The organism is Methanobacterium veterum, from assembly GCF_000745485.1.
Taxonomy (GTDB): Archaea; Methanobacteriota; Methanobacteria; order Methanobacteriales; family Methanobacteriaceae; genus Methanobacterium_D; species Methanobacterium_D veterum.
Genome location: NZ_JQJK01000016.1, coordinates 57,672 through 115,342 on the forward strand (window position 1 = coordinate 57,672; position 57,671 = coordinate 115,342).

At 34.5% G+C, this 57,671-nt stretch carries 63 protein-coding genes, 1 tRNA gene and 1 other RNA gene (2 of these 65 cut by a window edge); 34 read left to right on the forward strand and 31 right to left on the reverse strand.

Annotated elements, in window-relative coordinates; all coding sequences use genetic code 11:
* From EJ01_RS08955 to EJ01_RS08975, 6 genes are all read left to right on the forward strand, one after another.
* On the forward strand, positions 1–34 hold the final stretch of the coding sequence (locus tag EJ01_RS08955) for a hypothetical protein (protein ID WP_048081725.1). The gene continues 404 nt to the left of window position 1, outside the view; 34 of the gene's 438 nt are visible here — the last part of the coding sequence; its start codon lies off the left edge, out of view; it ends in the stop codon at positions 32–34.
* A gap of 3 nt (positions 35–37) precedes the next feature.
* Positions 38–547, forward strand: a complete 510-nt coding sequence (locus EJ01_RS08960) for a hypothetical protein (RefSeq protein ID WP_048081726.1) — start codon at positions 38–40, stop codon at positions 545–547.
* Between the two features lie 28 nt (positions 548–575).
* On the forward strand, positions 576–911 hold the full coding sequence (locus EJ01_RS08965; RefSeq protein ID WP_048081727.1) for a DUF1622 domain-containing protein: 336 nt from the start codon (positions 576–578) through the stop codon (positions 909–911).
* A gap of 260 nt (positions 912–1,171) precedes the next feature.
* Positions 1,172–1,246: transfer RNA gene (locus EJ01_RS08970), tRNA-Met, on the forward strand.
* A 184-nt stretch (positions 1,247–1,430) separates the two neighbouring features.
* An RNA gene (rnpB, locus tag EJ01_RS16530) (RNase P RNA component) lies at positions 1,431–1,729 on the forward strand.
* Between the two features lie 502 nt (positions 1,730–2,231).
* The gene (locus EJ01_RS08975; protein ID WP_048081728.1) at positions 2,232–2,918 is read left to right on the forward strand and encodes a GAP family protein; all 687 of its coding nucleotides are present in this window, start codon (positions 2,232–2,234) and stop codon (positions 2,916–2,918) included.
* On the opposite strand, the gene EJ01_RS08980 is transcribed toward EJ01_RS08975, so the two are convergent.
* The 3 genes from EJ01_RS08980 to EJ01_RS17825 all read right to left on the reverse strand — a co-directional run bounded on the left by EJ01_RS08980 (position 2,915) and on the right by EJ01_RS17825 (position 3,929).
* Positions 2,915–3,280 carry a carboxymuconolactone decarboxylase family protein gene (locus EJ01_RS08980; RefSeq protein WP_048081729.1) on the reverse strand — a complete coding sequence of 122 codons (366 nt, stop codon included), beginning with the start codon at positions 3,278–3,280 and terminating at the stop codon, positions 2,915–2,917. The two genes, EJ01_RS08975 and EJ01_RS08980, sit on opposite strands and share 4 nt — an antisense overlap.
* 383 nt (positions 3,281–3,663) lie before the next feature.
* Positions 3,664–3,795 (reverse strand): hypothetical protein, encoded by a 132-nt coding sequence (locus EJ01_RS18090; protein ID WP_394296585.1) that lies wholly within the window; start codon positions 3,793–3,795, stop codon positions 3,664–3,666.
* On the reverse strand, positions 3,750–3,929 hold the full coding sequence (locus EJ01_RS17825) for a hypothetical protein (RefSeq protein ID WP_048081730.1): 180 nt from the start codon (positions 3,927–3,929) through the stop codon (positions 3,750–3,752). The genes EJ01_RS18090 and EJ01_RS17825 overlap by 46 nt, the downstream gene beginning before the upstream one ends.
* A gap of 183 nt (positions 3,930–4,112) precedes the next feature.
* Here EJ01_RS17825 and EJ01_RS08990 point away from each other — a divergent pair, with 183 nt between their 5' ends.
* The gene (locus tag EJ01_RS08990) at positions 4,113–5,069 is read left to right on the forward strand and encodes a TIGR03557 family F420-dependent LLM class oxidoreductase (RefSeq protein WP_048081731.1); all 957 of its coding nucleotides are present in this window, start codon (positions 4,113–4,115) and stop codon (positions 5,067–5,069) included.
* A gap of 61 nt (positions 5,070–5,130) precedes the next feature.
* Here EJ01_RS08990 and dnaJ read toward each other — a convergent pair whose 3' ends face one another.
* From dnaJ to grpE, 3 genes are all read right to left on the reverse strand, one after another.
* Complete coding sequence (gene dnaJ, locus EJ01_RS08995; RefSeq protein WP_048081732.1) at positions 5,131–6,273, reverse strand: molecular chaperone DnaJ; 1,143 nt, start codon at positions 6,271–6,273, stop codon at positions 5,131–5,133.
* A gap of 230 nt (positions 6,274–6,503) precedes the next feature.
* The gene (dnaK, locus tag EJ01_RS09000; RefSeq protein ID WP_048081733.1) at positions 6,504–8,381 is read right to left on the reverse strand and encodes a molecular chaperone DnaK; all 1,878 of its coding nucleotides are present in this window, start codon (positions 8,379–8,381) and stop codon (positions 6,504–6,506) included.
* A gap of 67 nt (positions 8,382–8,448) precedes the next feature.
* A complete protein-coding gene (gene grpE, locus EJ01_RS09005; RefSeq protein WP_048081734.1) occupies positions 8,449–8,964 on the reverse strand; it encodes a nucleotide exchange factor GrpE in 516 nt (171 codons plus the stop codon).
* A gap of 342 nt (positions 8,965–9,306) precedes the next feature.
* Here grpE and EJ01_RS09010 point away from each other — a divergent pair, with 342 nt between their 5' ends.
* The gene (locus tag EJ01_RS09010; protein WP_048081735.1) at positions 9,307–9,783 is read left to right on the forward strand and encodes an ArsR/SmtB family transcription factor; all 477 of its coding nucleotides are present in this window, start codon (positions 9,307–9,309) and stop codon (positions 9,781–9,783) included.
* A 214-nt stretch (positions 9,784–9,997) separates the two neighbouring features.
* Here the strand turns inward: EJ01_RS09010 and EJ01_RS16505 are convergent, their stop codons facing one another.
* The 3 genes from EJ01_RS16505 to hypF form a co-directional block, all read right to left on the reverse strand.
* The gene (locus EJ01_RS16505; protein WP_169740455.1) at positions 9,998–10,828 is read right to left on the reverse strand and encodes a peptidoglycan-binding domain-containing protein; all 831 of its coding nucleotides are present in this window, start codon (positions 10,826–10,828) and stop codon (positions 9,998–10,000) included.
* Between the two features lie 861 nt (positions 10,829–11,689).
* Complete coding sequence (locus EJ01_RS09020; RefSeq protein ID WP_048081736.1) at positions 11,690–12,463, reverse strand: hypothetical protein; 774 nt, start codon at positions 12,461–12,463, stop codon at positions 11,690–11,692.
* Between the two features lie 497 nt (positions 12,464–12,960).
* Positions 12,961–15,270 (reverse strand): carbamoyltransferase HypF, encoded by a 2,310-nt coding sequence (hypF, locus tag EJ01_RS09025; protein WP_048081737.1) that lies wholly within the window; start codon positions 15,268–15,270, stop codon positions 12,961–12,963.
* Between the two features lie 134 nt (positions 15,271–15,404).
* On the opposite strand from hypF, the gene larB reads away from it, so the two are divergent.
* From larB to EJ01_RS09055, 6 genes are all read left to right on the forward strand, one after another.
* The gene (gene larB / locus EJ01_RS09030) at positions 15,405–16,169 is read left to right on the forward strand and encodes a nickel pincer cofactor biosynthesis protein LarB (RefSeq protein WP_048081738.1); all 765 of its coding nucleotides are present in this window, start codon (positions 15,405–15,407) and stop codon (positions 16,167–16,169) included.
* Between the two features lie 45 nt (positions 16,170–16,214).
* On the forward strand, positions 16,215–17,171 hold the full coding sequence (locus tag EJ01_RS09035) for an ABC transporter substrate-binding protein (protein ID WP_048081739.1): 957 nt from the start codon (positions 16,215–16,217) through the stop codon (positions 17,169–17,171).
* Between the two features lie 16 nt (positions 17,172–17,187).
* Complete coding sequence (locus EJ01_RS09040) at positions 17,188–17,934, forward strand: ABC transporter permease (protein WP_048081740.1); 747 nt, start codon at positions 17,188–17,190, stop codon at positions 17,932–17,934.
* A gap of 14 nt (positions 17,935–17,948) precedes the next feature.
* Complete coding sequence (locus EJ01_RS09045) at positions 17,949–18,698, forward strand: ABC transporter ATP-binding protein (protein WP_048081741.1); 750 nt, start codon at positions 17,949–17,951, stop codon at positions 18,696–18,698.
* A gap of 507 nt (positions 18,699–19,205) precedes the next feature.
* Positions 19,206–19,724 carry a nitroreductase family protein gene (locus tag EJ01_RS09050; RefSeq protein WP_048081742.1) on the forward strand — a complete coding sequence of 173 codons (519 nt, stop codon included), beginning with the start codon at positions 19,206–19,208 and terminating at the stop codon, positions 19,722–19,724.
* A 212-nt stretch (positions 19,725–19,936) separates the two neighbouring features.
* Complete coding sequence (locus tag EJ01_RS09055) at positions 19,937–21,481, forward strand: oligosaccharide flippase family protein (protein WP_048081743.1); 1,545 nt, start codon at positions 19,937–19,939, stop codon at positions 21,479–21,481.
* 11 nt (positions 21,482–21,492) lie between these two features.
* Here the strand turns inward: EJ01_RS09055 and EJ01_RS09060 are convergent, their stop codons facing one another.
* The 7 genes from EJ01_RS09060 to EJ01_RS09090 form a co-directional block, all read right to left on the reverse strand.
* Complete coding sequence (locus EJ01_RS09060) at positions 21,493–22,194, reverse strand: 4Fe-4S double cluster binding domain-containing protein (protein ID WP_048081744.1); 702 nt, start codon at positions 22,192–22,194, stop codon at positions 21,493–21,495.
* Between the two features lie 12 nt (positions 22,195–22,206).
* Entirely contained in the window at positions 22,207–22,671 is a 465-nt protein-coding gene (locus tag EJ01_RS09065; protein WP_048081745.1) for a GNAT family N-acetyltransferase, read from the reverse strand.
* 119 nt (positions 22,672–22,790) lie between these two features.
* Positions 22,791–23,333, reverse strand: a complete 543-nt coding sequence (locus EJ01_RS09070; RefSeq protein ID WP_245611183.1) for an epoxyqueuosine reductase — start codon at positions 23,331–23,333, stop codon at positions 22,791–22,793.
* Between the two features lie 200 nt (positions 23,334–23,533).
* Positions 23,534–24,724, reverse strand: coding sequence for an aspartate aminotransferase family protein (locus EJ01_RS09075; protein ID WP_052376018.1), 1,191 nt, complete (start codon positions 24,722–24,724; stop codon positions 23,534–23,536).
* 72 nt (positions 24,725–24,796) lie between these two features.
* A complete protein-coding gene (locus tag EJ01_RS09080) occupies positions 24,797–26,602 on the reverse strand; it encodes a DNA-directed DNA polymerase (RefSeq protein ID WP_048081747.1) in 1,806 nt (601 codons plus the stop codon).
* A gap of 442 nt (positions 26,603–27,044) precedes the next feature.
* Complete coding sequence (locus EJ01_RS09085; protein ID WP_048081748.1) at positions 27,045–27,377, reverse strand: hypothetical protein; 333 nt, start codon at positions 27,375–27,377, stop codon at positions 27,045–27,047.
* Between the two features lie 169 nt (positions 27,378–27,546).
* Positions 27,547–27,840: a DUF2769 domain-containing protein gene (locus EJ01_RS09090; protein WP_052376020.1), complete on the reverse strand. Its 294-nt coding sequence runs from the start codon at positions 27,838–27,840 to the stop codon at positions 27,547–27,549.
* 220 nt (positions 27,841–28,060) lie between these two features.
* Here EJ01_RS09090 and EJ01_RS09095 point away from each other — a divergent pair, with 220 nt between their 5' ends.
* The 7 genes from EJ01_RS09095 to EJ01_RS09125 all read left to right on the forward strand — a co-directional run bounded on the left by EJ01_RS09095 (position 28,061) and on the right by EJ01_RS09125 (position 33,446).
* Complete coding sequence (locus tag EJ01_RS09095) at positions 28,061–28,669, forward strand: GNAT family N-acetyltransferase (protein WP_048081750.1); 609 nt, start codon at positions 28,061–28,063, stop codon at positions 28,667–28,669.
* 176 nt (positions 28,670–28,845) lie between these two features.
* Positions 28,846–29,151 carry a PadR family transcriptional regulator gene (locus EJ01_RS09100; RefSeq protein ID WP_048081751.1) on the forward strand — a complete coding sequence of 102 codons (306 nt, stop codon included), beginning with the start codon at positions 28,846–28,848 and terminating at the stop codon, positions 29,149–29,151.
* A 21-nt stretch (positions 29,152–29,172) separates the two neighbouring features.
* Entirely contained in the window at positions 29,173–29,775 is a 603-nt protein-coding gene (locus EJ01_RS09105) for an HAAS signaling domain-containing protein (protein ID WP_048081752.1), read from the forward strand.
* Between the two features lie 14 nt (positions 29,776–29,789).
* Positions 29,790–30,104 carry an ArsR/SmtB family transcription factor gene (locus EJ01_RS09110; RefSeq protein ID WP_048081753.1) on the forward strand — a complete coding sequence of 105 codons (315 nt, stop codon included), beginning with the start codon at positions 29,790–29,792 and terminating at the stop codon, positions 30,102–30,104.
* 593 nt (positions 30,105–30,697) lie between these two features.
* Positions 30,698–31,750 carry an ABC transporter permease gene (locus EJ01_RS09115; RefSeq protein ID WP_048081754.1) on the forward strand — a complete coding sequence of 351 codons (1,053 nt, stop codon included), beginning with the start codon at positions 30,698–30,700 and terminating at the stop codon, positions 31,748–31,750.
* Positions 31,743–32,414: an ABC transporter ATP-binding protein gene (locus EJ01_RS09120; protein WP_048081755.1), complete on the forward strand. Its 672-nt coding sequence runs from the start codon at positions 31,743–31,745 to the stop codon at positions 32,412–32,414. Before EJ01_RS09115 ends, EJ01_RS09120 begins: the two co-directional genes overlap by 8 nt.
* A gap of 168 nt (positions 32,415–32,582) precedes the next feature.
* On the forward strand, positions 32,583–33,446 hold the full coding sequence (locus EJ01_RS09125; RefSeq protein WP_048081756.1) for an undecaprenyl-diphosphate phosphatase: 864 nt from the start codon (positions 32,583–32,585) through the stop codon (positions 33,444–33,446).
* A gap of 96 nt (positions 33,447–33,542) precedes the next feature.
* On the opposite strand, the gene EJ01_RS09130 is transcribed toward EJ01_RS09125, so the two are convergent.
* The 7 genes from EJ01_RS09130 to EJ01_RS09160 form a co-directional block, all read right to left on the reverse strand.
* Positions 33,543–34,007, reverse strand: a complete 465-nt coding sequence (locus EJ01_RS09130; RefSeq protein WP_048081757.1) for a GNAT family N-acetyltransferase — start codon at positions 34,005–34,007, stop codon at positions 33,543–33,545.
* A 184-nt stretch (positions 34,008–34,191) separates the two neighbouring features.
* The gene (locus EJ01_RS09135; protein ID WP_048081758.1) at positions 34,192–34,629 is read right to left on the reverse strand and encodes a nucleoside deaminase; all 438 of its coding nucleotides are present in this window, start codon (positions 34,627–34,629) and stop codon (positions 34,192–34,194) included.
* Between the two features lie 255 nt (positions 34,630–34,884).
* Positions 34,885–35,499, reverse strand: coding sequence for an HD domain-containing protein (locus EJ01_RS09140; RefSeq protein WP_211253432.1), 615 nt, complete (start codon positions 35,497–35,499; stop codon positions 34,885–34,887).
* Between the two features lie 194 nt (positions 35,500–35,693).
* Positions 35,694–36,191, reverse strand: coding sequence for a 3-isopropylmalate dehydratase small subunit (locus EJ01_RS09145; protein ID WP_211251444.1), 498 nt, complete (start codon positions 36,189–36,191; stop codon positions 35,694–35,696).
* A 14-nt stretch (positions 36,192–36,205) separates the two neighbouring features.
* Positions 36,206–37,462: a homoaconitase large subunit gene (gene hacA, locus EJ01_RS09150; RefSeq protein ID WP_048081761.1), complete on the reverse strand. Its 1,257-nt coding sequence runs from the start codon at positions 37,460–37,462 to the stop codon at positions 36,206–36,208.
* Positions 37,463–37,485: 23 nt separating this feature from the next.
* On the reverse strand, positions 37,486–38,253 hold the full coding sequence (locus tag EJ01_RS09155; RefSeq protein ID WP_048081762.1) for a class I SAM-dependent methyltransferase: 768 nt from the start codon (positions 38,251–38,253) through the stop codon (positions 37,486–37,488).
* Between the two features lie 71 nt (positions 38,254–38,324).
* Positions 38,325–38,750: a MarR family winged helix-turn-helix transcriptional regulator gene (locus EJ01_RS09160; RefSeq protein ID WP_048081763.1), complete on the reverse strand. Its 426-nt coding sequence runs from the start codon at positions 38,748–38,750 to the stop codon at positions 38,325–38,327.
* Between the two features lie 381 nt (positions 38,751–39,131).
* On the opposite strand from EJ01_RS09160, the gene EJ01_RS09170 reads away from it, so the two are divergent.
* On the forward strand, positions 39,132–39,908 hold the full coding sequence (locus EJ01_RS09170) for a hypothetical protein (protein WP_052376022.1): 777 nt from the start codon (positions 39,132–39,134) through the stop codon (positions 39,906–39,908).
* A 36-nt stretch (positions 39,909–39,944) separates the two neighbouring features.
* Here EJ01_RS09170 and EJ01_RS09175 read toward each other — a convergent pair whose 3' ends face one another.
* The 5 genes from EJ01_RS09175 to EJ01_RS16510 all read right to left on the reverse strand — a co-directional run bounded on the left by EJ01_RS09175 (position 39,945) and on the right by EJ01_RS16510 (position 45,444).
* The gene (locus EJ01_RS09175) at positions 39,945–40,625 is read right to left on the reverse strand and encodes a DUF4332 domain-containing protein (RefSeq protein ID WP_048081766.1); all 681 of its coding nucleotides are present in this window, start codon (positions 40,623–40,625) and stop codon (positions 39,945–39,947) included.
* A gap of 56 nt (positions 40,626–40,681) precedes the next feature.
* Positions 40,682–41,836 (reverse strand): aldo/keto reductase, encoded by a 1,155-nt coding sequence (locus EJ01_RS09180; RefSeq protein WP_048081767.1) that lies wholly within the window; start codon positions 41,834–41,836, stop codon positions 40,682–40,684.
* 115 nt (positions 41,837–41,951) lie between these two features.
* Positions 41,952–43,085, reverse strand: a complete 1,134-nt coding sequence (locus EJ01_RS09185; RefSeq protein ID WP_048081768.1) for an aldo/keto reductase — start codon at positions 43,083–43,085, stop codon at positions 41,952–41,954.
* Positions 43,086–43,213: 128 nt separating this feature from the next.
* Positions 43,214–43,717: a structural protein gene (locus EJ01_RS09190; RefSeq protein WP_048081769.1), complete on the reverse strand. Its 504-nt coding sequence runs from the start codon at positions 43,715–43,717 to the stop codon at positions 43,214–43,216.
* Between the two features lie 113 nt (positions 43,718–43,830).
* Positions 43,831–45,444: a sensor histidine kinase gene (locus EJ01_RS16510; RefSeq protein WP_052376023.1), complete on the reverse strand. Its 1,614-nt coding sequence runs from the start codon at positions 45,442–45,444 to the stop codon at positions 43,831–43,833.
* 319 nt (positions 45,445–45,763) lie between these two features.
* On the opposite strand from EJ01_RS16510, the gene EJ01_RS09200 reads away from it, so the two are divergent.
* The 3 genes from EJ01_RS09200 (at position 45,764) to EJ01_RS09210 (ending at position 49,212) form a co-directional block, all read left to right on the forward strand.
* Positions 45,764–46,507 carry an alpha/beta hydrolase gene (locus EJ01_RS09200; protein ID WP_048081770.1) on the forward strand — a complete coding sequence of 248 codons (744 nt, stop codon included), beginning with the start codon at positions 45,764–45,766 and terminating at the stop codon, positions 46,505–46,507.
* Positions 46,508–46,782: 275 nt separating this feature from the next.
* Complete coding sequence (locus EJ01_RS09205) at positions 46,783–47,859, forward strand: zinc-ribbon domain-containing protein (RefSeq protein WP_048081771.1); 1,077 nt, start codon at positions 46,783–46,785, stop codon at positions 47,857–47,859.
* Between the two features lie 135 nt (positions 47,860–47,994).
* Positions 47,995–49,212: a zinc ribbon domain-containing protein gene (locus tag EJ01_RS09210; RefSeq protein WP_048081772.1), complete on the forward strand. Its 1,218-nt coding sequence runs from the start codon at positions 47,995–47,997 to the stop codon at positions 49,210–49,212.
* A gap of 97 nt (positions 49,213–49,309) precedes the next feature.
* On the opposite strand, the gene EJ01_RS09215 is transcribed toward EJ01_RS09210, so the two are convergent.
* Complete coding sequence (locus EJ01_RS09215; RefSeq protein ID WP_048081773.1) at positions 49,310–49,924, reverse strand: LysE family translocator; 615 nt, start codon at positions 49,922–49,924, stop codon at positions 49,310–49,312.
* Positions 49,925–49,969: 45 nt separating this feature from the next.
* Positions 49,970–50,350, reverse strand: coding sequence for a YkvA family protein (locus EJ01_RS09220; RefSeq protein ID WP_048081774.1), 381 nt, complete (start codon positions 50,348–50,350; stop codon positions 49,970–49,972).
* A gap of 195 nt (positions 50,351–50,545) precedes the next feature.
* Here EJ01_RS09220 and EJ01_RS09225 point away from each other — a divergent pair, with 195 nt between their 5' ends.
* From EJ01_RS09225 to EJ01_RS09235, 3 genes are all read left to right on the forward strand, one after another.
* Positions 50,546–50,761, forward strand: a complete 216-nt coding sequence (locus EJ01_RS09225) for a hypothetical protein (RefSeq protein WP_048081775.1) — start codon at positions 50,546–50,548, stop codon at positions 50,759–50,761.
* Positions 50,762–51,517: 756 nt separating this feature from the next.
* Positions 51,518–52,672, forward strand: coding sequence for an ABC transporter permease (locus EJ01_RS09230; protein ID WP_048081776.1), 1,155 nt, complete (start codon positions 51,518–51,520; stop codon positions 52,670–52,672).
* Between the two features lie 34 nt (positions 52,673–52,706).
* Positions 52,707–53,387, forward strand: a complete 681-nt coding sequence (locus EJ01_RS09235) for an ABC transporter ATP-binding protein (RefSeq protein WP_048081777.1) — start codon at positions 52,707–52,709, stop codon at positions 53,385–53,387.
* A gap of 138 nt (positions 53,388–53,525) precedes the next feature.
* Here the strand turns inward: EJ01_RS09235 and EJ01_RS09240 are convergent, their stop codons facing one another.
* Positions 53,526–54,395 (reverse strand): sulfurtransferase, encoded by an 870-nt coding sequence (locus EJ01_RS09240; RefSeq protein ID WP_048081778.1) that lies wholly within the window; start codon positions 54,393–54,395, stop codon positions 53,526–53,528.
* Between the two features lie 458 nt (positions 54,396–54,853).
* On the opposite strand from EJ01_RS09240, the gene EJ01_RS17830 reads away from it, so the two are divergent.
* From EJ01_RS17830 to EJ01_RS09265, 6 genes are all read left to right on the forward strand, one after another.
* Positions 54,854–55,339, forward strand: a complete 486-nt coding sequence (locus tag EJ01_RS17830; protein WP_052376025.1) for an alpha/beta fold hydrolase — start codon at positions 54,854–54,856, stop codon at positions 55,337–55,339.
* Between the two features lie 153 nt (positions 55,340–55,492).
* Entirely contained in the window at positions 55,493–55,690 is a 198-nt protein-coding gene (locus EJ01_RS17835) for an alpha/beta fold hydrolase (protein ID WP_052376027.1), read from the forward strand.
* A gap of 70 nt (positions 55,691–55,760) precedes the next feature.
* Complete coding sequence (locus EJ01_RS09250) at positions 55,761–56,519, forward strand: alpha/beta fold hydrolase (protein ID WP_048081779.1); 759 nt, start codon at positions 55,761–55,763, stop codon at positions 56,517–56,519.
* 151 nt (positions 56,520–56,670) lie between these two features.
* Positions 56,671–56,952, forward strand: a complete 282-nt coding sequence (locus tag EJ01_RS09255) for a hypothetical protein (RefSeq protein ID WP_211253433.1) — start codon at positions 56,671–56,673, stop codon at positions 56,950–56,952.
* Between the two features lie 190 nt (positions 56,953–57,142).
* Entirely contained in the window at positions 57,143–57,466 is a 324-nt protein-coding gene (locus tag EJ01_RS09260; RefSeq protein ID WP_048081781.1) for a PadR family transcriptional regulator, read from the forward strand.
* A gap of 1 nt (position 57,467) precedes the next feature.
* Positions 57,468–57,671, forward strand: the beginning of a protein-coding gene (locus EJ01_RS09265) for a DUF2812 domain-containing protein (RefSeq protein ID WP_052376029.1). Its footprint extends 318 nt past the window's final position; the window shows 204 of its 522 coding nt (coding positions 1–204); it begins with the start codon at positions 57,468–57,470; the stop codon falls past the right edge of the window.

Genomic DNA, 57,671 nt, shown 5'->3' on the forward strand with positions numbered 1-57,671 from the left:
AAAAATGGAAGATAGCGCCAAAGGGAGGAAATAACCAATGGGACCGCTAGAACTATTTGCAATCCTTGTTTTAGCTGGTGCAATAATCGTACTTTTATATTATTACCTTCAAGAAACAAAAGGAGCTTCTTTAGTAGGTGTACGATCCAGTATTTCTCAAGTGGGTAGTAAAGTATCTGAGGGGATACATCCAAATAATACTCAAACTCCTGAAGGAGAAAAGAAAATGTCAGGCATGAGTGAAAAAGTTTCTGAAATGAGTGAAATGTTAAAAGGAAAAGTTAACGTTCCTATAAGTACAGATAGTTTGTCTGGGAGAATAGATGAATTTTTAGATGAACAAAGTGATAGATTAATAAAAGATTGGGAACTTGCCACAAAATCCGATGTAAGTACTCTTGAGAAAAAATACAATAAAGTTTCCAGGGATATAGATGACCTAGAAAGAAGATTCAATGAATACAGAGGACATGCAAATAAAAAATTTGAACACATCGAAGAGCGGCTCAGTAAATTAGAAGGTAAAGGGCCTGAAGAAGATGAATAATTAAATTCATTTTCCTTTTTTGATTACCATGGTTGATTATGGGATAATAATAGTAGACATTGCAAGTATTCTTTCTTATTTTGGAGCTGTAGTTATTTTTTATGGAGGTATAAGAGCAGCAATTGGAGTGCTCTCCATTGAAATACTCAAAAGAAAAACCAGTTATAATGATGTGAGACTGGATTTTACCCCTAAACTTCTAATTGGCCTGGAATTTTTCATTGCAGGAGACCTCATAAAATCAATTTTAGAACCCAATTTAAATCAGGTAATCATACTGGCTGTAATTGTAGCAATTAGAACGGTTGTAGGCTTTTCTTTAGGTAGAGAAATTAAAGAATTGGAACAAATGGGTAAAAAATAACTGTTTAAGAGCTATAATTGTGCATTAAGTTGGCTAAATTATATGATATGTCACATGAAATTTTGATTTTATTGGTGCATTTGCATAAATGACAGTGTTGCATTTAATTATTATTAAAAATATTCTAGTTTAACGCAATTAACTTTAAATAGCTTAATTTACTAAATATGTTTAAGGTATTAGTTGAAATTAAAATTTAATTTTTATTAATAGACTAAGAGAAACCTTTATATACTCTTAAGTACAAACCATGATAGTACAGCGGGGTGGGGTAGTCTGGTGATCCCGCGGGGCTCATAACCCCGAGAGCCCTAGTTCAAATCTAGGCCCCGCTACTCATTTTTAATTTGACTTTAAAAACTCAAAATTTATATTCAAGTTCAATTTTACTTTATTTCATGAAAATTAGTATATTTTTTTCTAAAGTTTTATAAGTTGTTATTTAGAAATAATTCTTAAAGGGGGCGAAGCCCGCTTAATTTAGATCACTCACTCAAAAATTTTTTGAGTGGGTTTTGGGTAAGCCGAAGAGCAGCTACCGGTTTCTTGCGACTCGCAAGTTAAACTGAGGAAACTCCACCCATCATACAGAACCATGGTGTCGTGAGGCATATGCTGAGAAGCATGACTCTGGAGCAGAAACGAGACGTCTTTTGATAGATGAACATGATGCATAAGCTGATGATGTCAAAAGGAACGGTGAAACGGCCATTTCGTGGGATGTAAGGGCAAATGCTGTCGGTGAATCCTGTATGAGACAGAGGTAGCTCGCATAGATGAATGCTGCTGAAACAGGAGGTGGGTTACTCTCGGCATACCCTCAATCACTCAAAATTCTTTGAATTTTGGTGCCCCGAAAATCGAAGATTTTCGAGGGCTTTTTAAAAAAGTTTTAATTCAAAATCCTCGTAAAAAATCTTCAATTTTTTACTGCGGAAAACTAAAATCAAAGTTAATTCTATTTTAATTCCTCTTTATAATTCCAAAAATTCTCATTTGAATTCTTTGTTAAATTCTACTAAGATTTCCAAACAATCGAGTTTGCCTCGCTGATCGCTCGGAAGATTGAAGATCAAATTAAATCCTATTTTAATTTCTATTCAAATTCAAAAAAATTTTAATTTGAAATCTCTTCTTTAAATTTTACTAAAAATTTCAAAAATTTAGATCCTCGCATTCGTGCATGAATAAGATGGAACATTTATATCTAATCTGATATTTTTCTTTTAACAGAAATAATAACAAATATATGTTCTAATTAACATAATATTCACATTAAACTGTTAATGATTCTGTAAAAATCTAAAGAAAGGGTTTAACATGTCTGAATTATCAACTTTACTCTTTGATATACTTCCGTTAGCATTTGGTGCAGCGGTAAGTCCTACTGTACTTATAGGAATAATTTTAATTTTATCAATATCAGACCGCCCTAAATTAAGCGGAATTGCTTTTTATATTGGATCTATAGTTATACTACTTGCAGTGGCTACTGTGGGAATATTATTGGGAAAAGGAGTAGCAGTCGCATCAAGTAAGCCTCCATCTGTGACGTCGGCTTATATTGACTTTGCAATTGGAATATTTCTAATTCTACTTGGAATCTGGAGGATCAATAAAAGGGGCAGCGACGCGCCTGATAAAGGTAGATTCGGCGGTAAATCAAAATCAGCCGTCTCTGATTTTATAAAATACATGATTTTGGGGTTAGGAATGTTCACTGTTAATTTTACAACTACTGTACTTGTATTTGCAGCGGGTAAAGATATTGGAATTTCCAGTGCAGGCATTACTGACAAGGTAACTGTGGTGATTGTTCTTACTTTAATTACACTGCTTGTGGTTGAAATTCCGCTTTTAGTAGATTTTACAATGCCAAAACGTTCTGAAAAAGTTTTAGGAGTTCTTAATGTCTGGATGCAGAAAAATAGTCGTTATCTGATGGCGGCAGTAATGTTTGTATTTGGAATTTATTTGATGATAAAAGGGGTAAGAGTTTTATTTTAAACTTCTTTAAAATTCTCATAAACTCTTAATGACTTGGAGAGTGCATCGGTCTCTGCTATTAAAGCTCCCATTAAAATAGCTAGAAGCAACTGTTCTTGTTTAGCTCCAAATTTCTCTGCAACTTTAAGATGAGTTAGCAAACAATTTTCAGCCCCTATTGCAGATGCGGCGCCTATAGCTACAAATTCCTTGGTTAAGGGAGGTAATGCATCATCATTATTTATTGTTTCTACTTTTTCATAATAGGCTTTTAATGTAGCTGGCTTTTCTGCCATTACCTGAAAGATCTTGGGGACAAAACCGAAGTAACTCTCAATTTTTTCAAATATTTCGTCTACATCTATTTCTTCTTCCATGTTCATTGAATCATCTCCCTAATTTAGCTGATCTTATGGCCATTCTATTATTTCTGTATTATGAAATGTTATTTTTTGAATTGGAATGGTTGAAAAAATTAAATTCTAAAAAATAATAGAAACAGTATTTTAATGGGATACTATTGGAATCGGCACGCTTATAAAAGTCTATATTTATAAAAATCCATAACTTTGACTAATATTTACCCTAAATGTACATGGCTTTATATCAAACTACTCGATATTTAACTTACTTTAATTAAATATAAAGTATATCTAATAAAAAGCATACATAGAATGATACATTTGATTTATTCAAGCATTCATTCTATTTAATTGTTTTAAAATAAGTACTAGATATTAAAAATATTTTCAAATTATTTGATATATTAATTTTTAATTAAAGTTTCAGTTGCAACATGTTTACTTGTAGCAGCACCCTTTCCACAGTAGTAAAACCGGTTTAGTTTATATTTTATTTCATTGGGACAGTGCAAACATAGGCATCCTCTTTTGTCGATTTCACATTCTGTACTGCCCCTGGAACAGAAGAAAGATTCTCCTTTTTTATGCATTCATTATATGCTGGACAATCTGGGCAGCGGCATCTTGCTGCGTTTTCTTCTGTATCCGGCACAATTCTATCATTATTCATTTTAATTACCTTGTTATATTTAATTAAACAACTTCATTTCCATTTAATATTGATTTTAAACATGACAATTTTATGAAATATTCCTCGGTTTTTAAATGTATAATAAATAGAACAGTATTAGTAATAATTTATATTCAAAAGTTAATAAATATTATAAAAGTCTAAAAAATATGGGGGAATGTTATGGTAGAAATTGGTTTTAAGCTTGGAAGTGAAGTATTTGGACCTCAAGAACTTATAAATTATGCTAAACATGCTGAAGAAGCAGGGTTTGATTTTGCAAGTATATCTGATCATTATCACCCCTGGTTAAGTCAACAGGGTAACAGTCCTTTTGTCTGGAGTACCCTTGGGGGAATATCACAGGTAACTGAAAATTTAGGGTTAATGACTGGAGTTACGTGCCCTACAATCAGGCAGCACCCTGCTTTAGTAGCTCAAGCCGTAGCTACAATAGCTACATTAATGCCTGGAAGATTTATTTTAGGGGTAGGTTCTGGTGAAAATCTAAACGAACATATTTATGGAGATCACTGGCCGCCAGCACCAATAAGGATTGAAATGCTTGCAGAAGCGGTGGATGTAATCAGAACATTATGGCAGGGAGGAATGCAGGACTATGATGGATGCTACTATCACGTTGAAAATGCACAAATTTATACATTGCCTAAAAAGCTTCCACTGATATATATGGCTGCAGACGGGCCAATAGCTGCAGCTACTGCTGCGGCAAATGGCGATGGACTAATTGTAAGTGGTGGGAAAAAAGAAATTTTAGACATTTTTAATGAAAATGGAGGAAAAGACAGGCCGTCCTACTCGGAATTTTCACTTAGCTGGGCTGAAACTGATGAAAAGGCAGTGGATTTAGTCCATAAATACTGGCCTTTAATGGCTGTTAAAGGAAATTTAAGCTGGGACATTCCTACACAGACACATTTCGAAGAACTAGCGAAGAATGTTAAAAAAGAGGATATACCTGAAAGTATTCCCTGCAGTTCGGACCCGCAGGTGCATATTGACATAATAAAAGAGAATATTGGCGCCGGCTTTGACCGTATCTGCATCCAGCAAATAGGAAACAACCAGCATGAATGTATTGAATTTTACAAGAATGAAGTTTTACCTGAATTTAAATAGGTAATATAAATTTGGTAGCAATTGAAAAAAAAGAATATTTTGGAGATTTAAGGGTGTTATTTTAATGCTTAATAGCGTCTTTCATCTTGTCAAAGAACCCTTTGTCTTCAGTATAAATTTCTTTACCGCTTATCTCTTCAAACTCTCTTAAAATCTCTTTCTGTTTAGTGCTTAACTTTTTAGGCACGATGACTTTTGCTTTAACGTAAAGATTTCCTTTACCGTTCCAGCGTAGATGTGGCATTCCTTTACCTTTAATACGGAATGAAGTGCCGGGCTGTGTGCCTGCAGGGATTTTTAAGCTTACTACTTCTTCTCCTATGGTTGGGATGTCTACTTCATCACCAAGAGATGCCTGTACAAAACTTATGGGCTGTTCATAGATTAAGTCTGAGCCGTGTCTTTCAAATAGTTTGTGCGGCTTAACAGAAATCATAACGTAAAGATCTCCTGAAGGGCCGCCTTTTATTCCTACATCTCCTTCTCCAGGAACCCTGAGGCGTGATCCATCTTCAACACCCGGTGGAACTTTTATATGAATTGTACTGGTTTCCCTTACAATTCCTTTCCCACGGCATTCATGGCATGGAGTGTCAACAATTACTCCTTCACCTCTGCAGTCCCTACATGGTGTTACATTAACAAATTGACCAAAAGGAGTTCTGTTTATATGCTGTACTTGTCCGGTACCTCCACAGGTTGTACACTGCCTTGTTTCAGTTCCAGGTTCTGCCCTTGTACCTCCACAGGTAGGACATACTTTTTTATGGGGTACTTCTATGTCGGTTTCAAGTCCAAATGCAGCATCTTCAAGCGTAATGTCGAGTTCATAAAGTACATCGTTTCCTCTCTGTGCCTGGCTTCGTCTTCGACCTCCTCCAAAACCGAAAATATCAAATATGTCTCCGAAATCGAATCCAAAACCTTTAAAGATATCTTCAAAGTTTATATCTCTAAATGCATCTTCTGTGGAGTATCCACCCATTCCTGCATGTCCAAACTGGTCATAAGTGTGTCTTTTATCTTCATCTGAAAGAACAGCGTAAGCTTCACTTATTTCTTTGAATTTTTCTGCACATTCTGGGTCATCACTAACATCTGGGTGATATTTCATTGCTAATTTACGATAGGCCTTTTTAATATCTTTTTTATCTGATCCCTTTTCTACTCCAAGGACATCGTAATAATCACGCTTTTCTGCCATATCAATCTTACCTTCACCTTTTAATCAATTCATGATAAAAATTAACTTTATTTATTGAAAAACCTTAATTTTTAAGGATTTACGCCCTGAAAACATATTTTCTCAGCACGTTAAAAATAGAAGAAGGATTTTCCTCCAACTTTTTATCTTATCTATCTATAAAATTTTTCCTATTTATATTTATAAAAAAGGGGGAGTAATGAAAATCCCTCCCTATTTAAAGATGAAGCTTATTTTTTAACTTCATAGTCTGCATCGATGGTGTCGTCATCTCCGCCCTGCTGGTTTCCTTGAGCACCCTGTGCATCCTGTTGGGCTTGCTGCTGAGCTTGTTGGGCCTGCTGTGCTTCCTGGTAGATTTTAGCACCTACTTCCTGGACCACTTTAGTTAGCTCTTCAGTTTTACTTTTAATTGCAGCGATATCGTCTCCTCCAGTTAAATCCCTGAGTTCTTTAACTAAAGATTCTATTTTCTCTTTCTGGTCTTTATCTACTTTGTCGCCCAGTTCTTCAAGAGTTTTTTCTGACGTATATATCATTGAATCAGCGTCATTTCTGACCTGGATTTCTTCCTGCCTCTTTTTATCTTCTTCAGCGTGCATTTCAGCGTCTTTAATTTTCTGGTCAATTTCGTCCTGTGATAATTTAGTTGAAGCAGTTATTGTAATTGCCTGCTCTTTACCAGTTCCCATATCTTTAGCTGAAACGTTCATGATACCGTTTGCGTCTATATCAAATGTTACTTCGATTTGAGGCATTCCTCTTGGTGCTGGTGGTATTCCTACTAACTGGAACCTTCCAAGGGTTGTGTTATCATATGCCATTGGCCTTTCACCCTGCAGGACGTGGATATCTACAGATGTCTGGTTGTCTGCTGCAGTTGAAAATATCTGGCTTTTCTTGGTTGGAATGGTGGTGTTTCTTTCTATTAATTTGGTAGATACATTACCAAGAGTTTCTATTCCGAGAGATAATGGTGTAACATCAAGTAATACGAGGTCTTTGATTTCTCCTGCTAAAACTCCGCCCTGAATTGCAGCACCCATAGCTACACATTCCATTGGGTCTATTCCTCGCTCAATTGATTTACCTATGAATTTTTCAACAAAGCTCTGTACAGCTGGCATCCTTGTTGGTCCACCTACTAATATAATTTTGTCAACGTCAGATTTGGACATTTTAGCATCGGATAATGCCTGTTCCATTGGTCCACTACATCTTTTAATGATTGGGTCAACTAATTCTTCGAGTTTAGCCCTTGTTAATGTAGTTGTCAGGTGTTTTGGACCTTCTGCAGTTGCAGTTATGAATGGGAGGTTTATGTCAGATGTTAAGGTTGTTGAAAGCTCGATTTTTGCTTTTTCAGCTGCTTCTCTTAATCTTTGGACAGCCTGGTCATCATTCATGATGTCTATTCCAGTTTCTCTTTTGAATTCATCTGCGAGGTAGTTCATGATTGCATTGTCCATATCGGTTCCACCGAGTTTGGTGTCACCACTTGTGGATCTAACTTCAAATACTCCTCCACCGAATTCCATAACGGTTACATCGAGTGTTCCGCCACCGAAATCGAAAACCATAATTTCAAGTTCTTCTTCCTGCTCTTTATCGATACCGTATGCTAAACTTGCTGCTGTAGGTTCATTTACTAGTCTTACAACTTCAAGACCTGCAATTGTACCTGCGTCTTTTGTAGCAGTTCTCTGGTTGTCGTTGAAGTATGCTGGGACTGTAATAACAGCTTTTTGCACTTCTTCACCGAGGAAAGCTTCTGCATCTTTTTTAATCTTTTGTAAGATAAAAGCAGAAATTTCTTGAGGAGTGTATTGTTTTCCGAGGACATTCACTTTATAATCTGTACCCATACTTCTTTTTATGGCACTTATGGTGTTTTCAGGGTTTGTTACAGCCTGTCTTCTTGCAGGTTCTCCAACTAACCTCTGTCCGTCAGAAGTAAATGCAACGTAACTTGGGAAAGCTTTTCCGTACTGGGTTGCCCCTTCTGCACTTGGTATGATGGTTGGCTTTCCACCAACTAAAACTGCTGCTGCGGAGTTACTTGTTCCAAGATCTATACCTATGATTTTTTCTTTCTTATTATTAGCCATTATATCACCTTATTTTACTAACATTTCATAATTTTTGTAAATATTTTTTAATTTAAAACATAATCGGTTATTTTTTGCAAACTTTAACCATTGCACATTTGATTACTTTTGATTTGAGGGAGTATCCCTTTGCAAGTTCTTCGGTTACGACCCCACTTTCATAGTCTTCATGGTTTTCTGTCATCAATGCTTCATGTTTAAATGGGTCGAATTTTTCACCGGTAGTTGGAATTTCTTCAAGTCCTTCTTTTTCAAGTACATTTTTAAGGTTTTTATAGATTAATTCGACACCTTCTTTGAGGTTTTCACCTTTTTCACTTGATTTTAGGGCTCTTTCTAGGTCTTCATAAGTGTCTATCAATTTGATAATCAGGCCTTCATTGGCATACTTTCTGAAGCTGTCAATATCTTTTTCTGATCTTCTCTTGTAGTTTTCAAAATCAGCCTGAAGACGCTGCAGTTGTGAGAAATAATCATCGATTTTCTGATCCTTTTCTTCAATCTGCTTGTTTAGATCTTCAATTTCTGATTCTTTCTCTTTCAGATCATTTTTTAGCGTTTTTAACTCATCTTTATCAGTCATTAATTCACCTTTTGTAGTGATAAAAATAATAGTAATCTTTAATAGGTTATAGTTACAAAAGGTTATATAAATCTTTCTACCAATATAATTAATTGTATAAAAAAGCAGAGTGTTTGTATTAAATTTCTTTATAAGTTCATATTTAATAACTTACTGCAAGACAATTATATTATAAATTGGAACGTTGTTTAAAATTTTTAAAGTGTATAAATTTAGATACGGTAACACTTGCATAACATTCAGGTCATGAATATATGAATACTAATATCTAATTAATGGAACTTCATATATAAATTTTAAATGGAGATATTTAAACTAAATAACTTTAATCAGGGATGAAAAATGGATCTTGAAGCAATACTTGATGTCATGGGATGTAAGACAAGAAGAGATATACTAATTTTATTAACAGGGGAGCCCCGTTTTGTAAGTGAAATATCAAAAGAACTTGAAATAGGGCAAAAAGCTATTATTGAACATTTAAAGGCAATGGAAGAGTTAGGACTTTTAAAATCTTCTTTTCAAAAGATAGAACGAGGTCGCCCTAGAAAATATTATGATATATCTCAAAAAGTCGAAATTCAGATATGTATAGATAGGGATACTATCAAAATGGACGTTAAAGGGGATGATTTCTCAAAATTACAGGAGATAGAGGCCCGGTTCAGTTTAGGGCATGAAGATGTAATTGAAGATCTAGAAGAATTAATAGACAGATATGACAAAGCAAAAAAATATGCTGAAATATTGTTAATGGAAGCAAAGAGAAGAAAAAATATAATCAAATTATTAGAAGGGAATATTGAACGTCCCTATTAACTTTAATTTTGCATTATTTTGAATCTAAGTTAATTTCTGGAACTTAAAATTAGGTTCAAAAAATATTTAATAGAATTAATTTTTTTTATTTAGTAAGATATCAAACTATTTTAAAGTTTATATTAAAATGTGACGATTTATTTTAAAAAATAGGAATTTAAAGATAATCAAAAGCTATAAAAGCTTTTGATCATCTAATAATTAATTTAGCTAATTAGCAAGAAGCTAAAACAGTCATTCCGGGCTTACTTGAAGTAGCCTTGAACATGGTACTGTAGCCGTAGCTTGAGTATGGAACATCTACCCATGCACCGTTTTGATACAGTTGAACTGATCTGTGTCGTGCTGAGTATGCTGTGCTGTACTGAACTATTCTTGAATGGATACCTGCTGCAGAGAGTTTTCCGTATAGGTATTCACTCATTGCCCAGCAGTCTCCGCTTCCTATTGCTACCATTCCAGCTGCTGTACTGGCTGAGTGACTGTAACCGTATTTAGCACCGCTTGCAAGGATCGCTGATAAAGATGCAGATGATGTTGTACTGGTTTTTTTAGCTGTGCTTGTGCTCTGTTTTTTAGTTGTACTTGTTGTCTCTTTTTTAGTTACACTTGTAGTTGTTGAGCTTGTTTTGTTTACACTAGATTTAGTGGTAGTTGTTGAGCTTTTGGTTACGTTTGTTTTATCTGTTGATTTGACGTTACTAGAACTTGTAGAAGTTCCAAATGCTTCTTCAAATATGTTTACACCGTTTATGTCTTCCATTGCACATGTTGTTTGATTTGCAACCCATCCATCTACGATTATACTGGAATCGTTCTGGAAGTATTTAACTGCTAGTTCTGTGTATGGACCAAATGATCCATCAACGTCTCCAGTGTAATATCCCTGTTCTTTGAGCCATTTCTGTAATTCAACAACGTATGTTCCGTTTGCTCCTATTTTTAAGCCCTTTTCCGTAACCGCATTTACGGATGAGCTTTGTGTTACATTAAAAGTTGTATTTTGGATTTCAGTAGCTGCTGCAAATGGCAACGTACTGAACATCACACATACTGCAACCATCGTTGCATATGTGAGTTTCCGCTTAATTGTACCGCCTCCGATTCTATGACAATGTCATAGGAAAATTTCTTGACCCAGTAGCCCACCTACTATGGTATCGCTTATTTCATAATACAATTTCAGTGCAATATTATGATTTTTTAGTTTTAATACATAATTTAAGTAGTGTATTATGAAAGTTTTTAACCATTTAAGCTATTCTGGGACAGCATTAGTTCACATCAGGATCACATATAAATGTTTTGGTTTTTTTTCAAAAAATCGGCACTCTTATAGCGTATTTTTGAATTTAAGGCATCCTGATAACGTATTTAACAATCGTTTCTCGGGCGAACTCACTGCATTGTTATTTTTAAGAAAATAGCCTAATTTATACTTTATTTCCATAAAATAACTTCATTTAGAGCTTTTGTATCAGCACCTCTGCAGTCCGAAGGGGGTCTCAAATGGTGTGGAATACACGCTAGAGTAATGTCAAATATAAATGGCTTAATAGCCAAATGGAACAAGTAATAGAATTACTAACCTGATTTGAAAGTTTTTAAAGGTTTTTCTAAAATAAGTCATTTCCTTGCTATTTTGCCCTATTTTTGCCTTTAAAATTAGTTAATACTAACTTTACTTTATAACTGAACGTAATATTATATTGTATATATTTAATACTTGAAAATGGACTTTAATCATAAAATCTACTGTGAAATTAAGAAATGTTAAGATGATCATTCTAAAAAGAGAATTATGTGAATTACTTTTGTAATTATTATTAAGGAATATAATATTCAAGAATGTAAAAAAAGAAAGGATAGAGATGCTGTATTAACATCCTATTTCTGTATAAATCTTTTATTCCGGATAAAAATCTTTTAATATGTCTTTAAATTTGGGTGGTTTGTATTCAGGTAGTGCAGTGTTAAGCATCTTGTTAATGGTGTTATCTACTTCGTTAAGGGTTAAAAATCCTGTTTTTCCTGCATTTTTATTGAAATCATTCCATGTGGTCATAATTTGTCCATTTTGGTCGTTGAAGTAAATACAATATACTGAATCGCCACCATCAAAATTATACTTACGCGCTTCTACTTTCCATACGTTTTTTCCATTTAAAGATACTTTAACGGGTTTTGAATTATTATAACAGCTGCCTAAGTCGGCATAGGCTGTTATGATGGATGCGGCGTATTGGGCTTTTAATTCATTGAGAGGTATCCATGAGGATTTTGCGTCTGTTTTTTTGCTTGCACAGTTTTTTGCATTAACAGTAACAGAATAAATGGGTCTATTTTTTTCGCCAGTTACTTTTATAATCCAATATTTATTATCGGGGCTTAATTTAGCGTTAAAATCCATTTTTTCATAATAATAAAACTCACAATCAAAATTATCATCGTATAATTTAGCAATTGAAATAGCTTTATTTTTATCAATTGTAATGGTGTTATTACTATCAATTGAAGATAAATTTGTTTTATTCTTCTCTTGAATTGGTGCTAAGTGTACAGATTGATCATTAATTATATTACTATTATCATTATTATTGCCATATGTGCCATACGTACCATACATCCCTAAAACTAAAAATGCCACAAATAGTAGGCCTAATGCCTTAAAATATTTCATTTTAACACTCTCCTGATTTTTTATTTAAATATAAACTAATAAGCCAAATAAAACAACTATAAGTCCTTTTTATACAAATAATTCATTCTAAAAGCATTTTATAATTGCATTATCAAAGGCATATCAGTTAATATATAATATAAAATGCTCTAATTGATAAACTTTACGTATGAAATTATTAAAACCGGTTAAACACCTTAAAAGTGGATTTAAGCATGATAATACTGTCGAAAATTATGAAATATCTCAAAAAATAGGAATTAAATAATACATGACAAATATGGTACAAACCTAAATTAGCATTATTCACTTGAAAGATAATTCAAATCTTTTAAGCTAATATCTAACTATGCTTTCTTTTTTAGCACAATATAATTTATATAAAAACTAATATTCAAATTTGTTCATTTAAAAAGCTTAATATGGATGTATTACAAGATAGGATTATAAACAGACAAATATGTCAGGTCATATTTGTAATACATAAAAAAAAGAAATTAATTGGTTTTATAATGTAAAGCCGCAATAGCAGCCTGTCCTAAAGATACAGAACCATCTCCAGCGCATGTGTTTTTATGTTGAATAAAATCATATCCATTTTCGGTTACAACATCTTTTATGGTTTTACTTATGGTCTCATTGTAAAATACGCCACCAGTTCCACCAATTACATCCACGTCAGTTTTATCTGCTACTTTTATACCTAATTTTGCAAGGCCTTCAGCAACAGCCCTTTGCGCAGAACATGCAATATCTGTTACAGGCATACCTTTCTTTTTATTTTCTAAAACTGAAAGCAGTATTTTAGATGTGTTAAGTATATACATTTCGTTATGTTTTTTAATTTCAACAGGAATTTCACAAGTATCTGCACCATAATAAGCTACAGACTCAAGTTTCATAGCACATTCACCTTCATATGTTCTTTCACCGCAAATTCCCAGTGCAGAAGAGAGTGCATCAAGAACACGTCCTGTGCTTGTTGTTTTCTGGATATTAAAACCACGTTCAAGCTGTTTTAATATAAGGTCTATTTCTTTTTCGCCGTGTTTGAAATAAGTAACATATTCGTTTTTCATGAGTTTTTTAAGCTCTTCATCCTCATAAAACTCATGCAACATGGCTATAACCATCCTTATAGGATATTTAGTAGTTAAATCTCCACCTGCCATATTTTGGGGCATTAAACTTCCTAAACGATTGTAGTTTTCGCCTGTAACATGCAGTATCTCACCACCCCATGCAGATCCGTCATCTCCATAACCTACACCGTCGGCAGCGATACATATCAATTCATCAATTCCATGATCTACAAATAACGCCCCTGCATGCGCATGGTGGTGCTGGACGCCGAAAACATCACATTCAAACTTTTCACTCAGCTCATGTGCAAGTTTAGTTGTAAAAAACATTGGATGAAGGTCACATGCTACAGCATCTATTTTTTCAACCCTTGTTATGTCTATCATGTAATCTATAGCTTCCTGAAGGTATTTATAAGTTTCATACTTGGTTGTATTGCCGATATGCTGTGATACGTAGCATTTTTTATCTTTAAGAAGAGCAAAAGTTACATCTAGTTCAGGTCCAAGTGCAAGAATGTTTATATCTCCAGCTATATTTGAGAAATCGTATGGTTCTGGCACATATCCTCTAGAACGCCTTATAAAAGCCAAATCTCCAGCTCTAAATCTAATAACCGAATCATCACACCGGTTAATTATTTTTCTATCATGGAGGAGGCAGTAATCTGCAATTCCTTCTATTTTGTTTACAATTTCCTCATTATCTATGAGCATGGGTTCTCCAGGTATATTGGCTGATGTCATAATATAAGCTGGTTCACTGGTTTCCTGGAATAGCAAATGCTGCAGTCCCGAGTAAGGAAGCATTACTCCAAGATTATGGAGATCTGGTGAAACAGAAGGGGCTAAATAGTAGTCACTGTTCTTGTTAAGCACGACTATGGGTCTCCTTCTTGATATGAGGGTCTCCTCTTCAAAATCCCTTACCTCTGCAAATGTTTTTATGGTTTCAATATCTGGTGACATGCATGCAAAGGGTTGGTTCATCCTTCCAAGCCGTTTTCTTAAAGTAATGACAGGATCATCTTCTGTTGTCTTTGCAACAAGATGAGTTCCACCTATTCCTTTTATAGCAAGCACATTCCCTTCATCTATGAGTTTTGCAGCCTCTTTTATTGGATCTTCCACGTTTAAAACTTCATCTTTGTAGAGGAAAACAGAAGGCCCGCATGTGGGACAGCAGGTTGCCTCAGCGTGGTAACGGCGGTCCAGTGGATCTCTATATTCAACCATGCACTCATCGCACAGGGGAAACTCATCCATGGATGTCCGCACGCGGTCATAAGGAATTGATTTTATAACTGTAAAACGAGGTCCGCAATCAGTACATGCGGTAAATGGATATTTGTACCTTTTATTTCCTTGAGTAAGTGTTTCTTCCAGGCATTTATCGCATATTGCAACATCTGGGGGAATTACAGAAGACCCTGAAAAGTCGGCAGAACTTTCAAGGATCATAAAATTATCAAATTCTGGCTCTTCATGAAGACCTAACCATTCTATTTCCAGGTGAGTTATCTTAGATATTGGAGGTTTATTCTGCTTTAAATTTTTTGCGAAATTCTTTATTTCTTCTTTTTTTCCTTCTAGGATAATTTCTACACTGTTTCCAAGATTTCTAACATATCCATTAAGTTTCATTTCATCTGCTATCCTGTAAACTGTTGGTCTAAATCCAACGCCCTGAACGATCCCCTGAACTAAAATCCTGGCTTTTTCCATTTTGTATTCCTCTAAAATATGTTTAATTGTACGGACTATTATTTTAATGAGTTAAATAAAATAAGTTATACATTCAAAATATTAATTTATACTTCGATCTTTATATAGTGAAGTGGACAATATTTAGTGATACCATGAAAGAAATACTTCAAGAACTCATAGATGGAAAGATTTCACTTCAGGAAGCCGAAAAACGGCTTAAAACAATGCAAATTGAAGAAATAGGGGATTTTGCAAAGTTGGACACTGGTAGAGAGGCAAGAACTGGGATTCCTGAGGCCATTTTTGCAGAAAGTAAAGAAGATGAAGATCTTATAAAAATCATACTTAAAGGTGCAGATAACGGCAGGTTAATGGTAACAAAGCTTGAAAGGGAAAGATATGATTTAATAAAGCCTCAAATTAGCATCCTTGAGGATAAAGGCTTTAAATTTGAATACAACAAGCGGGCCAAGATTTTACTTATTAAAAACCATGAAATCGAAAAAGAGGGTAAAATTGGAGTTATCACCGCTGGAACGTCTGATATTCCAGTTGCAGAGGAAGCACGAATAACTGCTGAAGAAGTGGGTTGTGAAGTCTTAACATCATATGATGTGGGTGTTGCGGGAATTCACAGGCTTTTTGCGCATATTAATGAAATGATTGAAGCAGATGTTAAAGCACTCGTAGTGGTTGCTGGAATGGAAGGGGCATTGCCGTCTGTTGTTGCGGGACTAGTGGATGTGCCTGTTATAGGTGTTCCAACATCAGTGGGTTATGGTGTTGGTGAAGGAGGATTTACGGCTCTTTTTGCAATGCTTCAGTCATGCGCTCCGGGAATTGCAGTTGTAAATATTGATAATGGATTTGGTGCAGGAGTATTCGCGGCTAAACTAACTAAGCAAACATTGAAATAGTCTTAAAATCATACTAATATAAAAAATAGTATGGGTTTATAAGCTATGAATAAGTTGATTATGGGCTGTTCGGCTGTAATTGTAATTATTACATTATTTGGAGCTTATAGCTATAGCGCCCATCCAAAAGATACAGTACGCATTGGATATCTGGATAATGACCAACATAGCGCAGCATTAGCTGTTGCAAATGCAAAGGGAATGTTTGAAGCTCAAGGGATGAAAGTGGAACTGCAGTCCTTTAACGTTGGCGCGGATATAGTAATTGCTATGGCTGCTGGACAAATTGATGTGGGATATGTGGGAATTGCACCTGCAACAATGGCTATAGATAAAGGAATGCCACTAAAGATAGTTGGAGCTGTAAATGAAGAGGGCAGCGGCATTGTAATTTCAAAAAATTCAACTATTGATAATTTAACTGATTTTGAAGGGCATACTGTGGTTATGCCATCTAAAGGATCCATACAGGACATTTTATTGAATTATTTACTTCAAGATAATAGTATAAACCCCAAATCAATTGATATAAGGGAAATGCAAACTTCTTTAATGCCTGAAGCTATTCAATCGGGGAGAATTGATGGATATATTGTATGGGAGCCGTATGTCATTCAAGCGAGTTCTGGCGGATATGGAAAAACCTTCATGTATTCTGATGAAATATGGAAAAATCATCCCTGCTGTGTTATAATCGCCAGCAACAATTTCATGCAAAATAATCCAGATAAACTTAGAAAAATACTCCAGATACATCAGAATGCAACTGACTACATTTACAGCAATAGAAATGATACAATTTCAATATTATCAAAACAGTTTAAAATCAGCTTTAATACTGAAAAAGAGGTGCTGGATCATATTAAATTTGTAGTAGTGCCTGATGAAGATTTTATGGATAATAGTTTAAAAATAGTAAGCATTCAAAGACAAAGGGGATATGTGGAGCATAATTTAACTAAGGGTGAAATATTTAACCTTAGTTACTTACCTTCAAAATGATTACAGGTGAGATTACATGAGAAAGATATTAACAGCGCTTATAATACCTGTTTTGATTGTTATAATCTGGTCTCTATTAACTTCATTAAATATTATCCCGGAATATATATTACCTTCACCATCTGAGGTAATGGGCTCATTTTTAGGATTAGTGGGAACTAATGAACTACTTATGGATACTTTAGCAACTCTTTCGAGGGTTATTACGGGTTTAATTATTGCAGCTGCAATTGCAATTCCTTTAGGAATTATTTTAGGATGGTCAAAAAAGGCTGAAAACCTCTCAAATTTAACCATTCAAATTCTAAGGCCGATACCTCCCCTTGCATGGATACCGTTCGCCATGCTCTGGTTTGGACTGGGATTTGAATCCGCTGTTTTTATTATATTTATTGGAACATTCTTCCCTGTGCTTATTAATACAATAGATGGGGTTAAAAGGATAAATAAAGTATTTATAGAATCTGCATATACATTAGGTGCTTCCGAACGTCAAATTTTAACCAATGTTGTAATGCCTGCATCTTTACCTTCAATCTTCACGGGCTTGAGAGTTGGAATTGGAATAGGGTTAATGTGTACTGTAGCAGCGGAAATGATCGCGGTAAAATCGGGTTTAGGTTATTTAATAATGCAGTCCATGAATTTAATAGATACGGGTGGAGTAATTGTTGGAATGATTATAATAGGCATCATTGGATTTTTGATGGATTATTCATTTAGAAAGGCTGAAAATAAGTATGTTTTATGGAGTGGAAACTAAACAATGGGTGAAACATGTCTAAAATAGCTGTAAATAATGTTTCAAAGATATTTGAAAGTAAGGGGACCACATTTAAATCAGTAGAGGATATTAATTTCAATGTTAATGAAGAAGAATTTTTATGTATTCTTGGCCCCTCAGGATGTGGAAAATCCACCATTCTCCGGCTTATAGCGGGTCTGGATAAACCTAGTTCTGGTCAAATTTTAATGGACAATGAAGCAATAATGGGGCCGGGTTGTAAGTGTGGAATGGTTTTTCAGGAATATTCTCTTTTTCCCTGGAGAAGTGTCATTGAAAATGTGGCATTTCCCTTAGAAATGAAAGGAGTTGCAGAAGAAGAAAGGCACAAAATTGCTGAAGATTACCTGAAAATAGTAGGGCTCCAAAATTTTAGAGATTCTATGCCTCATGAGCTCTCAGGAGGGATGAAACAGCGAGTTGCAATTGTCAGGTCGTTAGCAGGGGATCCAGATATACTTTTAATGGATGAACCGTTTGGAGCCCTTGATATTCAAACCAGAAGCCAGCTTCAAAAAGATCTGTTGAATATATGGGAAGATAAGGGTAAAACAATTGTTTTTGTAACTCATGACATTGATGAAGCAATATTTTTAGGGGATAGAGTTATCCTAATGAGTAAAGGGCCTGGAAGAATTTTTAGAATATTTGAAGTTAATATTAAAAGAATTAGAGATACTTTAGCCCCTGATTTTTTACAGTTAAAACAGGAAATAATGAACCTGCTTGAAAGCGGGGACTAATTCAAAAGTTTTATTTTTAGGTTAAAACTTAGAATTTTTTTGAAATTATGTAATTGCGGTAGTTAGTATACAAAAGTACAGTATGTATCTTTCTTGTCCGTACTTAATTTAAATATAATTTAGTCTCAATTAGTACAGTATAGATATCTCGAGGTTGACAAAATTCATTCTGAATTTTGGAACCCCAAAAATAAAAAATTTTTTGAGGTGAAATCCATGCTAGTAGAATTTGATTTACCACACTGGTGCTGCGGCCCTAAAGGGTGCCAGCTAGAAATAGAATACGGCGAATTAATAGACGCAGAAGATGCACACTAGATATAGCAGGATAATAAACTTTAGAATAATTTAAATTTAATCAACTCATTTTTCATTTTTATCTTTTTGTCACTGTTTTAATAGATGAAAACTTGACAAAATTTAAGAAATAAAAACAATAAAATAATACTAATTGAATTTTTAATGTTTATCTTATTAAAATTTTTAATTTGAGCTGAAGGTGATTTTATGGATGTTTTTGAAGCTGTAAGTAAAAGGCGTAGTATTAGAAAGTATAAAGACACTGAAGTTGAAGATGAAAAACTTCAGGATATCCTTGAAGTGGCTAGAATTTCCCCATCTGCTTCTAACCGTCAGGAATGGAAATTTATAGTTGTTAAAGATCAAGAAACAAGAGAAAAACTTGTAGAAGCTGCACACGGTCAGCAGTTTGTCGCTGAAGCTCCAGTTACAATTGTTGCATGCTCAACAGAATCAGAAAGGGTAATGCCTTGTGGACAGCATGCTTATACAGTAGATCTTTCAATTGCAGTATCATTTATGATTCTGGAAGCTACAGAACTTGGCCTTGGAACATGCTGGCTTGGAGCATATGATGAAGAAAAAGTCAGGAATATTTTAGAGATCCCTGAAAGAATAAGGGTCCCTGCAATGTTTACTATAGGATATGCAGATGAAAGCCCACATGCAAGGCCGCGGAAACATCTGGATGAAATTGTAAGCAGTGAAAAATACGTCACTCCTTAAAATCTTTCATTTTAAATTTATTTTTTATATTTAAAATTATATGTTGGACTATTTTTGAGAATTTGCCAGTTGTAATATTAATTCACATAAAAAATCTCTTTTTAATTATAAATTAATTCCATTAAAATCCTTAACATTTTATTTAAGAAGAGATAATAACTTTATTGCAGCAATATATTACTTGCAGATAGTATCTTTAGTAGGGGAATGGCATGCGAAAAGTGGTAAAAGGTAGTTTCCTTAATTTATTTGGCAATGTTCTATTTAGAATAGGCGGCTATTTTTATAGAGTATTAATACAGTATTTATTGGGCGTTACAGGCTATGGTATTGTAAGTCTTGTTCTTCCTCTACAAAATGTTTTGATATTAATTGCTGCTGCAGGTATTCCTCCTGCTGTGGCAAAATACGTGGCAGAATATCACGCTAAAAATGATACTTATATGGTTAAACAGGTTATCAAAACCTCTGCAAAAATCATGGCTGTAATGAGCATTATTGCTACTTTACTTATTTTTTTCCTTGCAGAACCATTAGCTCCATTTTTGCATTGGCAACCTAGTATTATAATTCTTTTCCAGATAATAGGATTTATAACGCCTTTCAGCATAATTTTAGGATTGGTGAGGGGTGTATTTCAGGGTTATCAGGATATGGGCAATCTTCTTTTAACCAGGGCATTTGAACAGATTTTCACGATAATACTGACTGTAAGTCTAATCTTATTGGGATTTTATGTTTTAGGGGCAGTTATTGGTACTATAATAGGATTTGCTATAGCTGCAGTTCTTTCGCTGCTACTTTTTAGGCAAAAAATATGGAAAAACATCAAGGATGCAAAAAAAAGTTTAGGACATATTAATGAATATGGGCTGGCTAAAAAGCTTTTGATATTTTCATTACCTGTTACTGTAGTTGGATTGGCTGAACTGGCATTATTTGATACTGGGACCTATATTATCAACATATTTTTGAATGAAACCTATGTAGGTTATTACAATATTGTCAGCCCGGTCTCGAGGATTCCGCTTATAATTTCTTCATCCATTGCAGTTGCTATACTTCCTGCAGCTTCAGAAGCTTTAAGCCTTAAAAATAACCATATAATTCAAAAATATGTAATATATTCTTACAGGTACCTGATTCTGGTTCTTCTCCCTCTCTGTGCACTCGTTATGCTTTTTTCCCAGCCGATACTTGCAATTATATTTCCAAGGGCTCCACTTGCTTATCTTGTTGCAGGCAATGCACTGACTATTTTAATAGCTGCAATGTCATTTTTTTCTATTTATATAGTGTCATCAAGTATATCTCAGGGATTGGGAAAACCATATTTGCCAATGTATTTTTTAATTTTGGGAAGTATAGTTAACCTGGTTTTAACATGGCTGCTCGTTCCTTTATATGGTTTAACTGGTGCAGCAGCAGCTACAGCAGTCGCCACATTTATAATCATGGTATTTTCAGTGTGGAAAGTTCTTGAGACAAGCAATACTCAATTGCCCTATGTCAATCTGGTTAAAATATTATTTGCATCAGTTTTAACTGGTTTAATAATTGGATTAATTCCTAAAACAGTTATGGGGCTATTAGCTGCGCTTTTAGTCTTTTCATTTATCTATTTATTTAGTCTGGCATTTATGGGTGCTTTAGAAAAAAGAGATTTAAATCTTTTAAATAAAATTGGGTACCGTTTAGGTCCGTTATCCGGAATATTTATGAAAATGAATAGATTTCTGGAAAGATTTGTTAAATAGGGATAAATTTTTTATTTTCTTCCATGTGGGCAAACATAAATGCATAATCCGCAGACAGCCCAATCCTCACCTTCATCAGCATTATAAAGATATTCCTCACATTTTCGGGCATCATACCTTTCTTCCCGAGCTTCGTTTTCTCTAAATGGTTCTCCTGTAAAAGCGGATACGGGACATATTTCCACACATTCGTCGCATTCCCCACATTTTGTGTCCATAGGCTCTCCAGTTATGGTAAGAGGCGCATCTGTGAGTACAGTAGCCCACCTGACTCTGGGCCCTGCTTCGGGAGTTATGAGTAAACAGCTTTTACCAATCCAGCCGAGCCCTGCTAAATTTGCAGCTAATTTATGTGAAAAGACAGCACATATCCTTTCATTGTCAAAGCGTTCTGATGCAGGTACTGGAAGTGCTTTGTATCCTTCCTGCTGTATAATACTTCCTAATTTTGATGTTAAAAGATCAAGACGTAGATTTGTGATGTCGTAGGCATGGCGGTAATTAACTGCCACAGCACGGTTATCTCGATTAGGTAGTTCATCAACGATGGTTTGAGGCAGTCTAATACCTATAGAAATTGCTTTAGGATATTGGGTGCATATTTCGCCACCCTGATCTGTGATTGCTTCTTTTGCACGCGACAGGTCTGCAACACCAAAAAAATCAGCACCTTCGTGTTCTGCCATAATTCGGATCTGGTAATCAAGCTGCATAGTTTTCCCTCATTATTTATTGGACTGCTCTAAAATTATATGTTTTGGGAAGAAATTGTAGCGGCTGTAAAATGCGAGCGTATTTTCATTACCTGCTGCTACCATGATTCTTTTAGTTTCTACGCCGTTTTGATTCATCCAGTTAAGCGAACGTTTCATAAGAGTATCTCCAATACCTGAAGATCTATATTTATCATCTAAATATATTGAATCTACTTCTCCTATTTTTTCATCTGAAATAGAGCTTATACAGTATCCAATAAATTGTTTAGATGTTTCATTGTAGGCAGTATCTATTCTTAAAATTCCATTTTCAGATTTCTTTAATAAATCTTCTTTTCTTTCTTGAAATGTAAACTCAACGTACCTTTCTGGGAAATAGGGGGATAACTCTCTATGATGATCCCTTAATCTTTCCCATAACGGTTTGATCAAATTTATACTGTCTTTTTCAAGTTCCACATAACTTATATCCATATTGTACCTCTTGCCAGTTTTAGTGTAGAAAATGTATAATTTGTAGTATTGAGTCCCTGTATAGGTTAGTGTATTGTGCACCAATTTAAGTTACAGTTAACTTATTTAATTTTAGAAACTCAAATTCCTAAACAATGGGGGCATACAGTCCTGCACAGGTTGCATTTCTTTAAATTAAATCCACGTTCCGTTACAAAGTTTGACAGTTCTCTGCACAACTTTTGATCAACAGTTGTTCTTTCCAGTGCTTTTTGAGGGCATGAATCTATACAAAGACTGCATTTTTCTAAACAGCCTTCATAATTTGCTATAGGATCATTTTCAAGTGGTACATCTACTAAAACGGCCCCTATCTGTATCATATTGCCGTATTTTTCGTTTATAATCAGCGTATTTTTGCCCATGACTCCTAACCCTGCAAAATATCCTGCATGCCTCAGTGATAAAATACCTCTTGCATACTGTTCCTCAGCTTCCCAGTGTTCTGAAGGATCATCTGAAGGAATAGGAACTGTAGTTATTCCTAAATCTTCTAAAACCCGGCAGAGTTCCAACCCTAAGTTATCAACAAGTTGGGTAATTACATTATTTGCATGTGTATATGGAATGCAGTTTTCAGCATTTATAGATCCATGAGGAACCCTTTTTGCAAAGACTATCACTGATTTACAATCAAGATATATGTCTAAAGGGTGGTGACCTTTAGGGGCGTTATTGAACTTATCTGGGCTTGCTATTCCACAAAGATCTGCTCCAAGATCAGCCGCTATCTCTTTAATTTTCCTTGATTATATGAAATTTCCATGCTTCTGTCAAATTTTCCTTGTACTGTATTTGACATTTTTGCACCAATTAAAATTAATTATAATTCTCTTAAAGTGTTCTCAAATATTTTTAGCCCTTCTTCCATCTCTTCTTTTGATATATTTAAAGCTGGAAATATTCGGACTATGTTTCCATGTGTCACATTTAAGATAAGTCCTTTATCAAGACATTTTGAATTTATGGAAGATGCAACAATGTCGTCTATTAATTCTATGGCAATTAATAGCCCTTTTCCTCTTACATCTTTTATTATATCTGGATGTTCTTTTTGCATTTTATTTAGCTTTTTAAATGTGAATTTACTTACTTCTTCCACATTTTCCCAGATTTTGCTGTCAAGCATATAACTGATGACAGAATATGCAACTGCACAGCCAAGCGGGTTTCCACAGTATGTTCCTCCATGGTCCCCTATGTTGAGTTTATCATGCACATTCTCTGTAATTGCAAATGCTCCAAAAGGGAATCCTCCAGCGATGCCTTTTGCCATGGTCAAAATATCAATCTTAACATTATCTGAGGCAAATAGAGTTCCTGTCCTGTAAAACCCGGTCTGAATTTCATCTGCTATTAAAAGAACATTATTTTTGGTGCATAAATCTGATAAATTTTTAAGATAGTCCGGATCGGGCACATTAACTCCACCTTCACCCTGTATAGGTTCGACTATTACTGCAGCGACATCATCACCTATAACGTTTTCAATAGCCCTGATATCGTTGTAGGGGACAAAAATATGGTTTGGAATCAGCGGATTAAACCGTCCCCTGTGGCTGTCCTGTCCGGTTGCGGATACTGTACTTATGGTTCGCCCGTGAAAGCTGTTTACTGTGGATATGATATTTAATTTTCCAGTTGCTTTCCTTGCAAGCTTAATTGCAGCATCATTTGCTTCTGCTCCACTGTTTGCAAAAAATATGCGGGTCAAATTTTCAGGCAAGATATCCTGCATTAAGGATATAAGTTTAGACCTTGCTGGTGAGTATGTTGCTCCTGAATTTGGGTTTTGTATGATTTTCTGCCCCTGCTCTAGAAGAGCGTTTTTAATAACAGGATTTGCATGCCCTATACTTGTTACTCCCCATCCTGCAGTGAGATCTATATATTTTTTACCTTCTTCATCGTAAGCGTACACTCCTTTGCCATTTTCTATTGATATTTTTGTCTTATTTGCAAAAGAGGCGTAGTGCGTGTCTTCAACTTGAAATGTGTCTAAAATTTTGTCCATAATAAGTCCTCAAGGCTTTTAATCAGAATATATTTATAAAAAAGTTATGTTATTGATCTGGTTTGTCAGCTTTTAAGCATCGTCTTCTACATTTCCAGTATATGTAGCATAAAAACCATCTGTATCTGCATAAATCGCTTTAAAACCGAATTTTTCTGCTTTTTTCATGGTTTTTTTGATATAATCCCGTCCCCAGGCTGTTACAGCGTCGGCACATTCTCCACTGTACCACCTAAACCTTGCAAAACCGTAAAGGCCGTACATAGAATTTGCAAGGGTTTTAAGCGCCTGCTGCTGAACATTCAATATCTTTTTCTCCATGGGGTCATCTGTTTTTTTCATAATGTCCTTTATCTTTGCCCTTTCTTTCAGTAAATTTCCAATTACAGATGGTACAAAACCAACAGGTTCTTTTCTGAATTTATGAGGTACTTCAGGTGCGGTATGAAATTCTTCAGTCTCTTCATTTTTAAGCAAAGTATCTGGAGAGATGTTTTTAGAAATGATTATGCTTGGATACAGGCTCTTGAAATCAAATGAAAGGATATTTTCATGGAGGCCTTTTACAGGTTCTTTAACGTAACCACCTACGTATTTAAAACCTCTTCTTCTTGAATATTCTGATTGTGATGGTTTATTAGGTATTACTTCACCATATTCGTAAGCTTTTCGTGTAAGAAGCCATTCTACCATTTGTCCAGATGCCATTCTTGTGATATCAAAAAATGGCTGCCCTACAATCCTGGTAAGCTCTCTATTTATTGGCAGCATTTTATCTCCCACTTTATAGGCTGCGATAGCGTCGTCCATGGAATATGAAAACAGTTCTTCCAGTTTTTCACCGTTTGAATCCCAGTATTTCCAGATTTCATCTCCTTCCACATCTTCCTTGTCTTCACCAAAGAGCTCTTTATACACTCTTTCTAGGGTATAACGGTCAAGTGTCAGGTGGCGCCTCATAATTGGGTAGAGGTCAATATGCAGCCTGCCGCGGACTACAGCTGCTGATGTGAATCCACGCCTTAAAAATTTAATTCCAGAACCGTCCATTCCTATATTCATGGGAACGCCTAATTTTTTTGCCCTATCATTGATATATGGAAAATCAAAGTTATCTGAGTTGTATCCTAAAATTAGGTCTGGACACTCTGTATTTACAATTTCAGTGAAACGTTTTATCATTTCTTTTTCGCTTTCAAGTGTTTCTACGTAATCAAAGGATGAACGTTTAGTTGAAAGCACGCTTTCAAGCCCAAAGTTGCTTGCAAGACTTATCATGATTATTTCATCTTTATCTGCACTGGGCATTCCTTTTGGATTTCTAACTTCAATATCAAAACTCATAACTTTTAAATCAGGAATTCCTCCGGCTACTGGTTCAGGTTTCCCTTCCATGTTAAAAATACATAAATTTTCATCAGTTGATGATATTCCAGGTCCAGCTTTCTGTGTTTTGGTTTTCCCGTTTACAACAACTTCGCCCATTGGGAAGAGGGCGTTGTCAATTAAATATCTCCTGTAAAAAGGAATATCATGTTCTCTGATCTCTTTCACTTCGCTTAAATTCCATATTTTGTCTCTAAGCTTAGGAACATCTTGAGGATGGAACAAAATAACTTCCAGCATTTCTTTTTCCTGAGTAATGTCCTTTTTTTGTACGATCCTGATTTCATCCACGTCAAGTGTGTTAATCTGTTTGATACAGTCTTCAGTATTGCCCATGGGGATTACATAGATGTAAGGCCTGAAATGTCTGTCCAGGGCAATTATAGATCTTCCTTTATTGTCTCCACGTTCTTTTCCGAAGAGTCTAACCACCGGACGGTTGTTTTCTGTTACATAATCGATGTCTAAGAGGATGAATCGTTTAGTTTCCATAATTTTGTATATATACTATAAATATTATTAAAGTTATGCAGAGAAAAATTTAAGGTTTATTTTATTAAACGCTCATGCTGATCATGTCAGGGGTTATACATATTAAATTGTAACACTCATATCCCTTATTATGTGCATGGTTTATACTTCACCGTTATACTTGTTAGACGTGTTCCATTTATTTAATCAAAAATTATATAATAATTTAAATAGTAAATATTTGCACAATACTCCAGAGCGAATTGTAAAATAGGAATTATTTTAAAAACATATATTTTCAAAAACACAGGGAATTACATTATATAAACAACTTTCAGAGTGTTAGAATAAGTAAGTTAGAGGTTAGCGTGTTTAATACGATAATTATTAGTTAATGTGCAGTATAACATTTTAAAGGGTTATAACTTAAAAAAATGAAAAAGAGTTGATTTGCAACGTTTAACTAGGGCGCTTTACCCTTTGAACAGAAATATCCTCCGGGTTCGCCTTCACCCAATCTATTTTCTTTCCAGACATCGCAGGTACCGCACTGACACATGTTTTTTGGATCAAGATCTGGACATGTTGCTGTCCCTGTTGCGCAGTAAGCTTCAGGCACATGCTCTGGATGAGATGTTATCTCTTTTTCTTTGGCTACTGTTGTTTCTGGTGGATAGTCCATGGTTTTCTCTAAATTATCTAATTTGTCCATTGCACAACTGCTTTGAGTTTGTACTGGACATTCTGAGCACTTACATTTTCCAATTGTACCCATATTAAACTCTATATTGGCCATATTTCAACCCCCATTTTTATTAATAGGATCAAATAATAAACATGGGATTATTAACTGTACTTGATGTTAAAATTGAGTTATTTTTATAGAGGGGGTGTCATTTTAATAATTTTAAAACTACTTGAGTTAAGTGTTCTTAATCTAGGAAATTTTGAGATTAATCTATTAATTATTTAGCTTTTCCATTTTGACAGAAATAACCTGCAGGTTCTCCTTCATCTAATTTGTATTCTTTCCATACCTCACATTTAGGGCACTGGCATGCTCCTTCTGGATTAAAATCATCACATTTAGTTTTTCCAGACACACAGTACATTCCTGGAACATCTTCTGGATTTGGGCTGCCACTTATGCTCTGTAATTTGTCCAGTTTTTCATATGCGCATTTACTTACAGCCTGTACGGAACAGCAGGGGCACTGGCACTTTTCTATATTTTCATTATTAAATTCAATATTGACCATAATTTCAACTCCTGATTTACCGTGTATTATATAAGGTGTTCATACGTAATAAATTACAAGTATTAACACATATTCTTAATTGAAAAAATATCCGACGTAATAATATTTCAAATAGCCCTGAAAGATTAAATGGGTATTGATAATTAAGTTTAAGTATTAAAAGATTATAATAGTGTCACTTAGATTCATTTAAATCTGAATGTATTAAAAGGAGTATAAAATGAGGTTTATAAGACTTAATACTGATAAACATGACTTGAATAAAGTTTCTGAGCTAATTTATGAAACTGAATTAACAATATTTAAGCAGTTACTTGGAAAAGATGAAAAAGAAGCCACAGAAAATATAAGAAACCTTGTAAAATCTGGGAATAATTATTTTGGGCATGAAAATATTCATGTGGTTTGTGATGATGATGGGAACATGTTGGGCATTTTAGTTTCATTCAGCGGTAGAGAAACAAGCTCATGGAATGATCTTAAAGCGTATTTTAGGATATTGAACTTCTATAACTTTTTGAAGTGTGCAGTGAAAGGAACTTTAATAAATAGGTCCCTTACAGCAAGTCTTGGCAAAAATGATTACTATTTAAGTAATATTGCAGTTGATCCTCAATACAGGGGTCAGGGAATTGGAACATACCTCTTGAAAAATGCAGTTAAAACTGCAGAAGATAAAGGCTGCAAGCGCGTGCTTCTTGATGTGACATTTAAAAATAAAGGTGCAAAGAGATTATATGAAAGATTTGGATTTAAAGTTTACAGTAAAAATACTCCTAAGCTGTTTAAAGGCCATGGAACTTTAAGTATGGAATATTTACTCCATTAATATTTATTTTATTATTTTTTTGATTTTGGCAGTATCTCTTATTTTAGACGTGCAGATACCTCAAATTATGGGCTAATTTTTAATATATTTTTTAATTTAAGTGATAAATATTCTGTATCCCTAAACTATATATAGTACCTTGCAATATACAGTACCTTGTGAAATACAGTGGTACTATGAATGCTCAATTTAAAAAAGGGGTACTGGAACTTTGTGTGTTAGTGCTTCTTGACAGAAAGGACTGTTATGGTTACGAAATGGTTGATGAAATATCTAAAAATATTTCAATTTCGGAAGGCACTATCTATCCTCTTTTAAGGCGGCTAAAAAAGGAAGGTTTAGTAAGCTCTTATTTGAAAGAGTCCCAGGATGGCCCTCCTAGAAAATATTACCAAATAACAGAGCTGGGAAAAGAAAAAAAGGAAAATTTAGTTGCAGAATGGGATGAATTTTCTGCAGCTGTTACTGATTTACTTAATTAAAACGGAGACTAGGGTGGTTAAATGGATAAGGAGGAATATCTCAAAAAGCTCGATAAACTGCTGAAAAAATTACCAGAAGATGACAGAGAAGATCTGATTTTAGACTATGAGGAACACTTTAGAATAGGTGTGGAAAACGGCAGGACTGAAGAAGAAATTTCAGAGGCATTAGGGGATCCTGAAAATGTCGCTAAACAAATTAAAGCAGATTATATGGTCAAAAAAGCCGAAGATAAGCCGTCTCCAGGCAGTATAATTGAAGCAGTGCTGGCAGTGGCAGGACTTGGTCTTTTTAATATAGTATTTGTAGCCGGACCTTCTTTGCTGCTTGCAGTGGTTATTATCAGTTTAGTTGTGGCAGGATTTGCAATAATTATTATAGGAATTTTAACTATGTTATCACCTTTATTACAGGTATTTTTCCCAAAGTACATTCACTTGCCTGTACAGGGAGGAATATTGGGAACTTTAATAATGGTGGTAGGTGGTATTGGCGTAACAGTAATGGGTACATTTTTTGTAATAGTTATGGCATACGCAGCCAACAGGTTCTACAAAATAGTAATTAAACTATTAAAATCAAATTTGGATGATATAAAAAAACGAACTGAGGTATTTAAATAACTTGGAGGATTTCTATGGATAAATTTATTTGGGGGATACTTGCAGGTACTAAAGGAGCAACAAATCGTGCTAGAATTATAGATGAGCTGAAAAATAGGCCTTATAATGTCAATCAACTTGCTGAAAAACTTGAACTTGATTATAAAACTGTAAAGCATCATATTCGAGTTTTAGAAAGAAATAACATGGTCACATCAACTGGAAAGAAGTACGGTGCTTTGTACTTCCTTTCAGATAAAATGGAGCAAAACTACGATAGTTTTCAGGAGATATGGGAAGAATTCAGAAAATCTAATGAAGCATGTGCCATTTATGATCACGCCTCCTGATCATGAATATAACTAAATATGAGATTAAATTTGAATAATATTTGAAGAATATATACTCTATTCTCCTTTATCTACTACTTTTAGATTAATATATTGTCACTTAACGATTATTTTATACTAATTTTAAAAAATTGAACTTTTATCAATTAGATCCTACGTTTAATAATTTTCTAAGCGCATTAATATTCATTCAATAATTTCGTTGCTTAAAATGATATCTTGAAGTGAGTCTATTAAGTATAGCTCTAAATTTTTTTATTAAAAGTCTAATTTTTACATCTGGTGATTTACCAGGATTTATCATGAAATAACTGATTTATTTACCCTATTTTTTAAACATATCCTGCTGAATTTTGAGATTTGGGTGTAATCTGGATGGAATTTTGGGGCAAATTAGTGGAAAAGAAGACTTAATGTTGGGTTAATATTGGAAAAAGTACTTTTAAGGGTTCATATAAGTATATTAATAGGCAGTGTTTTACTAAATAAACTTTTTAGCCTTAATTGTACCGTAATAAGTTAAAAAGTCAGAATCACCGGTTTAATAGTAAAACACCCTGTCAATTTTAAACATTGTAATTGAGGCGAAAAAAATGAATCTTTATAAATTAGCGTTTAATAACATTCGCAGGAAAAAACTTAGGAGCGCATTAACTGCTCTGGGGATAATTATTGGAGCTGCAACAATTGTTGTACTCCTCGGAATAACTGCAGGAGCAACTTCTGCGGTCCAGGAGCAGACAGACAAGTATATGTATGATGTGGTAGTAGCCCCTGCATCCAGCAGTGGAACTTATTTGATGGATTCTCAAACGGTTTCGAAGGTAGAGAAAATGTCTAATCTCTATGGTTTGCGGGAAGTAACCATCTTTTCGGAAAATATCAATGGAACCAGAGTAAACTTCGAGGGAGTAAATGATTGGAGACAGGTTAAATTAATAAATGGAACGCAGGGAGTGGTAATTAATAAAGCTACTGCAGATAAATTTGGCCTTGGTATTGGGGATAAAATAAAAGCCAAAGATCAGCAGCTAACCATCACTGGAATATCTAAAGAAGAACAGGCGATTTATGTCTACTTAAACCAGGATACAGCACAAAAAGTCACTGGTAATAAAGTAAGCGCTATCTACGCTAGATCACATGTAAGCCCAAATGCCACCGCTGATGAAATAGAAAATCAAGTAGATGGTGTCTCTGTTTTAACTAAATCAGAAAAAGTTGCTGAAATTCAGAAGCAAACCAGCCAGGCACTTCTATTTATAGGAATTATTGCATGTATAGCTCTGGTTGTGGGAATTATAAGTGTAGTAAATACCATGATGATGAGCGTCATGGAGAGAACAAGAGAATTAGGTGTTTTAAAAGCAATTGGATTTACAAACTGGGAACTAAAGGGAAGCATACTCTTTGAATCCGGTCTTTTAGGGTTCTTAGGGGCAATTTTAGGAGTCATTCTTGGTATTATAGGTATCGTAGTATTTGCAAACATGCTTGACTTTACAGATTACATCCCTCAAATGATGCCTGTATGGTTAATTGGAGGCGTAATTGTAGGATCTACTATATTATGTATCCTGGCTGGTTTGTATCCAGCTATGCGAGCTTCAAAATTAAACGTTGTGGAGGCCCTTAGACATGAATAATGCAGTACTTGAATTTAATAATGTTTGGAAAACTTATACAATGGGAGATGAATTGATAAACGCCCTTGCAGGTTTAAACATGTCCCTGAAGAAAGGTTCCTTTACGGCAGTCATGGGACCGTCTGGATCAGGTAAATCAACATTCCTGCACGTGGCAGGAATACTGGACATGCCTTCAAGTGGTATGATTAAAATTAATGGGAAAGAGACCAAGAAGTTATCGGTTAAAGAGCAGGCGAGGCTTAGAAGAAATGAAATCGGTTTTATATTCCAGCGGTTTAATCTGATGTCACAGCTTACAGTCCTTGAAAATGTCATGCTCCCCATGATAAAAGAGGATACAAAAAAAGCTATAGACCTTTTAAACAGAATGGGATTGGGCTCAAAATCTAATAAATATCCTGGGCAGCTTTCTGGTGGAGAACAACAGCGTGTAGCAATAGCTAGAGCACTTATAAATGATCCATCTATTATTCTGGCGGATGAACCAACAGGAGAACTCGATACCAAAAATGCGGACTCTATAATGCAGGTCCTTAAAGATCTGAATCAAAAGGACGGAGTAAGCATTGTTGTTGTTACCCATAATCAGGCATCAGCAGATTTTGCTGACGAAATTCTCCATATGAGTGACGGTAATTTCGTTAATAATGGGAGTAAATAGATGATATAAAATTAACCAGCTTCAGATTATGCTTGTGGGAGGGTGGGTAATCACTACTTATTTTTTTAATGAGAATCAAAATCCGTCTCCGTGGGTTAAAACCTCCTTATCTATGATTCTCAAGGTATACGAGCATAATCTAACTTATTTACTATTTTTGGTGGGATAATGGACATAATAAATATTTTAATAGGAATTAGTATCGGTGTTGTTCAAGGATTAACTGAGTTTTTACCGGTGAGCAGTTCTGCACACCTTGTATTTATGCATGAACTTACAGGATTTGCTCCAAATCTGGCATTTGATATATTGCTTCATGTGGGGACCCTGATAGCAGTAGTAGCTTATTTTTGGAAGGACATAGCTCAGATGATAATGGCTTTTATATCCAGTATTATGGATATACCTCGGCACAGATTTATAAAAGGTATTAAGGAAGATCAGTTTAAAAAAATGGCGTGGTTTATAATAATTGGTTCTATACCTGCAGGATTAGCAGCGTTCCTTTTTAAAGACTTATTTGAAAGTTTGTTTAGTAACTCAACAGCCGTAGGATTCTTTTTACTTATTACGGGGTTCTTACTTTGGGGATCTGAGAGATTATCGCGAAGATCCAGTAAAACAAGTTTGAATAGTGACAATAAAGTAACTCTGGAGAAAATGAACGCTAAAGATGCTTTAGTAATTGGAACTGCTCAAGCATTTTCTATAGCTCCAGGTATATCTCGTTCTGGATCTACTATTTCTACAGGACTATTTTTAGGTCTTGAAAGAGAGCTTGCAGCTCGTTTTAGTTTTTTACTTTCAATACCTGCCATACTGGGAGCGGCAATGGTGCAGATAAATGATATAAGTTTAGGTTTTGATACCAACACAGGGGCTTTTGTTGCAGGGCTCATTGCAGCAGCTGTATCTGGTTATCTGGCTATTAAATTAATGTTGAAACTAATAAAAGAGAGAAGCTTAATGATATTTGCTTATTACTGCTGGATCGTTGGATTGGCAGCTATAGTAATTAGTTTACTATTTTAATTTTCTTTTTTAGACTAGGAATTAGAAAAAAGAAATTAAGCATTGTTTTAAAGAAAAAAATCTAATTCAATATTTAAATGTTTTAATTTAAATATATCATCTTAATCGCTTAAAACATACTAAGTTATAAGGATTGTACTTGTTTTTAAACCAGAAACCTTTTGATATTTCATTAAAATCAGAAATTACGCACTCAATTGTATTAATATCTTTAGACAAAAACCATTTTTCAGTTTTCTCCAGTAATTTTTCTCCAATTCCTTTATTTCGATATTTTTCTGTTATGCATATTTCTATTACTGTCCCTACATTTTCTTCTTTATAAACAGGGGGAAGCGATGATTTTTCGGCCATTATGTAGCCTACAATTTTATTTTCAATTTCGCAGACTAAGACTATGTTCTCATGGCTTTCGATGACTTTTTCAAGATAAAATGTATAGATTTCCCGTGCATCATCTTTAGTTTCATATATATTGTTTTTTTGGATATGAAAATCCATCATTTCTTCCCATAAATCTACAATTGATTCTGTGTCATCAACATTTGCTTCTCTTATCATGTTATCCTCGGAAATCTATTAAAAATTCTACAGGCGAAGTAAGCCCTACTTTAAAAGTCCCTTTTCAGACGGTTATAACTTTTTGAGCGTGATATATTTCATAATCAGCCGATTATTGAGGAGTTGTAATCCATTTTAAAACATCGAAATCTTCTTTAAAAGCCATATTTAGAAATAGGAGTATTTATAATCCTATATCTTCATCCCATAATTCGGGGTGTATTTTAATGAAGCAGGACATCATTTCAATACATGAGGGATCTTGAATAACTTCTACTTTAACTCCTCTGGATCTAAGTAGTTCTTCTTCACCCATGAAGTTCTTATTCTCTCCTATTATTACTTGGGGAATGCCATAAAGTAAAATGGCTCCAGAACACATTGGACATGGGGATAATGTGGTATAAAGGACACATTCGCGGTAAAAGACTGAGGGATGCCGCCCAGCATTTTCCAGCGCGTCCATTTCGCCGTGAAGTATTGTGCTTCCATTCTGCACGCGCCTGTTATGACCTCGACCTATAATTTTGCCTTTATGGATAAGAACGGAGCCAATTGGAATGCCTTCTTCAGATAATCCTTTTTTTGCTTCTTCAACCGCTGCTTGCATGAATTTATCCATTTAAGATTCTCCTGGGAACTAATATTCTTTAGAGTTAGTGTGATAACATTACATTGTACTCCTATTAAATATTTTAATATGGAATTCTGGACTTTTTATACTAAATATAACTATTAATTGAACTTAATTAATTATTTTCATGTTTCAATTAAGCTTTAAACTTTTCTTTCTTCCTTTGACATTATATCCGCTGCTTTTTTAGGATTGCGCATGTCAACTTTAATCTTTTAGAATTTTTCCACAGCTCTAATTATATCAATCAGATACTTCCCATTCTTCAAAGAATCTATCCAGAAACTGCTCCATAAACTTATGTCTATCTTCTGCAATTTCTTTAGCAGTTTCAGTGTTCATTAAGCCCTTTAATAGAAGTAATTTTTCATAAAAATGGTTTATAGTGGGTCCTTTATTGTTTTTGTACTGCTCAAATGACTGGTGCATTACAGGTTTAATATCAGGATTGTACATTTCACGCCCTTTATGTCCTCCGTAAGCGAATGCCCTGCCTATACCAATGGCACCAATAGCATCTAATCTATCTGCATCCTGGACAACCATGCCTTCAATGGTTTTCATAGGTGTCTTAACCCCAGCACCCCTAAAAGATATATCTCTTACAATATCAATTATATGTGAAATTATATCCTCTTCCACATGCAACTTTTCAAGCCATTCTCGTGCAACTCCCGGGCCAATATTTTCATTTCCGCCGTGGAACTTCCAGTCTGCTATGTCGTGGAGTAAAGCTGCAAGCTGGGTTACGAAAAGATCTGCATTTTCCTCTCTGCCGATATAGACTGAATTTTTCCAGACACGGTAAACATGCCACCAGTCATGTCCAGAACTTTCTCCCTGTAACTCATTCTGCACAAACTTCTCGGTTTGTCTGATAATTTTTTCCCTGTCCATGTTAATTATGGGATGTACTAAAAAATAAAAAGTTTTTGAATAATTAAAAAATAGTTAAGAAAGATTTACTATAATTCGCCTTTAGCAATTTCTTCTTAAGTAGGGGATAAGTCATCCTTTGAAAAAAATAAGAAAGTTAAAGGTACTCTGATTTACTATAATTCGCCTTTAGCAATTTCTTCTTTTAAGTAGGGGATGAGCCCTCCTTTATTCAGTATATTGCGCATGAATCCAGGTAATCCTTTGATGGTGAATTCTTCTCCAGTGGTTAAATTCTTTAGGACTCCTTTCTCCATATCTATTTCAAGTTCATCTCCTTGCGAAACGTGTTTGGAGATATCTTTTATTTCTATGAGAGGTATACCTAGGTTTATAGCGTTTCGGTAGAATATTCTTGCGAATGATTCTGCGACTACTGCAGAGATACCTGCGCCTTTCATCGCTATAGGTGCGTGCTCTCTTGATGAGCCGCAGCCGAAATTCTTACCTCCAACAATTATATCTCCTTTTTTTACTTTTTTGGGGAATTCTGGGTCTGCCCCTTCCATTAAATGCTGTGCAAGGTCTGATTCACATCTTAAAACCAGATATCTTCCAGGGAGGATTAGATCAGTGTCAATATCGTTTCCAAATTTCCATGCTTTTCCTTTCATAATAACCACCATTTTTACAGATTCCTCGGATCTTCAATTTTTCCAGTGATTGCAGATGCCGCTGCAACTGCTGCAGAACTAAGGTAAACTTCACCTTCGCTGCTGCCCTGTCTTCCTTTAAAGTTCCTGTTTGATGTTGAGAGGCTGACTTCTCCGGGTCCGATGAGCCCTACGTGTCCGCCGAGACATGGTCCGCAGCATGGGTTGCAAACAAGTGCTCCAGAATCTACGAAAATATTCATTAGTCCTTCGTTCAGCGCTTTGGTGTAAACTTCACGTGAAGCAGGGATTACAAGCATCCTGATGCTGTCTGAAACTTTGTTTCCTTTAAGAATTTTTGCAGCGTCTCTAAGGTCTTGAATTCGGCCGTTGGTACATGAACCGAGGAAAACCTGGTCTATAGGTGTTCCTTCAACTTTGGAGATTCCGTGGACATTATCCACATTGTGTGGGCATGCAATTTGTGGTTCAAGATCATTAACATCAATATCAATAATTTCAAGGGATTCTGCGTCATCATCTCCTTTGATTATATCATATGATTTGTTAGTACGGTTTTTAAGGTAGTTCACTGTTTTTTGATCTGGCTCAACGAGCCCTGTTTTACCACCCATCTCGATAGCCATGTTACACATAACCATCCTATCAGAAACTGACATGTTGCTTGTGGTTTCGCCTGCAAATTGGCATGCTTTATATGTTGCACCGTCAGCACCAACATGGCCTATTATGTTGAGTACCACATCCTTTGCATAGGTGTGTTCTGGAAGTGTTCCTTCTATGTTGAATTTAATTGTTTCTGGCACTTTAAACCATAGTTTTCCTGTTGCAAAAACCATTGACATGTCGGTTGAACCTATGCCTGTTGCAAAAGCTCCTAAAGCTCCATGTGTACATGTGTGTGAATCAGTTCCAACTACAATTTCTCCAGGGACTACATGCCCCTTTTCTGGGAGAACCTGGTGGCATACGCCTTCTCTAACGTCGTAAAAATTGGTTATTCCCTGTTCTTTCACGAATTTTCTCATTATCATATGGTTCGTGACAGCATCAAGTGAGTCTGCAGGTACCTGATGATCGAAAAGGATTACGATTTTTTCAGGGTCCCAGACTTTGGGTACTCCTATTTTTTCAAAAGCTTCTACAGATAAAGGTCCTGTAAGATCATGGGTCATTGCAACATCAATGTTGGACATGACCACGTCTCCAGCTTCTACCTCTTTCTTACCAGAAGCCTTTGCAAATATTTTCTCTGCTATTGTCATGGACATAATTATTCCTCCTGTTATTACATTTAAAATGATTTTTTTCCACCTATTAAGCACCATAACATGTGCTTAGAGAAGATATCGGTTTCAGTGAAGCCTATCTCTCTTAGACAATCCAATTGGGCTAAAAAAGGCTCGTGAATGTCATCTCCTTCCTGTTTTGGAATATGGGCGTTATCTAAATTTCTTTTTTTCCAGTTGCTGAATTTTTCCATCCATGCTTCATAAGATGAGGATAGATCATCAGAAATCGTGTATTTTTGTTTTTGGGCATGATAAATCCAATAGTAAAGGTTTTTTAAGTATGCATCTTCAGTCACTGTTTTCATTTCATCGATATTAAAAAACCAACCGCCTTCTTCAAGCATATCATAACATTTTTGGTACAGTTTCTTTTTGTTTTTTGTTTGAAGGTGGTGAATTGCAGACATGGATGTGATCACAGTGGGTTTCTCTGTAATTTTTGACTCCCAGTTTTTGCAGAAATCAGACTTGATATAATTCACTCTGTCTTCATATTTCTGTAACCTCTCCTTTGCAACAGACATGAATTCATCAGAAGAATCTAAGTAGTAGCAACTTGAATCTGGAAACTCTTTCAGTACCTTTTCAATTAAAATACCGCTTCCAGCTCCTAAATCTAAAAGAATGATTTCCTCAATATTTTCAAATTTTAAGATATCTATCGCGGCGTTCTGCAGGAAATCATATCCGGGCACAGTTATTTGACACATTTTATCATAGTTAACTGCCATTTTTTGCAGGTGAAAACGGTTTTTGTCTATTTGTTCCATAATAACATCCTTTACTATTTTTTAATTAATTTCTAATTAGTTTTGCGAAACTAACTATATTTTAAAAAAAATTACAGTCCTGATGTTGTAATTTTACCTACGATTTTAATGAAGTTCTCAACTTCATCTTCATTTAAAACATCCAAAATCTTTTTAATTGCATTTTTGTGAACTTGCATGTGTATTTTAATTATAGTCTTACCTTCAGGTGTTAACCCGAGGAAATAAAATCGTTTATCATCATTTGATTGAATTTTAGTCACGATGCCTCGATCTATCAGCTGGTTAATGGCGATAGAAACTGTAGATTTCTTAACACCCAACATCTTTGCTATTTCAGACACGCTTATATTTTCGTGCTTGTTGATTAACTCGATATAATACAGCTGGCGCAGGGTGAAATTTTTTAAAGCACCGCTTAAAATCTGATTCTGGAAGTTTCCCATCAGTTCGGTTAATCTATCAACTGCCTCTACCAGTTCAAGTTCATAAGTCATATGTTTCATCCTCTTGAGTAAATAGTTTTATCTAACTAACTATTATATAAATTTATTGGAGGGTTTTCACGTACTTATATTATTTTGCTAACTTTGAATAGTTTTAAATGCTTATTTTTACTTTTAAATCTGTTTAATGGCTTGAAATAAGAAAATATATTAAACAAAACGACTATAATTATAATAAATTGAATAGAACGAGGTGAAAAAATAGCAAATATCACAGAAATTAAATCTATTGAATTAATTTCTTTTACACGAATAGCATCTTCAACAGCTGCAATTTTAGTATTCATTTACTCTGTGATAATTCTAATAATATCTAGACTTGTAACAACTTTTATACCACATTTAGGTACGCTTGGTGATATTATAAATGGTATGGGTATAGCATCAGTTGTTATTCTCCCAATAACTACATATTTCCTGATTATGGCGGTAAGTTTTTTCAGTGGACTGCTTTATAACAGGATAACCTCCAGATTATGCGGTATAAAATTGAGATTGGATAACAATGAAATAACAGAAATACCTGTAAAAGCATTTTCTTTAATTATAGCGAGCATTGAAACAATATGGCTGTTTATTGTTGGTTTGTTTTTGGCAGCGGCAATCATACCTTTTACAAATATCATACTCATGCTAATTAACTTTACAGCTAACGCTATTGAAAGGAGCATAGATATAAGTGGAACAACTCTTTTAATCAATACTGTTTTAGGAACAAATGGAGCTGCACTGGCATTAATTTTGATAATTGGATTACCACTCGTAACCTTTGTATATGGAATTGTTAGCAATGGATTATTTGCAATATTCTACAATTATATAGCCACAAAATTTATCAGAATGCAGCTGGATATTGAAGTAATTTCAGAAAATCTGCACGAAATAAAATCTTTACCTGTCGTAGCTGCTGCAGCACCGCTTTCAGGCGCAGTTTTTGGTGCATTTGGAGTTATTATGGGCCTTATAACTCTATTATCTCTTGCTGTAACTGGAAATCCAAGCGTCGGAAATATAATAAATGACATTACAATCATTGCCTTAAATGGGTTAAGTTATTTTCTGGGTTATTTCCTGATTTTTGCTTTAATTGCGGTGATTTACAACTTTTTAGCACCTAAAATGGGGGGAATTAGATTAGAACTGGAATAAACAGTTATTGTTCCACTCTGAAGAGCAATGGATTTTTCAGTAAATTATTGTCATTGGAACCATTTTAGAAACTTTAATACAGAGTTCAACGTCGCTTTCGATAAATCTGCCCTTTGTATATCTTTTTTCATTATTAATTTGAATAAGTTTTCCATAAAGAGCTTTTGCATCTGCATTTGATAGTTTTTTTACAGTATCTGTTCCAGAATCTAAAAACATCCGTGCAAAAATTGGTCCAATCCATTTAACCCTTGATAAATCAGTTAATTTGGTTAATTCCAGTATTTCTTCTGGACTTATCTTAGTTTCAGCAGCTAATTTGGCTCTGTCCTCCTGAGTTTTAATTATTTTAAATAAATGGGCAGTATTTTTAATACCCTTGCTGTTTAATTTGTTTAAAGTATCTTTTTCAATGCCTGGAAACTTTTCAAGGTGCACTGGTTTAGGTAAATAGCTGTTTACTTCCCTTCTTAAAATTAAAATATAATCTTGAGGTAAGCCTGACCTTTCAGCAAATTCTTTAGCTTTTTTGGGAGTTTTCAATGAAGTTGATAGATCACTCAGATTTTTAATTCCTTTACTTTCTAAAATTTTAAATCTGGTATCAATTTGCTCTTTCAATATTTTTCTGCTTGGAAGAAGGTCTGCTTCTGTTAGTTCCTGCTTAAATTTAATTAAGGGGTACTTTTCAAGGTCAATATAATAGTCGTCAACCATACTAATCCAGGGTAATAATTTAATTGAGAATATATAAATAATTCAGGATTGTTTTACTATTTTTCAAACGTTTCCACCACTTCTTTAAGGTATTTCCTTATCTCGAGTTTTTGCGTGCATTTTTCCTCACAGTCACCGCAGTCATCACAAACTGATGCATTTGCATTTTTGGCTTTAATAAATGCATAACTTCCAGCGGGTTTTTCCATGTTCTGGTAAATGTACAGATCGTTTAAAATGTTCAGGTTGGTGGGAATATCGACCCCATTGGGGCAAGGCATGCAGTAATTACAGCCGGTACATCCAGCATGAATCCTTTCAATGTAAGTATCTTTAGCCTCCTGAATCAGATTTCTCTCTTCAGCAGTGAGGCTGTTCACATGTCCATTTTCTGCAATTTTAATGTTTTCTATAACCTGCTCCATTTTACTCATGCCGCTTAAAACCACATTCACTTCTGAATGGTCCCATAGGAAGCGCAGGGCCCATTCTACAGGGCTTCTTTTAACTGGGGCCTTATCCCATACAGCCTGAATATCTGGAGGAATATTATTTGTGAGACAGCCTCCTCGAAGTGGTTCCATAATTGCAGTACCGATGTCTCTGGCAGCCATATATTCAAGCCCTTCTTTTCCAGCCTGGAAGTCTTCATCCATATAGTTGTACTGAATCAAGGCGAAACTCCAGTTGTAAGAGTCTATAATCTCCTTAAAAAGTTCAATTTCGTCGTGATATGAAAAACCAGCGTACTTTATACGGCCGTCTTCAAGTGCAGAGTCCATAAATTCAAGGACATCAAGTTCTTTTAAGTTTGACCATGTATTTTTACCAAGACCGTGTAAAAGATAAAAATCTATACTGTCAGTTTGCAGCCTTTTAAGCTGCATATCCAGGTAATAATTGAGGTCTTCTTTTTTCTCGATATTCCAACTGGGTAATTTAGTGGAAAGATACACTTGATCCCTGTATCCTTCTTTTAGAACATTTCCAACAAATATTTCACTCATGCCTCCTTGTGTTGCATCGAGGCCGTGATAAGGGTAAGCAGTGTCAATATAATTCACGCCGTGATCTATGGCGTAATGGAGCATTTCTGTTGCCAGCGGTTCATTTATTCTTTCAGGGTTGTTGTCGATTATTGGAAGCCTCATGCATCCAAAACCGAGTATTGAAACTTTTTTCCCTGTTTTTCCAAAAGTTCTGTATAACAAAAAGAGTCCCCCTAAAAAGGAATTATGTTAATTATTTGGAATTTATTTTTATTATAATTTTATAGTAAAGTTAGAATTAAAAAATAGTGAGATAAAGTATATCTCTTAATTTTAGCTACTTCTCAAAAGTTTCAACTGCTTCTTTAAGATATTCCCTTATTTGAAGGTTTTGTGTACATGCTTCTTCACATGCGCCACACTGATTACAAAATGAAGCACTCATTCCTTTGGCTATTAAGAAGGAATAGTTTCCAGACGGTTTTTGCATGTTTTTATAGATGTAAGTGTCGTTTAATAGATTCAAGTTCAGTGGAATATCCACTCCCTGAGGACAGGGCATGCAGTAGTTACAGCTTGTGCAGCCAGCATGCATTCTTGCACTGTAAGTTTCTCTAACTTCTTCAATTAGATTTCTTTCATCATCTGTAAGAACATTGGCGTGGCCCTTTTCTGCAATATTTATATTGTCTACAACATGTTCCATTTTACTCATGCCGCTTAAAACCACATTAACTTCTGGCTGGTCCCATAAAAAGAGCAGAGCCCATTCTGCAAGGCTTCTTTTAACTGAGGATTTATCCCATATTGCCTGAATGTCTAACGGAATGTTGTCTGTAAGGCAGCTCCCTCTAAGCGGTTCCATGATTACAGTCCCCATTTTGTCTGCTGCGTAGTTAAGTCCTGCCCTTTCTGCCTGAAACTCCTGATCGATGTAGTTGTACTGGATCTGAGAAAAATCCCATTTGTAAGAGTCCACAACTTCCTTAAAAAATTCAAGTTCATCGTGGAATGAAAAGCCAACATGGCCTATTCTGCCGTCTTCAACTGCAGAGTCCAGGAATTCGAAAACGTCTAGATTCAGCAGCTTTTCCCAAAAATTCCTGTGGAGACCGTGCAGGAGATAGAAATCTATCCTGTCGGTTTGTAGTTTTTTGAGCTGTTCATCCAGAAAGCTGTCAAAGTCTTCCTTTTTTTGAACAAGCCAGCTGGGTAATTTGGTGGAAAGATACACCTGATCCCTGTAACCGTTTTTCAATGCATTTCCAACTGCAATTTCGCTCATACCTTTGTGATAAGGATAAGCTGTATCAATGTAATTCACGCCGTGATCTATGGCGTAATGGAGCATTTCTGTTGCCAGCGGTTCATTTATTTTTTCTGGTTTATCATTAAGTATTGGAAGCCTCATGCATCCAAAACCAAGTATTGAAACCTCTTTGCCTGTTTTTCCGAAATTTCTGTATAACAAGTGATAATCCTCCGATAAAACTGATTTGAATTAATGAAAATTCATTTCTAATTTACATGTAATAGATTGAATAAAATAGAATGAATTAATTTAAGTAATTTACCCATCCAGGTTTAAAAGATATTAACTTATTTTCGGTGAAACATTAAATCACATCGGCATTCACCGTGTAAAGGTGGCAACATATTTAACTGTTCTATAGGATGTTTTTTATTGTTTTCATAGGCATTTTTACATATTTCACATGCATCATCTTCAGATATTGCGCTGAAGAATTTATATCCTGCACCATAATACTCATACCAGTCAGCGAGGTTTTCAATCCTCCGTTTTTCGCTTACCGCTACTTTATATGCATCACCGTCTGTTAATCCTTTAGTTTTGAGTATTTGGGTTATTTGTTCTGCCGATTGACCTTCCAGCATGGCACTTATCATTATGTGCATGATCCCTGTTCTTTTAGCTTCTGCTTCAGGAGCATAACTTAAATCATAGAGTTCTTCAATGGACGCGACAGCGGCAAGTAGTTCTACATGCCCTCCAAAGTGCACTCCGCCTGTTTCCTGGCTTATGATATCATTTATTTTTTTATTCATTGCTGTGATGACTCTGTGCAGTTGTTCAGCTTTCATGGATATACATTAATTGAACTTATTAAAATCATTTTTTTCAATTTAAAAAGGGGAATCTAAAATTTTATAATAAGTATATACCTGCTAAAATCTCTAATTTTTGATATTTATCGCTAATTAACACTTGATCTGTAAATAATGGGAATCGTAAAATAAAATGTAGAACCTTTCCTTGGAGAAGATTCAACCCAAATATGGCCTCCATGACGGTCTATAATCCTTTTTACAATTGCAAGTCCAATTCCTGCACCTTCATACTCTCCAATAGCATGTAACCTTTTAAACACTTCAAAAATTTTATCAAAATACTGGTCTTCAATTCCCATGCTGTTATCTTTGACGGAAAAAATCCATTCATTGTCATCTTTTTTTGCTGAGACGTGAATCTTTGGTGTTTCATCTTTTTTTCGGAATTTTAAAGCATTATCAATTAAATTCTGGAATACATTCACTATCTGATTTTCATCTGCAAAAATGGGTGGAAGGGGATCATGGGTTACTTCAGCATGGCACTGGTCTATTGAATACTGTAAATTGGATAAAGCAATATCAAGTGCTTTTTCAGTGTTAATTTCTTTAAATTCATTACCTTTAGCTTCAACATGAGAGTAGTCCAGTAAACCTTGAATCATGCTTTTCATTCTCTTTGCATCACTGACCATGTATTCAAGGAATTCATCAGCATCAGGATCTAACTGTCTTTTGTAACGCCTTTCTATAAGCTGGGAATAACTGGTTATTGTCCTGAGGGGCTCCTGCAAATCATGACTTGTAATGTGGGCAAAACTCTTTAATTCTTTGTTGGAGCGTTCTAATTCTCCCAAATTTTTCTTTAATTCATTATTTGCTTCTTTACGTTCTCTATCAGTTTTGTTAAGGGATAGAATACTGCTCCACACAAAAATACTCAAAATAATAAGTACTGAAAGGGTATATAACACTGTCCCGAAAGCTGTATCATAATAACCTAAATTCTGCCCTAATATCCGTAACCACCCAAAAACTATGGAAATAATTGCCAGCACAAATAGGATCCTGAGTCCAAATATGCTCCCATATTCTCCACTGGTCAATACCCTCATAAAGCCTGTTTCAGGACGTGCAATAAGAACAGCAAAAGATATTAACATAAATCCTATTCCTGCATAAATGGAAGTTGCAGTATAATAGGATATCTGGTAAAATTCTGATGCATCATATAAATAGCCTAAAAGAACCATTAAAGAGATAGTACTCCCTAAAATCATTAAATACTGAGTAGGAAAGTGATTATTTATTTTTTTATCAATAATTAAAAGTGCAGCACCGGTTATTATGTATTCAATTGCTCCAATAAATGCTATTCGATTTGGTGAGGAAGTTTCAAGTGTTCCAAATGGTTCTGTAAATAATGTTTGATCTATACCTAAATTAAAGTTGAATAAATGTTCAATGAGGGCAATCAACCCAATTGATAATACTATAACTGCTAATACTTGTGCAATATGTCTATTTCTTTTGTTAATCCTTTTTGTCTGTTGCAGCCATAAAGAAGCTCCTATTAAAATAAAACATAATGCAGAATTGAATTTAATGGTGGGGAAATCAGGACCTGGGCTTTTGAGGAGAGGAATATTAAAAGCCCATCCAATGAATATAATAACTCCAATTATAATTATTACAATGCTTAAAATTTCAGAAAACCTTTTTAAATTAGCTCTAAAAGTAATGGAGTTGCTTAAATCCATCTAATTCCTCATAATACTAAAATTAACAGTTGCCATTGGATTAATATTACTTATTATATTTTGAGTATTACTTACATTTTATTATTTTTTTAATGGTTATGTTTTTATTAACTCAATAAAAGGTAACTACTGCAAACAGCATCGTCTGAATGTTTTAAGTGGCTAACAAACGTAATTTTGATAATTGTAAGTATGTGGAGTAAAATGTTAGATTTATTTAAACAGCGGTGTTTTAATTTACATTTTAAATCTGGATGTAGAAATGCTTTTTTTAATTTAAAGATATAATTTAGTTAGGTAATGATTAGAGGGGACTAATATGAAATGTATAGGATCTAAAAAGCGATTATTCTTATTAATTATATTAGCAGTATTTGCAGTAGCAGCCGCTTCTTTCGCTTATTATGTTACTGATTATTATCATGCAGATAGTAAAGCTGAAGCTGCACTTAAATCAACGGATGTTTATAATGTTACAGATACAGATAACTCTATTACATTTACTCCTACTCAAAACAGGAGCACCACGGGAATAATATTTTATCCCGGAGGCAAGGTCCAGCCTGAAGCTTATTCTGTTATTGCTTCTAAACTTGCTGCAAAGGGATACACCACGATAATTGTGAAAATGCCTTTTAATTTAGCTTTCTTTGGAGTTAATGGTGCAGATGATGTTATAGCTAAACATCCTGAGATCAATTCATGGATAATTATGGGCCACTCGCTGGGAGGTGTTTTCGCGTCTGAATATGCTGTAAATCATCAAGATAAAATTAAGGGAGTGGTATATTTAGCTGCTTACCCTTCGACAAATGCTTCAAATGCCACTTTTAAAGCATTATCAATTAGAGGTTCTCTGGATAATCTTACGACAGCTCAGGATATTTCTAATAACAAAAATAAGTTCCCTGCAAATACTGTCTTTATCACTATTCCTGGTGGTAACCATTACAATAACGGTAACTACGGCCCTCAAGCAGGAGATAACAACAGTACAATCACAAGGGAAGAGCAGCAGAATAAAATTGTGGGTCACATACTTGAATTCCTTAAAAATCTTTAGGCAGCTAATTTAGTATCAGCTATCCTTATTTTGGTATAAACTGCTTGGCTAAGAAATCTGTTTAATATTTATAATCCTGCTTAAAAGCATTTTTTATATGAATATGGGCAGTATTGCCTCTAAATTTTTATATTTTCCATGCTTCATAGATTAAAGTCATTTTCATAAATTTAAGTTAATGGAATAGCACATAAAAAGAAAAATGATATATATTAGTAGTTTATACAGAAATTTAGGGGAATGTGACTCTATTGAATTATTCTATGGTGAGAAAATTGATTAAATGTCCGGAATGTGGATCAAATAATGATGATAATTACAATTTCTGCAAATCATGTGGGAAAAAATTGGTCAAATATAAATTCTGCCCAGAATGTGCCCATAAAAATGTCGATACCGCCCGATTTTGCGAAAATTGTGGTATGAGTTTAACATTTGAATTTGATGGTGTAAAAAATCAAAATAACGTAAATGACTATGGTGGAATGGTTTCATTAGATTTAACTCCTGCGGAATCACTTATGATCATGGATCATGGTTTTTATCAGGGTTATGGAACTGCACTACAAGAACTGCTGAAAGTTACCTTGATTGACCTTGTTTTTAAAGATGTTTTTAAATTAGAGGTTAGAGAAGTTGAGAAGAAGGGTTTATTTAGTAGTAAACTTGTTAAGGAGACCTACCTGCTGGAGGGGAAAAATTTTAACATGCCCCTTAAACCTCATGAGGAGGTATTCAGGAAATATTTGCCTGGCAAAGTAGATAGTAAGAGACTTAAAAAGCTTCAACAGCAGGTTTACCGCCATTCAAATGATTATGCAAAGAAAAAACTGTTAGAGCCATTGGCTTTAGAAGGTTTTTTTGATGTGGAAAAGAAATTTTTGGGAAAAAAGTATTCATTAAGCTATAAAGGGTTAGATGCGCAAGAAATGATCTTTAAATTGAAAGAAGATGGAAAAGACCTCGAAAATTGGATAGAAACAGATCCAGGAAGAGCTAAGGCATACATTTTAATGGGAGGGTCAAATATCTTCCTGACAGATGATTACTATTTCGAATGGTTTAAGAATAATTCTAAAAAAATAAGCGCATTATTTGCAGGTGCTGCAGTTGTAGGTACTGCATATGCATTTAATAAAGTCCGCTGGTACAGTGCATTTAGACACCATTCTCAAGGTATAGATTTTGATGACTTCGATGATTTTACTAGCTTTGATGACAGCTTCAGTGATATATTTTCAGATGTTAGCACCTTTGATGTGTTTGATTCAATGGATTTCAATGATTTTGATTCAGGATTCGACAGCGGAGGCTTTGACGGTGGCGGTGATTGTGGAGGGGGCGGTGACTGAAGCAGACCTCAAATATATTCCTAAAACTGTTTACTAATCAATAAGGATTATTTTATTAACAAGAGATCCTTAATCAGGAAATGACTCCTAAAAATCGAAATATAATATAAATCTATTAAGTCATTGGTGAGAAAATTGATTAAGTGTCCTGAATGCGGAGCAGATAATGGAGAAAATGCTCGTTTCTGTAGTTTATGTGGAGCAAACATTTATAAATTTTGTCCAGAATGCGGTAAAAAGAATATTAAGGCTGCAAACTTTTGCATGAATTGTGGTGCGAGTTTTGAATCAGAAATAAATAGTTTAGAAACTCAAGATAAGGAAATACCTAACTTTCAGGATGATATTTTCAGTGATGATTCTGGTAAAAAAGTTTCATTGAATTTAACTCCTGCTGAATCTCTTATGCTTTTAAACCCTAAAAAATATGTGGGGCATAAAGAATCACTAAATGAATTGTTGAAAGTGACTTTAATAGACCTTATATGCAAAAATGTCTTTAAAGTGAATATAGAAGAAGGAAAGGCAAATATATTTGGCAGGAAAAAAGCAGACATAATTTATTTGGAGGAAGGGGAACTTTTTGAAATGCCTCTTAAACCTCATGAAGAAATATTTTTAGAATGTTTGCCATCTGAATCAGATAGTAAAAGATTTTGGATACTTCAAGAGCGTGTTTACCGTAAAGCTCTTCAATATAATTATGCTAGGAAAAAATTGCTCGAGCCATTATTTTCAGACGGCTTTTTTACCATTAAAAACGGATTTCCACGAAATAAGTATGTATTAAGTGATAAAGGGATAGAAGCTCAGGAAATAATGTTAAAATTAAAAGATGAAGGGAAAAATCTGGAAAATTGGTTAGAAACAGATCCTGGGAGAGCTAAAGCATACCTGCAAATCTGCGGTTCAAATATGTTCTTAATTGATGAACATAATTTTAAACGTATTAAAGATAATTCTGAAAAGATTAAGGCATTATTTTCTAATAAAAAAGGTTGCGCTGGCCCATCTATACATTATAATCATGGCTGGTATCCTGTATTTATGCAGAATTCAGATAATAATATATTTTCAAATGAGGATATAGATCGTATTTTTAATTCAATCGATGCCAATAATTTTGATTTTGGATTTAATAATATAGAAAGCAATAATGGATCTAATAGTACCAGTTATGATAGTTATAATCATTATGGATGGTCTGACAGTTCCAGTTATGGTACAGGATCTGATGGTGGATTTTGGGGTTCTGATGGTGGAAGTTCTGACAGTAGTTACGGCGACGGTGGAGGATCTGACGGTGGCGGGGGCGACTGCGGAGGAGGAGGCGATTGTGGCGGTGGATTTTAACGAGGTTAGTGTTAATCTCCATATGTGTACTGATTAAAACCTTCTTTTAATAAAATTTTTAACCTCTTTTTAGGGTGCGAATTTAAATCAACTATCTTTATTTTATTAACAAGTGAACACCTTGATTGAAGAAATAAAGCGCAAATATCACGAGTACTGCTCCAAGGATCCGCATAATGTAAAGATAAGGTTTCCCTGTAATGAATTCACGGGATTTCCCTGCAGCGAAGGCCAGAACTATTTTTGAACCCACTAAAAGAACATAAAAGCCTATAATGAACATTAATGGAGCTAAAATACTGCCTGTGTAAGCGGTTATGATTATGGGTCCTCCGACGGTTATCCAGAACAGGTAAGGTGCGGGATTTAAAAAGTTAACTGTTGCTCCTTTTTTAAGTGATTTTGGTTCTTCTGCTTCAATATTTTCAGTTAGTTCTCTTGTTTTGAAACTTTCATAGGCCATATAAAGTAGGAATAAACCTCCAAGAATCGATATGATGCCTAAAATTGAGCTGTATCCTGCAACAAATGATAAGAATAACAGGGATACTACTATGATTGGTAAGTCTGTGATTAATGGAGAGAACGCGACTTTTATACCTTCCCTGTGGCCGTGTTTTAGGGTTTGGGATATTAGTAAGATGAGTAGGGGGCCTGGTGAGAGGCCGGAGTAGAGGCCGAGGGTGATTCCTGCAATGAGTAGGTTGAACATTATTTTGGTGTCTCCTAGAATTTAAGTAATGTATTCTAATTTATTTCAAATAAACTTTATAACAAAATTCAATATTATAACAGCAGCCAGAACCCAAATCAACACAATAATCAAAGCCGCAAATCTACTTTTAGGTATTCCTTCACTGAATTTTATTTTTGCACTTTCTCTATACTCATCCATTATCTCTTTAGGAACCATTTTAAGTAAAATAGGAATTCCCGCGGTTATCAACAAGAAATCATCGATATAACCAAGTAAGGGTATGAAATCTGGAATTAGGTCAATTGGGCTTAAAAGATAAGTAATAACCAAAAGAATGACAACTTTAATGTGTAATGGAACTTTAGGATCTTTATAGGCTAAATAGAGTGCGTAAGTTTCTATTTCAAATTTTTCTGCCATAGATTTCCAGTTTTTGAACATAAAGTCATCCAGATGAAAAATTTGCTAATTCAAATTCATAGATAAGATTTCGTGTTTATAACCAAGTATTGTTTTTAGAGTTTTATGAATTTTATTAATATAAACAACAAGTATTTTATTACATAACCAACATAGGTACAAGTCTGCGCACACCTAAAATAACCTGCGCAAAGATACATGTGGAGGTGCAATTGCATGAAAATAAAGTTAGGAATCATCCTGCTTGCATTTTTAGCCGCTGTAGGATTTTCTGGAGCAATGGCAGCTCAACATGTAGAAGAAGGACATAACAACAGACACTCCCACGGACCCCCTAGAAGCAATATCTCAATAACCAGTACAAACAGATGCCACCACTCCAGTAAATGCCATTTAAGATTGTTCCGGAAGAATAATAAATTGATAAATTAAGTAAATGTTTTTGGGAAGTACTTGTTTAAGGGGAATTTCTCCTCATTTCTATTTTTTAAAGCAGTAATTTACTTGAAATAGCTATTAAAAATTTTATTTTGAGAATTAAGCTTTTATATACTCTATTTTAATTATGGTTAAGTGCCAACGCGGGTTATGGCTGGAGATGAGATGTAACCTAGCCTCAAAAGCATTTTCTTTATGATCAATTATTGACGTATTAACTAGATTTTTAGCATATATATTTTTGAATTTGCCACAATTATGTAGCTAATATATTCATTGGCTCTGCTTTACATGGATACAGTAAGATTAGTAAATGTGTTCAATTGCTGCTCTATCTTTTAAAATTTCTTTTTCGTTTAGGTGCGTTAGTTTTTAATGGTCATTAAAATCATTTCAGTTAAATCGTAATTAAGCATTCTGCAGGTTTAAATTTTATGATAAAACAATGAAATTATCAATAAAATACTAATTCGTACGTATCTTAGTACAAATCATTTATGTAAAGTATATATTTAGGTATATGCATAATTAACATTATATAATGGGTTTTAAGTTAGAATATACGATTTTTAATATCTAAAATGAAATATTTATTGTTTGTATCAAATATTGATTTAATTTGCTTATTATAATGTTAATATAAACCATTTTTTGAACTAAGCGTATAAATTAACTTATATATGTAATTTATCTATTAATAGTCAATATGATCAAAATAATAAATTAATAAAAAGCGATAGGGGATAAAAAGTGTTAGATGTAGCGTTTAAAGATTTTAAAGCAAAAAAGGGCCGCGCGGCAATGTGTATAATTGGCGTGATGGCATGTGTCCTTCTTATTGGGGTGGTTAATCTTGTTCTGTTTGAAATGGAAGATGGTCTTAAAGGTGATTTAGGTACTGTTAATGGAAAATTATTTTTTGAAAAAAATGGAACCAGTTATCCGCCTGTTGGAAGTATAATTACTGAAAGTCTTGGTAAAGAGGTGCTTGACCGTAAAGTGGTTGACTCACAAAAAAGTACTCTGGCGTTATTTGCTTCTTTAGAAGAAAGTTCGACTGATAATAGTTTTACTCCCACAGTTATTGTTGGTTTAACGCCAGGTAAAGAGCAGGCGTTTATTGAAAATACTACTATTAATGGAACAGGATCTTTAGTTGGGCAAAGCAGCAACGCAGTTATTTTGGGATCAGAAACTGCTAAAAAGTACAATGTCACAGTAGGAGATACTTTCAAGGTTAAGGACAATAAATTTAAAGTAATAGGTGTTATGAGTAAAGTGGGTTCAGGATGGCCGTTAACTATAGATAGTTCAATGGTTATGTCTCTTTCTCATGCCCAGGACATTTCAGACAGGCCTGATCTTATTTCAACTGTAATTATAAAACCTAAAGCACAATATTCTGCACAGGATGCTGAGAATAATTTGCAAGATGCTTACCCTAAATACAGCATTTACTCTGAAAATGACACTCAAAAAACTATTGATAATAATTTAAGTCAAATTAAAATATTCATGAACATGATCAGCCTTTTTATATTTATTGTTTCCATGATCCTTATCATGAACGTTATGATGATGTCTGTAAAGGAAAAAACCAGGGAAATTGGTACAATGAGGGCTATTGGAACAAAGAGAAGGTCAATAATGGCATTAATAATATATGAATCATTGATACTGAGCTTTATAGGTGGTGTTATAGGAATTTTACTCATGTCTCCAGTATATGATATCCTTGGAATCCTTATGGGTGCTAAAAATGTAAATTTCTTCCATTTTGCAGTCCCATCGGCAGTAGTGGTACAGGTGGCATTGATAGTATTTGTCATAGGAACATTCTCGGGATTAATACCTGCCTATTTGGCCAACCGTATCAGCCCAATTGAGGCTTTAAGATATGAATAATTGGAGAAATGAATATTATCGGAAGGTGTAATACATGAACGGTTTAATTAATGGAAATGAACTCTGGAAAACCTACAAGTTAGACAGTACTGAAGTTCATGCACTCAGGGGATTGAATATAACTGTTGGTGAAGGTGAATTTGTATCTATAATGGGCCCTTCCGGCTCTGGGAAGTCCACCCTCCTGAACATGATAGGAGGACTGGATAACCCGACTAAAGGAGATCTTTTCATTGATGGAAAAGATATATCAAGGATGTCGGAAGGAGAGCTCACTAGGATGCGGGCGGAAAAAATAGGATTTATTTTCCAAACTTTTAACCTCCTACCTGCATTAACAGTACGTGATAACGTTGAGTTCCCAATGAGAAACTTAAATGGTAGTAAAAAGATGAATAAATCTTCAAGGATTAAAAAGGCAGAAGAATGCATTGAGATAGTTGGTCTGGGAGATCGAATGGATTATCTGCCTGCAAAACTTTCGGGTGGAGAAAGACAGAGGGTAGCTGTTGCGAGGGCACTGGTAAACAACCCTAAATTTATTTTAGCAGATGAACCTACTGGAAACTTAGATTCTGAATCCACTGAAAATATAATTAATTTGCTGCATGAGGTCAATCAGAATGAAACTACTGTTATAATGGTTACTCATGATGCAGAAACCACCAAAAATACAAGAATAATGAAAATCCGGGATGGAAAGATAGCAGAGTAATTTATAATGCATTATAACTTATTTTTCTTATTTTTTTTATAAATTTAAAGTTTATTTGAATTATATGGTTAATTTTAGTTTAATAAATTAGAAAAAATTGAAATTATAACATATCGTTATTTTTTAATGGTTATTCCATTAATATGGACTAGGTCCAGTAACAGTTGGATTATCGTCCCTTTGAACCCATTCAGTAATAGAACCTTCATATAATCTCACATCCTGATAATCTAAATACCATTTAAAAACTAAAAACAAATTAGTGGCCTCTCTGCCAGTCCCGCAGTAGCATATAACTGTTTTATCGGGGGTTGCTCCACGTTCTTCAATTAGAGATTTTATTTCATCTTTGGGTTTGAGGAGCTGTCGATTCTGGGGGTTCATGAGAGCGGCCGCCTGTAAACTCTTTGCCCCAGGTATGTGTCCCTCTTTACTCCACAGACTAGGTCCCGCATAGTATTTAAACGGCCTGGCATCAAGTACTACCACATCTTCATTGTCTTTAATATTTTTAAATTCATCGTATTCAATACAGTACTCATTATGGATTTCTACTTCAAATTCAGATTCTTCTACCGTGGGAAATACTTTGGTTAATCCTCTTTCTTCTTTTTTCCATTTGTCTATGCCTCCATTTAAAATATGGACATTTTCATGGCCGAACCGCACCAGCGAATATGCTGCCATTGTCTGCCCCCACCCGTCCCCCTTTTTGGAGTAAGAACCTTTGCCGGTGTAAAAAAGAATAGGTTTGTCTTTTCTAATGCCTAATTTTCTAAATATTATTTGAATTGCATCTTGAGGAATGTATCTAACAGGGTCATTACATTGCATTTCTCTAAGAAACCATTCATTAAAATAAAATGCGTTGTGGATGTGTTCTTTTATATAATCATGTATGTCTGGCTGAACATCGAATATAATGAGATTATTATCCAGATTATCTTCTAACCAGTCTGTATCCACCCACTTTACTTTTGAATTTCCCAATAAATGAGGATAGTTCATATAAATAACTCCATTAGTATGACTTTGAATTTAATATGTAAATCATGGTAATTGTATGTTGCTGTTAATTGGGGGACGATTTTTAATGTTCATGTCCATTGTTATGTGCATGGTTTATATTTCCTTAATATGGTGGTTAATTTAAGTTAAACTTGTTTAAAAACTTCCATTTATTTAATCAAAAATTATATAATAATTTAAATAGTAAATATTTGTACAATACTCTCTAAATGAGTATTAAAAAATATTAAATGATTTAAGCCGTAAAAAATCTATTAAATAGAGTTTTAAATTTGAAAAAATAATTTTTAAGTCTTTATAGATAATTTGAATTCTAATATTGTTTTTATATTTAAATTAAATTGAAATAATGTTAATTTGAATTTGGAAATAGTATAAACTTAAATAATATATTATTACAATTGTATTATAACTTTTATTATAACGAGGGCATTATAATGGGTTTATATTTTAGGGAAATCGGCCGAAACAACAATGAAACCATAGTGTTCCTCCATGCAGGCATGTCTTCAGGCTGGATGTGGGATAAACTTGTAGAATCCTTAAAAAATTATCATTGCCTGATCCCGGACCTTCCGGAACATGGAAAGAGCATAAGCATAAAACCCTTTACAATGAAAAAGGCTGCAAATGAAGTTATTGATATTATTAGAGAAAGAGCACATGGGAAAAAAGCGCATATTGTCGGATTATCTCTTGGTGCACAGGTAACTGTTCAAATATTAGGCACGGCTCCGGAAGTTGTAGATCATGCAGTAATTACAGGCACCCTTGCCCGTGAAGTTGGTTCCGGTCTTTCAATGTTTATGAATATTTTTTATAAAATTTACATGCGCCTCAAGGATGTTGATTTTTTCATAAAAATGGGTATGAAAGCACAAAACACGCAAAAAAATTTCATTTTTTTTTTTTTGATTGTGTAAAAACTTACAGTTTTTACAATACCTTTAAAATATTTTGAAGACATTAAAAAAGATATAAAAGCAATTACATGGAGTTCTTTAAATAACATTACTCGTGAAAACAGAGCGTTTAGAATACCTGAAAATTTATGCAGATCAAAGAAGGGGGTGCTGGTGCTGATGGGAGAAAAAGAGGTCAAAGTTGTGTATGAATCAGCTTTAGACTTAAATAAATGCCTTTCAAATTCTAAAACGTATAAAGTGGCTAATTTGGGCCATACTTGGCCTTTAGAATCACCAGAACTTTTCAGCAGTCTTGTAAGGGCATGGGTAAATGATAATCCATTACCTGATACTTTATTGAAGCTGTAATTTGAATAAATTTATTAAAATAAAAGAAGAATATAAAATTATATCAATTATTTTTTCTAAGTGAGAAATTATGAGTTTATATATCAAAGAAACAGGTAAAAACAACGATGAAACAATAGTTTTTCTCCATAATGAGGGAATAGCCGGCTGGATGTGGGATGAACAATTAAAAGCGTTCAGTGATTACCACTGTATTATTCCTGACCTTCCTGGACACGGAAAAAGTGCTGAAGTAAAGCCATTTAGTGTACAAAGTGCTGCAGGTATGGTTATCGATATAATAAAGAATAATGCCAAAAATGGAAAAGCCCATCTCGTGGGGCTGTCTTTAGGCGCTCAAATTGCAGTTCAAATTTTAAGCACTGCTCCTGAAGTTGTAAACCATGTTTTAATCAGTGGAGCTCTCGTACGTAACTCGCAGCCGACTGAATCATTTTTAAAACTCCTTGACAACCTTATCGCGCTTTATTTGCCGGATAAAGACAAAACTATTCGTATAATGAGTTATGTGAGATCTTACAACATACCAAAAAATCTCCGCAGTAAGTTTAAGGAATCCACCTATGTTATTGAACCGTATTCTTTAGATAAAATCCTCCGGGAAACTATACTTTTTAAAATGCCGGATAATCTTGAACATGCAGATATGCCTGTACTGGTGATGACAGGCGAAAAAGATTATAGAATTGTTAATGAATCTGCATTAAATCTCTTAAACGCGCTTCCAAATTCTAAAGGAGCAATGGCTTTGAAGGTAGGGCATTTATGGAATATAGAAAATCCAGAAATGTTTAACAATGTCTTGAGAAGCTGGTTAAAAAGATATTAATCATCAGGACATGTTATTGAGTTAAACATATGTTAACTGTTTTTGGGGTGGCAGTATAAACGAGAAACTTAGAAAAGAATGGGATGCTGAAAGGAAAATTGAGCATAAATTCAACAGGATTATAAACATTTCCACCAGTAAAGTTATGGAAATGGTAAAAGATAAAAAACCTGCAATTTTCGGCAATTTTCATTATGGTTCAATAGGTATTAACCCAAAATACCTTGTAATATGGTACCTTTTTGAAAAAGATAGTGATTTAAAAGAAGCGGAAGCCAATGGTCTGGTAGATGAATTAAAAAAATTGACTTTAATGAATTTAAAGGATAATGGTTATCCTGAAAATGTATTAGATGAAATACAAATTGCTTTCACATCTGATGAAGATATACAAAAAGAAACTAAGGGTAATTACTATTATTATTTTAAATAAGGTAAATCCTGTCTTTTTAAGTGTTTATTTTAAATATGGTTTTCCAGTTCAGGGATAATATTTTTTGATAATTAAACATTGTGAAAATTATTTCACTTATTTTTAATATTTTTCAGATATTTTTATATATAACGTCACATGATATACCGTAATGTGATATAACGTGTAACGATATATATCGGGGATTAATATGGATATAAAAAAATTGCAAAATAAATATTTGCCATTAACTGAAGCAGCTTACTATGTTCTCATATCCTTAAATAAGTCAAGACATGGGTATGGAATAATGCAGCACGTTGAAAAGCTCACAAATGGCCGTATTAAGATCGGTGCAGGCACAATGTATGGAAATCTTTCCAGGATGGAAAAAGAAGGGTTAATAACATCAGTTGCAGAAGAAGATCGTAAAAAAATCTATGAACTCAGCGAAAAAGGGAAAATTGTACTGAAATTAGAACTTGAACGTTTAGAAGAACTTATTGATCATGGTAAAAATGAAATGAGGAATTAGCATGAATGAAATTAAAACTGCTTGGCACTGGTGGTGGGGCTGGAACCCAGAAAAAATAGAAGACTGGCTTGAGGAGATGGAACTGGAAGGCTGGAATTTATTTCAAGTTGATTTCAATCATATCCGTTTTAAATTTGAAAAGGGAGAAAGCAGGAAGATGAGATACTGCGTTGACTACCAAGAAAATGTTGATGAAAACTATTTT

Excerpts from the sequence above, each read along its gene's own strand:
- EJ01_RS09235 (WP_048081777.1), top strand. The coding sequence starts at position 52,707 with ATGAACGGTTTAATTAATGGAAATGAACTCTGGAAAACCTACAAGTTA.
- dnaK (WP_048081733.1), bottom strand. The coding sequence starts at position 8,381 with ATGGCTAATAATAAGAAAGAAAAAATCATAGGTATAGATCTTGGAACA.
- dnaJ (WP_048081732.1), bottom strand. The coding sequence starts at position 6,273 with ATGGCAGAAAAGCGTGATTATTACGATGTCCTTGGAGTAGAAAAGGGA.
- EJ01_RS09060 (WP_048081744.1), bottom strand. The coding sequence starts at position 22,194 with ATGCAGCTTGATTACCAGATCCGAATTATGGCAGAACACGAAGGTGCT.
- EJ01_RS09065 (WP_048081745.1), bottom strand. The coding sequence starts at position 22,671 with ATGGATATAAGTTATGTGGAACTTGAAAAAGACAGTATAAATTTGATC.
- EJ01_RS09085 (WP_048081748.1), bottom strand. The coding sequence starts at position 27,377 with ATGGCCAATATAGAGTTTAATATGGGTACAATTGGAAAATGTAAGTGC.
- EJ01_RS09115 (WP_048081754.1), top strand. The coding sequence starts at position 30,698 with ATGAATCTTTATAAATTAGCGTTTAATAACATTCGCAGGAAAAAACTT.
- EJ01_RS09045 (WP_048081741.1), top strand. The coding sequence starts at position 17,949 with ATGTCTAAAATAGCTGTAAATAATGTTTCAAAGATATTTGAAAGTAAG.
- grpE (WP_048081734.1), bottom strand. The coding sequence starts at position 8,964 with ATGACTGATAAAGATGAGTTAAAAACGCTAAAAAATGATCTGAAAGAG.
- EJ01_RS09010 (WP_048081735.1), top strand. The coding sequence starts at position 9,307 with ATGGATCTTGAAGCAATACTTGATGTCATGGGATGTAAGACAAGAAGA.
- EJ01_RS09090 (WP_052376020.1), bottom strand. The coding sequence starts at position 27,840 with ATGGTCAATATTGAATTTAATAATGAAAATATAGAAAAGTGCCAGTGC.
- EJ01_RS09215 (WP_048081773.1), bottom strand. The coding sequence starts at position 49,924 with ATGTTCAACCTACTCATTGCAGGAATCACCCTCGGCCTCTACTCCGGC.
- EJ01_RS08965 (WP_048081727.1), top strand. The coding sequence starts at position 576 with ATGGTTGATTATGGGATAATAATAGTAGACATTGCAAGTATTCTTTCT.
- EJ01_RS08960 (WP_048081726.1), top strand. The coding sequence starts at position 38 with ATGGGACCGCTAGAACTATTTGCAATCCTTGTTTTAGCTGGTGCAATA.
- EJ01_RS09100 (WP_048081751.1), top strand. The coding sequence starts at position 28,846 with ATGAATGCTCAATTTAAAAAAGGGGTACTGGAACTTTGTGTGTTAGTG.
- EJ01_RS08975 (WP_048081728.1), top strand. The coding sequence starts at position 2,232 with ATGTCTGAATTATCAACTTTACTCTTTGATATACTTCCGTTAGCATTT.
- EJ01_RS09240 (WP_048081778.1), bottom strand. The coding sequence starts at position 54,395 with ATGAACTATCCTCATTTATTGGGAAATTCAAAAGTAAAGTGGGTGGAT.
- EJ01_RS16510 (WP_052376023.1), bottom strand. The coding sequence starts at position 45,444 with ATGGATTTAAGCAACTCCATTACTTTTAGAGCTAATTTAAAAAGGTTT.
- EJ01_RS09260 (WP_048081781.1), top strand. The coding sequence starts at position 57,143 with ATGGATATAAAAAAATTGCAAAATAAATATTTGCCATTAACTGAAGCA.
- EJ01_RS09250 (WP_048081779.1), top strand. The coding sequence starts at position 55,761 with ATGAGTTTATATATCAAAGAAACAGGTAAAAACAACGATGAAACAATA.
- EJ01_RS09080 (WP_048081747.1), bottom strand. The coding sequence starts at position 26,602 with ATGGAAACTAAACGATTCATCCTCTTAGACATCGATTATGTAACAGAA.
- EJ01_RS09200 (WP_048081770.1), top strand. The coding sequence starts at position 45,764 with ATGAAATGTATAGGATCTAAAAAGCGATTATTCTTATTAATTATATTA.
- EJ01_RS09145 (WP_211251444.1), bottom strand. The coding sequence starts at position 36,191 with ATGAAAGGAAAAGCATGGAAATTTGGAAACGATATTGACACTGATCTA.
- EJ01_RS09020 (WP_048081736.1), bottom strand. The coding sequence starts at position 12,463 with ATGAAATATTTTAAGGCATTAGGCCTACTATTTGTGGCATTTTTAGTT.
- EJ01_RS09110 (WP_048081753.1), top strand. The coding sequence starts at position 29,790 with ATGGATAAATTTATTTGGGGGATACTTGCAGGTACTAAAGGAGCAACA.
- EJ01_RS08990 (WP_048081731.1), top strand. The coding sequence starts at position 4,113 with ATGGTAGAAATTGGTTTTAAGCTTGGAAGTGAAGTATTTGGACCTCAA.
- EJ01_RS09035 (WP_048081739.1), top strand. The coding sequence starts at position 16,215 with ATGAATAAGTTGATTATGGGCTGTTCGGCTGTAATTGTAATTATTACA.
- hypF (WP_048081737.1), bottom strand. The coding sequence starts at position 15,270 with ATGGAAAAAGCCAGGATTTTAGTTCAGGGGATCGTTCAGGGCGTTGGA.
- EJ01_RS09160 (WP_048081763.1), bottom strand. The coding sequence starts at position 38,750 with ATGACTTATGAACTTGAACTGGTAGAGGCAGTTGATAGATTAACCGAA.
- EJ01_RS09130 (WP_048081757.1), bottom strand. The coding sequence starts at position 34,007 with ATGATAAGAGAAGCAAATGTTGATGACACAGAATCAATTGTAGATTTA.
- EJ01_RS09220 (WP_048081774.1), bottom strand. The coding sequence starts at position 50,350 with ATGTTCAAAAACTGGAAATCTATGGCAGAAAAATTTGAAATAGAAACT.
- EJ01_RS09040 (WP_048081740.1), top strand. The coding sequence starts at position 17,188 with ATGAGAAAGATATTAACAGCGCTTATAATACCTGTTTTGATTGTTATA.
- EJ01_RS09175 (WP_048081766.1), bottom strand. The coding sequence starts at position 40,625 with ATGGTTGACGACTATTATATTGACCTTGAAAAGTACCCCTTAATTAAA.
- EJ01_RS09105 (WP_048081752.1), top strand. The coding sequence starts at position 29,173 with ATGGATAAGGAGGAATATCTCAAAAAGCTCGATAAACTGCTGAAAAAA.
- EJ01_RS09155 (WP_048081762.1), bottom strand. The coding sequence starts at position 38,253 with ATGGAACAAATAGACAAAAACCGTTTTCACCTGCAAAAAATGGCAGTT.
- EJ01_RS09095 (WP_048081750.1), top strand. The coding sequence starts at position 28,061 with ATGAGGTTTATAAGACTTAATACTGATAAACATGACTTGAATAAAGTT.
- EJ01_RS09225 (WP_048081775.1), top strand. The coding sequence starts at position 50,546 with ATGAAAATAAAGTTAGGAATCATCCTGCTTGCATTTTTAGCCGCTGTA.
- EJ01_RS16505 (WP_169740455.1), bottom strand. The coding sequence starts at position 10,828 with ATGTTCAGTACGTTGCCATTTGCAGCAGCTACTGAAATCCAAAATACA.
- EJ01_RS09055 (WP_048081743.1), top strand. The coding sequence starts at position 19,937 with ATGCGAAAAGTGGTAAAAGGTAGTTTCCTTAATTTATTTGGCAATGTT.
- hacA (WP_048081761.1), bottom strand. The coding sequence starts at position 37,462 with ATGTCCATGACAATAGCAGAGAAAATATTTGCAAAGGCTTCTGGTAAG.
- larB (WP_048081738.1), top strand. The coding sequence starts at position 15,405 with ATGAAAGAAATACTTCAAGAACTCATAGATGGAAAGATTTCACTTCAG.
- EJ01_RS17830 (WP_052376025.1), top strand. The coding sequence starts at position 54,854 with ATGGGTTTATATTTTAGGGAAATCGGCCGAAACAACAATGAAACCATA.
- EJ01_RS09120 (WP_048081755.1), top strand. The coding sequence starts at position 31,743 with ATGAATAATGCAGTACTTGAATTTAATAATGTTTGGAAAACTTATACA.
- EJ01_RS17825 (WP_048081730.1), bottom strand. The coding sequence starts at position 3,929 with ATGAATAATGATAGAATTGTGCCGGATACAGAAGAAAACGCAGCAAGA.
- EJ01_RS09050 (WP_048081742.1), top strand. The coding sequence starts at position 19,206 with ATGGATGTTTTTGAAGCTGTAAGTAAAAGGCGTAGTATTAGAAAGTAT.
- EJ01_RS09170 (WP_052376022.1), top strand. The coding sequence starts at position 39,132 with ATGGGTATAGCATCAGTTGTTATTCTCCCAATAACTACATATTTCCTG.
- EJ01_RS09075 (WP_052376018.1), bottom strand. The coding sequence starts at position 24,724 with ATGGACAAAATTTTAGACACATTTCAAGTTGAAGACACGCACTACGCC.
- EJ01_RS09125 (WP_048081756.1), top strand. The coding sequence starts at position 32,583 with ATGGACATAATAAATATTTTAATAGGAATTAGTATCGGTGTTGTTCAA.
- EJ01_RS09190 (WP_048081769.1), bottom strand. The coding sequence starts at position 43,717 with ATGAAAGCTGAACAACTGCACAGAGTCATCACAGCAATGAATAAAAAA.
- EJ01_RS09135 (WP_048081758.1), bottom strand. The coding sequence starts at position 34,629 with ATGGATAAATTCATGCAAGCAGCGGTTGAAGAAGCAAAAAAAGGATTA.
- EJ01_RS09255 (WP_211253433.1), top strand. The coding sequence starts at position 56,671 with ATGGTAAAAGATAAAAAACCTGCAATTTTCGGCAATTTTCATTATGGT.
- EJ01_RS08980 (WP_048081729.1), bottom strand. The coding sequence starts at position 3,280 with ATGAACATGGAAGAAGAAATAGATGTAGACGAAATATTTGAAAAAATT.